57 protein-coding genes and 1 pseudogene (2 of these 58 cut by a window edge) are annotated in these 57671 nt (G+C 46.4%); 36 read left to right on the forward strand and 22 right to left on the reverse strand.

Annotated features, from left to right (window positions below):
- Together J4760_RS10720 and J4760_RS10725 are read right to left on the reverse strand one after the other, a co-directional pair.
- Positions 1 to 5: the 5' portion of an HAD family hydrolase gene (locus J4760_RS10720; RefSeq protein ID WP_145287755.1), read on the reverse strand. The gene continues 661 nt to the left of window position 1, outside the view; the window shows 5 of its 666 coding nt (coding positions 1-5); the start codon lies at positions 3 to 5; its stop codon lies off the left edge, out of view.
- Between the two features lie 100 nt (positions 6 to 105).
- Positions 106 to 1014, reverse strand: coding sequence for a LysR family transcriptional regulator (locus J4760_RS10725; RefSeq protein ID WP_145287753.1), 909 nt, complete (start codon positions 1012 to 1014; stop codon positions 106 to 108).
- Between the two features lie 114 nt (positions 1015 to 1128).
- On the opposite strand from J4760_RS10725, the gene J4760_RS10730 reads away from it, so the two are divergent.
- Both J4760_RS10730 and J4760_RS10735 read left to right on the forward strand, forming a co-directional pair.
- Complete coding sequence (locus J4760_RS10730; RefSeq protein WP_237605687.1) at positions 1129 to 2232, forward strand: 5-methyltetrahydropteroyltriglutamate--homocysteine S-methyltransferase; 1104 nt, start codon at positions 1129 to 1131, stop codon at positions 2230 to 2232.
- A gap of 26 nt (positions 2233 to 2258) precedes the next feature.
- The gene (locus tag J4760_RS10735; RefSeq protein WP_145287747.1) at positions 2259 to 3611 is read left to right on the forward strand and encodes an MFS transporter; all 1353 of its coding nucleotides are present in this window, start codon (positions 2259 to 2261) and stop codon (positions 3609 to 3611) included.
- Positions 3612 to 3675: 64 nt separating this feature from the next.
- Here J4760_RS10735 and J4760_RS10740 read toward each other — a convergent pair whose 3' ends face one another.
- From J4760_RS10740 to J4760_RS10780, 9 genes are all read right to left on the reverse strand, one after another.
- Entirely contained in the window at positions 3676 to 4683 is a 1008-nt protein-coding gene (locus tag J4760_RS10740; protein ID WP_237605688.1) for a PTS sugar transporter subunit IIC, read from the reverse strand.
- A 74-nt stretch (positions 4684 to 4757) separates the two neighbouring features.
- Entirely contained in the window at positions 4758 to 5603 is an 846-nt protein-coding gene (locus J4760_RS10745) for a MetQ/NlpA family ABC transporter substrate-binding protein (protein ID WP_237605689.1), read from the reverse strand.
- A 22-nt stretch (positions 5604 to 5625) separates the two neighbouring features.
- Positions 5626 to 6309: a methionine ABC transporter permease gene (locus J4760_RS10750; RefSeq protein WP_237605690.1), complete on the reverse strand. Its 684-nt coding sequence runs from the start codon at positions 6307 to 6309 to the stop codon at positions 5626 to 5628.
- Positions 6302 to 7039, reverse strand: coding sequence for a methionine ABC transporter ATP-binding protein (locus tag J4760_RS10755; protein WP_145287738.1), 738 nt, complete (start codon positions 7037 to 7039; stop codon positions 6302 to 6304). The genes J4760_RS10750 and J4760_RS10755 overlap by 8 nt, the downstream gene beginning before the upstream one ends.
- Before the next feature lie 126 nt (positions 7040 to 7165).
- Complete coding sequence (locus J4760_RS10760; protein ID WP_237605691.1) at positions 7166 to 7933, reverse strand: hypothetical protein; 768 nt, start codon at positions 7931 to 7933, stop codon at positions 7166 to 7168.
- On the reverse strand, positions 7917 to 9290 hold the full coding sequence (locus J4760_RS10765) for a sensor histidine kinase (RefSeq protein WP_237605692.1): 1374 nt from the start codon (positions 9288 to 9290) through the stop codon (positions 7917 to 7919). Before J4760_RS10765 ends, J4760_RS10760 begins: the two co-directional genes overlap by 17 nt.
- Before the next feature lie 4 nt (positions 9291 to 9294).
- The gene (locus J4760_RS10770; protein ID WP_237605693.1) at positions 9295 to 9972 is read right to left on the reverse strand and encodes a response regulator transcription factor; all 678 of its coding nucleotides are present in this window, start codon (positions 9970 to 9972) and stop codon (positions 9295 to 9297) included.
- A gap of 141 nt (positions 9973 to 10113) precedes the next feature.
- Entirely contained in the window at positions 10114 to 10791 is a 678-nt protein-coding gene (locus J4760_RS10775) for a PepSY domain-containing protein (protein WP_237605694.1), read from the reverse strand.
- Between the two features lie 124 nt (positions 10792 to 10915).
- Positions 10916 to 11488, reverse strand: a complete 573-nt coding sequence (locus J4760_RS10780) for a thymidine kinase (protein ID WP_145287722.1) — start codon at positions 11486 to 11488, stop codon at positions 10916 to 10918.
- A 249-nt stretch (positions 11489 to 11737) separates the two neighbouring features.
- Between J4760_RS10780 and J4760_RS10785 the strand changes: the two genes are divergently transcribed.
- From J4760_RS10785 to J4760_RS10830, 10 genes are all read left to right on the forward strand, one after another.
- Entirely contained in the window at positions 11738 to 12991 is a 1254-nt protein-coding gene (locus J4760_RS10785; RefSeq protein ID WP_145287719.1) for a YeeE/YedE family protein, read from the forward strand.
- 121 nt (positions 12992 to 13112) lie between these two features.
- Positions 13113 to 14540, forward strand: a complete 1428-nt coding sequence (locus J4760_RS10790) for an aldehyde dehydrogenase family protein (RefSeq protein WP_237605769.1) — start codon at positions 13113 to 13115, stop codon at positions 14538 to 14540.
- A gap of 67 nt (positions 14541 to 14607) precedes the next feature.
- Complete coding sequence (dhaK, locus tag J4760_RS10795; protein ID WP_237605695.1) at positions 14608 to 15573, forward strand: dihydroxyacetone kinase subunit DhaK; 966 nt, start codon at positions 14608 to 14610, stop codon at positions 15571 to 15573.
- Positions 15574 to 15586: 13 nt separating this feature from the next.
- Entirely contained in the window at positions 15587 to 16168 is a 582-nt protein-coding gene (gene dhaL, locus J4760_RS10800) for a dihydroxyacetone kinase subunit DhaL (protein ID WP_237605696.1), read from the forward strand.
- The gene (dhaM, locus tag J4760_RS10805) at positions 16165 to 16527 is read left to right on the forward strand and encodes a dihydroxyacetone kinase phosphoryl donor subunit DhaM (RefSeq protein WP_237605697.1); all 363 of its coding nucleotides are present in this window, start codon (positions 16165 to 16167) and stop codon (positions 16525 to 16527) included. Before dhaL ends, dhaM begins: the two co-directional genes overlap by 4 nt.
- A 375-nt stretch (positions 16528 to 16902) precedes the next feature.
- A complete protein-coding gene (locus tag J4760_RS10810; protein WP_237605698.1) occupies positions 16903 to 18531 on the forward strand; it encodes a BCCT family transporter in 1629 nt (542 codons plus the stop codon).
- 151 nt (positions 18532 to 18682) lie between these two features.
- Positions 18683 to 19744 (forward strand): type 2 isopentenyl-diphosphate Delta-isomerase, encoded by a 1062-nt coding sequence (fni, locus tag J4760_RS10815; RefSeq protein WP_237605699.1) that lies wholly within the window; start codon positions 18683 to 18685, stop codon positions 19742 to 19744.
- 1 nt (position 19745) lies between these two features.
- The gene (locus J4760_RS10820) at positions 19746 to 21248 is read left to right on the forward strand and encodes a phytoene desaturase family protein (protein WP_237605700.1); all 1503 of its coding nucleotides are present in this window, start codon (positions 19746 to 19748) and stop codon (positions 21246 to 21248) included.
- Positions 21249 to 21259: 11 nt separating this feature from the next.
- Positions 21260 to 22147, forward strand: coding sequence for a phytoene/squalene synthase family protein (locus J4760_RS10825; RefSeq protein ID WP_237605701.1), 888 nt, complete (start codon positions 21260 to 21262; stop codon positions 22145 to 22147).
- Between the two features lie 14 nt (positions 22148 to 22161).
- Complete coding sequence (locus tag J4760_RS10830) at positions 22162 to 23661, forward strand: phytoene desaturase family protein (RefSeq protein WP_237605702.1); 1500 nt, start codon at positions 22162 to 22164, stop codon at positions 23659 to 23661.
- A gap of 33 nt (positions 23662 to 23694) precedes the next feature.
- Here the strand turns inward: J4760_RS10830 and J4760_RS10835 are convergent, their stop codons facing one another.
- The 3 genes from J4760_RS10835 to J4760_RS10845 all read right to left on the reverse strand — a co-directional run bounded on the left by J4760_RS10835 (position 23695) and on the right by J4760_RS10845 (position 27507).
- Positions 23695 to 25512 (reverse strand): cation:proton antiporter, encoded by a 1818-nt coding sequence (locus tag J4760_RS10835; RefSeq protein WP_237605703.1) that lies wholly within the window; start codon positions 25510 to 25512, stop codon positions 23695 to 23697.
- Positions 25513 to 25629: 117 nt separating this feature from the next.
- Complete coding sequence (locus J4760_RS10840) at positions 25630 to 26043, reverse strand: universal stress protein (RefSeq protein ID WP_145287687.1); 414 nt, start codon at positions 26041 to 26043, stop codon at positions 25630 to 25632.
- Between the two features lie 12 nt (positions 26044 to 26055).
- On the reverse strand, positions 26056 to 27507 hold the full coding sequence (locus tag J4760_RS10845; RefSeq protein ID WP_237605704.1) for a SulP family inorganic anion transporter: 1452 nt from the start codon (positions 27505 to 27507) through the stop codon (positions 26056 to 26058).
- Between the two features lie 114 nt (positions 27508 to 27621).
- On the opposite strand from J4760_RS10845, the gene J4760_RS10850 reads away from it, so the two are divergent.
- Positions 27622 to 28161, forward strand: a complete 540-nt coding sequence (locus tag J4760_RS10850) for a recombinase family protein (RefSeq protein WP_237605705.1) — start codon at positions 27622 to 27624, stop codon at positions 28159 to 28161.
- 31 nt (positions 28162 to 28192) lie between these two features.
- Here J4760_RS10850 and J4760_RS10855 read toward each other — a convergent pair whose 3' ends face one another.
- Positions 28193 to 28795 (reverse strand): class I SAM-dependent methyltransferase, encoded by a 603-nt coding sequence (locus tag J4760_RS10855; protein WP_237605706.1) that lies wholly within the window; start codon positions 28793 to 28795, stop codon positions 28193 to 28195.
- A gap of 151 nt (positions 28796 to 28946) precedes the next feature.
- Here J4760_RS10855 and J4760_RS10860 point away from each other — a divergent pair, with 151 nt between their 5' ends.
- Positions 28947 to 29942: an NADP-dependent oxidoreductase gene (locus J4760_RS10860; protein ID WP_237605707.1), complete on the forward strand. Its 996-nt coding sequence runs from the start codon at positions 28947 to 28949 to the stop codon at positions 29940 to 29942.
- 85 nt (positions 29943 to 30027) lie between these two features.
- Here the strand turns inward: J4760_RS10860 and J4760_RS10865 are convergent, their stop codons facing one another.
- The 3 genes and pseudogenes from J4760_RS10865 to pflB form a co-directional block, all read right to left on the reverse strand.
- Entirely contained in the window at positions 30028 to 30960 is a 933-nt protein-coding gene (locus J4760_RS10865; protein WP_237605708.1) for an aldo/keto reductase, read from the reverse strand.
- Between the two features lie 118 nt (positions 30961 to 31078).
- Complete coding sequence (gene pflA / locus J4760_RS10870; protein ID WP_237605709.1) at positions 31079 to 31834, reverse strand: pyruvate formate-lyase-activating protein; 756 nt, start codon at positions 31832 to 31834, stop codon at positions 31079 to 31081.
- A gap of 27 nt (positions 31835 to 31861) precedes the next feature.
- A pseudogene (gene pflB / locus J4760_RS10875) lies at positions 31862 to 34103 on the reverse strand (formate C-acetyltransferase).
- A 187-nt stretch (positions 34104 to 34290) separates the two neighbouring features.
- Here pflB and J4760_RS10880 point away from each other — a divergent pair.
- The 3 genes from J4760_RS10880 (at position 34291) to J4760_RS10890 (ending at position 35655) form a co-directional block, all read left to right on the forward strand.
- A complete protein-coding gene (locus J4760_RS10880) occupies positions 34291 to 34605 on the forward strand; it encodes a TIGR04104 family putative zinc finger protein (protein WP_186365496.1) in 315 nt (104 codons plus the stop codon).
- The gene (locus tag J4760_RS10885) at positions 34598 to 34810 is read left to right on the forward strand and encodes a hypothetical protein (protein WP_237605710.1); all 213 of its coding nucleotides are present in this window, start codon (positions 34598 to 34600) and stop codon (positions 34808 to 34810) included. Before J4760_RS10880 ends, J4760_RS10885 begins: the two co-directional genes overlap by 8 nt.
- Before the next feature lie 92 nt (positions 34811 to 34902).
- Positions 34903 to 35655, forward strand: a complete 753-nt coding sequence (locus J4760_RS10890; RefSeq protein WP_145287669.1) for a class I SAM-dependent methyltransferase — start codon at positions 34903 to 34905, stop codon at positions 35653 to 35655.
- A 42-nt stretch (positions 35656 to 35697) separates the two neighbouring features.
- Here J4760_RS10890 and J4760_RS10895 read toward each other — a convergent pair whose 3' ends face one another.
- Positions 35698 to 36027: an antibiotic biosynthesis monooxygenase gene (locus J4760_RS10895; protein ID WP_237605711.1), complete on the reverse strand. Its 330-nt coding sequence runs from the start codon at positions 36025 to 36027 to the stop codon at positions 35698 to 35700.
- Positions 36028 to 36179: 152 nt separating this feature from the next.
- Here J4760_RS10895 and J4760_RS10900 point away from each other — a divergent pair, with 152 nt between their 5' ends.
- From J4760_RS10900 to J4760_RS10960, 13 genes are all read left to right on the forward strand, one after another.
- On the forward strand, positions 36180 to 36359 hold the full coding sequence (locus J4760_RS10900) for a glycine zipper domain-containing protein (protein ID WP_145287663.1): 180 nt from the start codon (positions 36180 to 36182) through the stop codon (positions 36357 to 36359).
- Between the two features lie 19 nt (positions 36360 to 36378).
- Positions 36379 to 36816 (forward strand): antibiotic biosynthesis monooxygenase family protein, encoded by a 438-nt coding sequence (locus J4760_RS10905; protein ID WP_186365495.1) that lies wholly within the window; start codon positions 36379 to 36381, stop codon positions 36814 to 36816.
- 123 nt (positions 36817 to 36939) lie between these two features.
- Complete coding sequence (locus J4760_RS10910) at positions 36940 to 37890, forward strand: TDT family transporter (protein WP_237605712.1); 951 nt, start codon at positions 36940 to 36942, stop codon at positions 37888 to 37890.
- Between the two features lie 187 nt (positions 37891 to 38077).
- Positions 38078 to 39028, forward strand: coding sequence for a TDT family transporter (locus J4760_RS10915; RefSeq protein ID WP_145287654.1), 951 nt, complete (start codon positions 38078 to 38080; stop codon positions 39026 to 39028).
- A 139-nt stretch (positions 39029 to 39167) separates the two neighbouring features.
- Positions 39168 to 39614, forward strand: a complete 447-nt coding sequence (locus J4760_RS10920; RefSeq protein WP_145287651.1) for an 8-oxo-dGTP diphosphatase — start codon at positions 39168 to 39170, stop codon at positions 39612 to 39614.
- 187 nt (positions 39615 to 39801) lie between these two features.
- Positions 39802 to 40227, forward strand: a complete 426-nt coding sequence (locus J4760_RS10925) for an Hsp20/alpha crystallin family protein (protein ID WP_237605713.1) — start codon at positions 39802 to 39804, stop codon at positions 40225 to 40227.
- 182 nt (positions 40228 to 40409) lie between these two features.
- Positions 40410 to 41861: a SulP family inorganic anion transporter gene (locus J4760_RS10930; protein ID WP_237605714.1), complete on the forward strand. Its 1452-nt coding sequence runs from the start codon at positions 40410 to 40412 to the stop codon at positions 41859 to 41861.
- A 19-nt stretch (positions 41862 to 41880) separates the two neighbouring features.
- Positions 41881 to 42294 carry a universal stress protein gene (locus J4760_RS10935; RefSeq protein ID WP_237605715.1) on the forward strand — a complete coding sequence of 138 codons (414 nt, stop codon included), beginning with the start codon at positions 41881 to 41883 and terminating at the stop codon, positions 42292 to 42294.
- Between the two features lie 89 nt (positions 42295 to 42383).
- Positions 42384 to 43637, forward strand: a complete 1254-nt coding sequence (locus J4760_RS10940) for an MFS transporter (protein WP_237605716.1) — start codon at positions 42384 to 42386, stop codon at positions 43635 to 43637.
- A 27-nt stretch (positions 43638 to 43664) separates the two neighbouring features.
- Complete coding sequence (locus tag J4760_RS10945; RefSeq protein ID WP_237605717.1) at positions 43665 to 44321, forward strand: class I SAM-dependent methyltransferase; 657 nt, start codon at positions 43665 to 43667, stop codon at positions 44319 to 44321.
- A gap of 160 nt (positions 44322 to 44481) precedes the next feature.
- Positions 44482 to 46413, forward strand: coding sequence for a fructose-1,6-bisphosphatase (locus J4760_RS10950; RefSeq protein ID WP_237605770.1), 1932 nt, complete (start codon positions 44482 to 44484; stop codon positions 46411 to 46413).
- An 82-nt stretch (positions 46414 to 46495) separates the two neighbouring features.
- The gene (locus J4760_RS10955) at positions 46496 to 46846 is read left to right on the forward strand and encodes a hypothetical protein (RefSeq protein WP_145287633.1); all 351 of its coding nucleotides are present in this window, start codon (positions 46496 to 46498) and stop codon (positions 46844 to 46846) included.
- A 151-nt stretch (positions 46847 to 46997) separates the two neighbouring features.
- Entirely contained in the window at positions 46998 to 47504 is a 507-nt protein-coding gene (locus tag J4760_RS10960) for a CHAP domain-containing protein (RefSeq protein WP_145287630.1), read from the forward strand.
- A 9-nt stretch (positions 47505 to 47513) separates the two neighbouring features.
- Here the strand turns inward: J4760_RS10960 and J4760_RS10965 are convergent, their stop codons facing one another.
- A complete protein-coding gene (locus J4760_RS10965) occupies positions 47514 to 48719 on the reverse strand; it encodes a DUF418 domain-containing protein (RefSeq protein WP_186365494.1) in 1206 nt (401 codons plus the stop codon).
- Positions 48720 to 48855: 136 nt separating this feature from the next.
- On the opposite strand from J4760_RS10965, the gene J4760_RS10970 reads away from it, so the two are divergent.
- The 3 genes from J4760_RS10970 to J4760_RS10980 all read left to right on the forward strand — a co-directional run bounded on the left by J4760_RS10970 (position 48856) and on the right by J4760_RS10980 (position 51974).
- Positions 48856 to 49527 (forward strand): response regulator transcription factor, encoded by a 672-nt coding sequence (locus tag J4760_RS10970; protein ID WP_237605718.1) that lies wholly within the window; start codon positions 48856 to 48858, stop codon positions 49525 to 49527.
- The gene (locus tag J4760_RS10975; protein ID WP_145287621.1) at positions 49520 to 50983 is read left to right on the forward strand and encodes a sensor histidine kinase; all 1464 of its coding nucleotides are present in this window, start codon (positions 49520 to 49522) and stop codon (positions 50981 to 50983) included. Before J4760_RS10970 ends, J4760_RS10975 begins: the two co-directional genes overlap by 8 nt.
- A gap of 235 nt (positions 50984 to 51218) precedes the next feature.
- Positions 51219 to 51974, forward strand: coding sequence for an NADPH-dependent oxidoreductase (locus tag J4760_RS10980; protein WP_145287618.1), 756 nt, complete (start codon positions 51219 to 51221; stop codon positions 51972 to 51974).
- Positions 51975 to 52007: 33 nt separating this feature from the next.
- On the opposite strand, the gene J4760_RS10985 is transcribed toward J4760_RS10980, so the two are convergent.
- On the reverse strand, positions 52008 to 52412 hold the full coding sequence (locus tag J4760_RS10985) for a helix-turn-helix transcriptional regulator (protein WP_237605719.1): 405 nt from the start codon (positions 52410 to 52412) through the stop codon (positions 52008 to 52010).
- A 111-nt stretch (positions 52413 to 52523) separates the two neighbouring features.
- Positions 52524 to 53735 carry an NADH:flavin oxidoreductase/NADH oxidase family protein gene (locus J4760_RS10990; protein ID WP_237605720.1) on the reverse strand — a complete coding sequence of 404 codons (1212 nt, stop codon included), beginning with the start codon at positions 53733 to 53735 and terminating at the stop codon, positions 52524 to 52526.
- Between the two features lie 212 nt (positions 53736 to 53947).
- Here J4760_RS10990 and fdhF point away from each other — a divergent pair, with 212 nt between their 5' ends.
- The 3 genes in view from fdhF to J4760_RS11005 are tightly spaced (at most 34 nt apart) and all read left to right on the forward strand, a layout consistent with a single transcriptional unit that may run on beyond the window.
- A complete protein-coding gene (gene fdhF / locus J4760_RS10995) occupies positions 53948 to 56899 on the forward strand; it encodes a formate dehydrogenase subunit alpha (RefSeq protein ID WP_237605721.1) in 2952 nt (983 codons plus the stop codon).
- Complete coding sequence (locus J4760_RS11000) at positions 56899 to 57576, forward strand: helical membrane plugin domain-containing protein (RefSeq protein ID WP_145287607.1); 678 nt, start codon at positions 56899 to 56901, stop codon at positions 57574 to 57576. The genes fdhF and J4760_RS11000 overlap by 1 nt, the downstream gene beginning before the upstream one ends.
- A 34-nt stretch (positions 57577 to 57610) precedes the next feature.
- Positions 57611 to 57671, forward strand: partial view of a DUF488 domain-containing protein gene (locus J4760_RS11005; RefSeq protein WP_145287604.1) — the 5' end (the start) only. The gene runs 491 nt beyond the window's last position; the window shows 61 of its 552 coding nt (coding positions 1-61); its start codon is at positions 57611 to 57613; its stop codon lies off the right edge, out of view.

The following is a 57671-nucleotide window of genomic DNA, read 5'->3' on the forward strand; positions in this document are numbered from 1 at the left end:
TTCATATTACATATCCCTTTCCACTGCATAGATTATTCTGCGAGTATTTGCTTTCATTCTACCATACAGACATGGGTTCTGTACCGGATGGTTTCCCGTGAAACATCATCGCATATGGCGGGTCCTCTCCCTCAGCTCCTCGAGATAAAGACGTGCCATGCGACTGAGCTCGACCTTCTTGCTCACCACCCATCCCACCTTTATCGTATCTTCCACTTCCAGTGGTACCTGGACAATCTCCGAACTGTCGAGATCTTCGCTGAGTATTCCTGTCGAAATAGTATAGCCATCCAGACCGATGAGCAGATTGAACAAGGTCGCCCGGTCACTGACCTGTATGCTTTTGACACTCTGGATCGTACTATAGATTTCTTCCGAATAGTAGAAGGAATTGAATTCACCCTGTTCAAAAGCCAGTCTTGGATAGGGCTCGAGATCCGCAAGAGTCACAGACTTCCTTGCAGCCAGGGGATTGCTTCTGCTGATGAACACATGGGGATCCGCTTCGAAAAGCTCAGTGAACTCCAGTCCTTTTTCCCTGATCAGCTGGAGCAGCACCTTCTCATTGAATGCACTGATATAGAGCACACCAATTTCACTTGTCAAATCCTTGACGTCATCAATGATTTCATAGGTCCGTGTCTCCCGGATGGCAAACTGGTATTTATCGCCACCATATTTGCGGATCATATCAACAAATGCATCCACCACAAAGGAATAGTGCTGCGAAGATACGGAGAATAGCTGCTGTGAAGGTTCGGTGTTGAAATAGCGCCGATCCAGCAGTTCCACCTGCTCATTGATCTGACGGGCATAGCTCAGAAATTCCGCCCCGTCCCGAGACAGGGAGATACCTGTGGATGTTCTCGTGAAGAGGACGATGCCAAGCTCATTCTCCAGTTCCTTGATTGCTTTCGATAAGGTAGGTTGTGATATATACAGCCTTCTGGCTGCTTCGTTGATGGAACCGCTCAATACGACTTCTATAAAATATTTCAGTTGCTGAAGCTTCATGATATCCCCCTTCGCTATAGCCAAAAGGCATAGCAGACTATAAAAATTAACCGTTACACTATATCTTATATGCATGATAGGATTTATACAATATCATTTTGAAAGAGGGATTGCATGAGCACATTGAATATAAAGAAAGCATATAGAGCGGATCACGTAGGGAGTCTGCTGCGTCCTGAAAGGCTCAAGGAAGCAAGAAAGCAGTTTTCGGAAGGTGACATCACTAAAGAAGCGCTGACACAGATTGAAAACGAAGAGATCAGCAGAGTGATAGAAAAACAGAAGTCCCTTGGTCTCGAAGCAGTAACAGATGGAGAATTGCGCCGTTCATGGTGGCACTTCGACTTTCTTGAAGGTCTTACTGGTGTGGAAGGATACTGGTCCGGCGAGGGTATTGCTTTCAAGGGAAAGAATACAAAATCAAGAGCCATCAAAGTAACAGGCAAACTTGGCTTCGATGATCATCCAATGCTTGAAGATTTCAGATTCGTAGCAGAGCAGGCGGGAGGTCATACAGCCAAGTTCACCATTCCAAGCCCGAGCATGCTGCACTTCCGCGGGGAAATCGATCTGGCCGTCTACCCGGATGAAGAGGTGTTCTTTGATGACCTGGCAAAAGCTTATAAAAAAGCTTTGAAGGCCTTCTATGATGCCGGTTGCCGCTATCTGCAGCTCGACGATACATCATGGGCGTATCTCTGCTCTGAAGAGCAGAAGGAACAGCTTAAAAATAAAGGCCTCGATCCGGACCATCTTATACAGAAGTATCTCGAGACTCTGAACAAGGCTGTTGCCGATCGACCGGAAGACCTCAAGATTACAATGCACATCTGCCGCGGCAACTTCCGTTCCACATGGATTTCCTCCGGTGGCTATGAGCCTGTGGCAAAAGAAATTTTCGGCAAACTCAATATCGATGCCTTCTTCCTTGAATATGACAGTGACCGTGCAGGAGACTTCAGGCCATTGCGCCATGTTGATCGCGATGATCTTACGATTGTCCTCGGTCTGATTACTTCAAAGCATGGTAATCTTGAGAACAAGGATGAAATCAAAAAAAGGGTCGAGGAAGCAACACAGTATGTGCCTCTGGAACAGCTTGCGCTGAGTCCTCAATGTGGATTTGCATCCACTGAGGAAGGTAATCTGCTGAGTGAGGAAGAACAATGGAAAAAGCTCCAGCATGTAGTGGAAATTGCACAGGACATCTGGTCCTGAATAGATAATATCCGAGGAGGATAGTCATGCGTACAATACAATTGGAATCAGTCATTGATAACAGCCGCTTCAACAAGTTCCATCTGCTTGTATTCATATGGTGTTTCTTTGCCATTTCATTCGACGGCTTCGATATCGCCCTATATGGCATCGGACTGCCATTGATGACCGAGGAATTCGGTCTCAGTGCCGCACAGGGCGGAGCACTCGGCAGCTATGCACTGATCGGCATGATGGCCGGCACTTTCATTCTCGGGTCCTTCTCGGATATCATCGGGCGTAAAAGAGTGCTCGCTCTATGTCTTGCGCTTATAAGCATCTTCAATATGCTTGCGGGATTTGCACCGAATGCGACAGTCTTCATCATCATGCGCTTCATCGCTTCCATGGGCATGGGTGGACTGATGCCTGTTGTCATCTCTCTGATGACCGAGTATTCACCAAAGAAAAACCGAGCGATGACTGTAGCTGTCATGTACTGCGGCTATTCCTTCGGAGCCATCTTTGCATCCGTCATCGGCATGGTACTGCTGGAGAGTCTGGGTTGGCGTTTCATGTACTGGCTCGGCGCTCTGCCACTTCTCTCATTACCGTTCTTCCTGAAGCAGTTTCCTGAATCCCTGTCCCAGCACTTATCAAGAAACGAGACGGGCAAAGTGGCAGACATCCTCAACCGGATCGAACCACAGGGAAACTATCGTCCATCGGATCGTTTCGAATTCACTGCTGCTGCCAAGGCGGGCAGGGGCGTACCGGTGAACAAACTGTTCAGCGAAGGGCGTGCGCTCACTACGGTTGCATTCTGGATCATGGTATTCAGCTGCCTGATGATGATCTATGGCCTCAATACATGGCTTCCGACCATCATGATGGAATCCGGTTTTGGTGTCGCATCAAGCCTTTCCTTCATCCTTATCCTGGCGGTGGGGCAGATCATCGGTTCACTGGCGGGAGGCTATTTCGTAGACCGCATCGGCCACCGCAATGTGCTGCTCCTGATGTATCTCATCGGAGCTGCCAGCTTCGTCGCTCTGAGCGTGACACAGGCACCTCTGCTGCTGTACGTGCTGATTGCCATCGGCGGCGCCTGCACGGGTGGTACACAGAATCTTGTCAATCCGTATATCAGCACGTTCTATCCAGCTGATATCAGAGGGACCGGGCTGAGCATGGCGGTCGGTATCGGACGTCTCGGATCGATTTGTGCTCCGGTTCTGATCGGACTGGTACTGATGACAAGCCTGGCTCCACAGACAGCATTCATGGCGTTTGCCATCCCGAGTCTGGTCGGGTTCACTGCACTGCTGCTGGTCCAGGAAAAGCATGCAGGACGAATCCAGAAAAAGATTGTGTCCAGTACGTCCGGATCGAATGTATAGCTGCAATACAAAAAGCACATCAGCAGAAGCTGATGTGCTTTTTGTATTACCTCTGTTTCGGATGCTAGTCGAAATCCGTATTTCTAACAGGATAGTTCCTGAAGAAGTGGCTGCCGATATAACCGACCACACCTGAAATCACTGCCACAATGACGGCATATATGATGACCTGCGCGGCAGGGTTGTAGCCGAACAGTACGAGCAGGCCGGCAGTCGGTGTTGCCGTACCCGGTGCGTCATTGACGAGCCCCGAGTAGGCGATGACAATACCACTCAGCCCACCACCGACAAAGTTCGTGACATAGATCGGAATGGGATTGGCCGAAACGACGTCTGCTTTCGATAATGGTTCCACTGCCACTGACAGTACAGATTTCATATTTCCTATCTTCAGTTTGTGGAACAAAGTACTGTTTATAAATGCAGAACCGAATGCAGCCAGACTTCCGACAGCCATCGGAATGCCTGTCAGCCCGAGCAGAGCTGTAAGCGCCATCGAACTGAGCGGGGATGTTCCGACTACAGTTATGATTCCGCCAAGCAGAAGGCCCATGAGAATCGGGCTTGCCTCTGTCGCAACAACGATGATGTTACCGATGTTGAGTAGTGATGCATCCACCAGCGGGGTAAGCAGCAGACCGATCAGTCGGGTGATTGGTACGATGACGATGACGACCACAATGAAATCGAGACCATGGGGAATTTTGCGCTCCATATACTTTACAACGAAAGATATTAGATAGGCTGCAAAGAATCCCGGTATCAGGCCGATGCCGCCGCATGATACAGCAATGATTGCAGCGTTCAGCGGGTTGACGCCCATCGTCAAAGCTACAAGAAAAGCAACGATGACACCACTCAGGAGTCCTGCTTCAGTTCCGGCCTCCTGAAAGAATCCCAGACTGAATATGTCCCCGATCACAAAGGACTGGAGTGCTTCCACAAGGAACGTGGCAATGGCTGCTGCAGCAAGTGCCCTCATGGCCTTGTCGCCATGCGGGGCGTAGTAAGTAAAGACGGTAAAAAACGCGAGTAAAAGTACGAGTAACCCGATGCCAACTATCTGTTCCATTTTCTCTCCTCTATTTCAACCGATATCCACGACGCGCTATCGGTTCCGGCATATTCATGCTCAACATGCCTGCACTATTCTTCCATTTCGAAAGCCGGTTCAAGATGGCCTTCCTCACTCAGCTCACTCAGGTAATCATATACCTCCTGCGAAGTGAATGCCTCCTTGAGCGCCTGGATTGCTTCTGAATCCTGGTTATCTTCACGCGCAACAAGCTGGATGGCAAATGTATTGTCCTCATCCTCCTCAAGCAGTACTGCGTCTTCCGGTGTAAGATCGATGCTTGAAATGTAGGTTGGATAGTTGAATACAAGTTCGACACCATCTTCATACGCACCTGTCAGATTGAGAAGGTCGATATGTGTAAACTCAAGATTATACGGGTTCTCTTCTATATCATCGACACTTGCACTATAGCCTGCTTCCGGATCCAGTGTAATGAGACCATGCTGATCCAGTATCATCAGTGCACGGGCTTCATTCGTCGCATCTGCAGGTATGGCAACTTCCGCCCCATCTTCCAGCGCTTCGATCGAATCATAGACAGGTGAATAGAAACCGACGATGGCATTATAGACTGGCTGAAGTGCAACCAGGTTTCCATTGCGCTCTTCATTGAATATCTCCATGAAAGGTTCGTGCTGTGCAAAATTGGCATCTACTTCTTCATTAAGAAGAGCTTCATTGTATTGGATATTGTCCGACACTTCAACCAGTTCGACTTCATAAGGCCCTTCGATTGCATCTCCAGCAATCTCGACAATATCCGTCATCGGCGGCAGATGCGAAGCGACCTGTATGACAGTTTCCTCCTGCGAAGCACTGCTGTCCTCCTGAGATTCTTCTGTACTTTCCTGTCCACCGCCACATCCGGCCAGAAGCAGTGTCAAACCACTCAATAGCAATCCTTTTTTCAACATATAATCCATCTCCTTTGATTTATTATCTTTTATCCAGCTTTCCTGCAATCTTCAACCCGAACCATTGGGCCAGAACAACAAATATGATGATTACGACAATCGAGGTATACATGATGTCCGTCTCGTATCTCTGATAGCCATATCGGATGGCAAAATCTCCGATGCCGCCTCCACCGACGACACCCATGATGGTGGAGTAGGAAATGAAGCTGACGAAGGCAGTGGTGAACCCGATGATCAGAGAGCTTCGTGCTTCAACGTACAGAAACTTCCATACCAGCTGGAAAGTGGTGGCGCCCATGGATTGGGCGGTTTCCGTCACACCTCTTGGTACATCGTGCAGGGACTGTTCTACAAATCTTGCGTATAGCGCAATGGCAATGAGCATCATGGGGAACGAGGCTGCGACCGGATCCCCTGTCGCACGTCCGTATAGAAAGCGGATCAGCGGCTGCATGACCACGACCAGCAGAAGAAACGGGAAAGACCTGACAATATTGACGAATATGCTCGCTACCTGGTATAGAAATTTGTTTTCCATCGGCTTGCCTTTTGAGCTGAGATACAGCAGTGTACCGAGAGGCAGTCCCAGTATGATTGCCGCCATCATGGCAAATATCATCATGATCCCGGTTTCAAAAAGACTCTCTGCCAGTCTGGGTGCATACTCGATGACACGCTCGATATAGAGATTGAAACTATTCATCTTTCAGCACTTCCAATACACGTGCATAGTAGGACTGTTCAGAACGCTTGCCACTATTCCGTACAACATCCATGATATCTATCAGCCTGCCGTGCTCCAGGACAGCTGCCCTGTGGCACAGGGTCTTGATTACGCCAAGTTCATGGGTCACGATGACCACAGTCATCCCGTATTCATTCTGCGCCTTGCGAAGGACCTCTGCAATTTCATATGTTGTATTCTCATCGAGTGCAGATGTGGGCTCGTCACACAGCAGGATGTGAGGGCGTATGATAAGTGCCCGCGCAATCCCTACACGCTGCTTCTGTCCTCCCGAAAGTTCAGCCGGATAACTGCTGCGCTTGTCGGTGAGACCGGTGAATTCCAGCACTTCGTCAATGGTCAGGACCTGATCATACCTATGCAGTTTCAGGGGCAGAAGGATATTCTCCTCCACTGTTCTGTTCGCCAGAAGGTTGAAATGCTGAAATACCATCCCGATATGCTTCTGATGATTTCTCAAGCTTTTGCCCCGCAGCTTATCAACTGCCACACCATTCACCAGAACCTGCCCGGAGTCCGGTGTTTCCAGTGCATTGATGAAGCGCATCAGCGTCGACTTGCCGGCACCGCTCTCACCAATGATGCCGAATATCTCCTTTTCCTTGATGGACAGGTCCACCCCATCCACTGCCTTGAAGGGACCATCCTTGCCTGAGAAGGATTTGGAAACTCCCATCATTTCTATCATACTTCGCACCTCCGCAATCTCAATTCCTTCAGCTGCTGTCAGAATTCAATAATATCATATATGCAGTGGCAGCATGGATGGATGAACGCAAAAAAATACCTCTTTAGAATAACATGTCCAAAGAGGCTAATCATCATCGTCTTCCATATCGTTTTCGGCATCCGTATCCTCACCGTTCTTTGTATCCGTACCACTGTCATTATCAAATTCAATATAATAGTTGTTCTGATACTGTGTATTGTAGTTCTGGAGCTCCTGGGCAAAAGCCTCGATATCGGTAATATCCTCAAAATCAATTGAAAACCACAACACTTTGGTGACTTCCCCCGCCTGGGCGTCTATGGAAACAAGCGCCCCTTCATCGTCATCCTCCACCAGCTGTATGACCTGGTATTCGGCCGGGTGGATTTCTTCATTCAGGGCGACATGGACAAACTGTCCACCCACTTCTTCAAGGGCAAGGGCTTTGGCTTCCGCCTCTGTTACTTGAACTGCCGGCTTTTCTGCAGATTCTTCCGTTGGTTCTTCTGTTGTGTCCTCTACGGATGCTTCCGTCGTTTCATCCTCGGGTGTTTTTTCAGCACCTTCCGTCTCTGTACTTCCTTCAGCAGCTTCCTCTACAGCTATTTTTCGAGAGTCCATGGCAGTGATCCTGCCATCCTCCCTGTCCATGGTGATTTCGTATTCGAAGCCGTCGTCTTCCACATGGACAATATAATTGCTGCCTTCCGTCTCTATTGTTCTGATCTGGCCACTGTAACGGTCGGTGACCATCGCTCTGATTGTATCTTCCCCCAATGATTCGGATTGCGACTGCACCATCAGTACAGTACCAATCACAACGCCAAGTACGACAGCCATTGCAGCAATCAGCATTTTAGTTGTCCGTTTCATCCTCATTCCCACTTTCCATAACCAGTCTGAAAGTCGTTCCGACATCCATTTCACTTTCGACCTGGATATCCATACCATTCAGTTTCGCCAACTCACTTGCAATCGACAGCCCGAGACCCGATCCGCCCGTCTTTCTGGCTCTCGCCTTATCCACACGATAGAAGCGGGTGAAAATGTGTTCAATATCCTCTTCCGGAATTCCGATACCTTTGTCCTTGATCGCCACTTCAAATGAAGAGCCATGATCCAGCACATCGATGGTGATGGCATCCGAACTGTACTTGTAGGCATTATCGAGAAATATCTTGATCAGCTGATCGAAAGTATCCACATCCACACGGGCCAGGAGCGCCTCATGATTCGTATGCACATGGATGCCCCGCTGGTATACCTTCTCGAGGCGCACAGCGATGTCCCGGATCAATTCAACGATGGGTACAGGTCGACGGATGATCTCTTCCCTTCCTGTATTCACTTTGGCAAAGCTCAGAAGCTGTTCGGTCAGGTACTTCATTCTTTTTGCTTCATCGCTGATGGCGTGTATGCTCTCATCCAGGACATCTTCACGTGTCTTGCCAAAGCGCGACAGCATTTCACTATAAGAACTGATCACTGTAATCGGTGTTTTCAGCTCATGGGAAGCATTCATGATGAAAGCCTGCTGATTTTCATCATGAATCTTGAGAGACTTCATCATATTATTGAAAGCGCCGGAGAGCTCCTGGAGCTCCCTGGTGTCTTTCGGATCGATTTCCAGCATCGAGTATTTGGCGGTATTGTTCGTCTTATTCATCTTATTGATGAGTTTGTTGATCGGCTGTGTAATGAAGTTTGTGATGACCCGATTCAGCAGGAATATGACAATGAATATGAGTCCGGTCGACAGCAGCAGGATCCAGCGCAGGATTTCAAAGGTTTCATGAATAAAACCGACGTTTTCATATATCTGGAGCGCATGGACCTGCCCGTTTTCCCAGATGATCGGAAGGGAGACCATTACGAAATGGTGATTATTATGCGTAAGCGGCTCTGCATATTGAGAAGTGCTGTAGGGCATCGTAAGGTCTGCATATTCCGCTTCCGTGGCAATACGTACTACGGGGCTTTCCCCACTGTCTATAATCGTGATATAACCATCTGAAAGCAGGTATGCCTGAAGCACCGCTTCCGCGTTGATGCCATTACTATTGGCATTCTGGATTTCCTGCATGATATTGAATCCACGATTCTCAAGCTGGCCCATTTCCGCTTCCAGTGAAAAGTGGCGATAGGAGTAGTAGACGAACAGATTAATGATGATGACGACAATCAAAGTCATCACTGTTGTATATAACTGGATTTTTGTACCAAGTTTCATCGTTTCATTCCTTCACTATATAGCCGATACCTCTGACACTTGCGATGATGGAAGGTGGATCACGATCGAGCTTCTTGCGCAAATACCTGACGTAGACATCGACAGTGTTGGTATCGCCAAAGTAATCATAGCCCCAGACCGCTTCTATGATCTGTTCCCTTGATAGTGCCTGGTTCCTGTGTGCCACCAGAAAATGAAGCAGATCATACTCCTTCTGAGTGAGATAGACCAGTTCATCGTTGATATACACCTCACGGGCCATGGGCAGTATTTTTATGTGCCTGCACACCATCTCCTGATCATCCGCATCCTGTGACATGATACGCTGCTTGAGCTGTGCCCTTATGCGGGCCAGAAGCTCTTCGATTTCAAATGGTTTGGTGACGTAGTCGTTCGCTCCTGAATCCAGACCACTCACCTTGTCCATGACTGCATCCCGGGCAGTAAGCATGATGATGCGGGTATTATCATCTTTCTGACGGATACGCCGAAGGACCTCGAGTCCATTCAGTTCAGGAATCATGACATCAAGAAGAATCAAATCGTAAGGTTTGTCCTCATAGCGCTCGAGCGCTGATTTCCCTGTATAGGCGATTGCCACCTCGTATCCCTCATGCTCCAACTCGAGCTGTATGACACGGGCAATTTTTTCATCATCTTCAACAATCAGAATCTTTTCCATATGAGCACTCCTTATTGCCTTGATGCGAATCGGTTACTATTACACCAAGTATAAAGCAAAGCGCTGCATTTTTCGTTATAGAACCATTAAAATTCAATTAAAAAAGCCTGGAATAAATTCCAGGCTCATACTCTACTCGCTTCAGTCATCAAATTCGACGACATCACCGGTTCTTGCATCAATTGTCAGTTCATGCTCCTCACCGTTTGCGATGATTTCCACTTCATATTCTCTGTCATCTTCATCGTAATCCCATTCAGACACTTCGCCGCCCACTTCGTTCTGTGCAATTTTCAGTGCCTCGGTCGAAGAAATGATTGCACTGCCTGCAGAGGTGCCATTCGCAGGGGCAGATTGTGTTGTGTCGTCTGCATTGTCGTCACCGTTCATATCATCGCGGTTGTCGTCTGCATTGTCGTCACCGTTCATGTCATCATGGTTGTCGTCATAATTGTCATCCTTCATATCATCGTCATGGTCAAATGATTCATGAAGAATTGTCAGATCGTTTGCATCAAGATCCACCTGGTATTCTTTTGTACCATTCTGAAGCTCGACTTCATAGTAGTATCTGCCATCATCCTCATCAAGTTCGACTTCCTGGACTTCACCATCAAACTGCTCTTTTGCCTTATCGACTGCCTGCTGTGCTTCCATTTTGACATTACTGTTCGTTGTGCTGTCATTCACGATTGCCTTGCCTTCGTTTCTGTCATCCTGCCAATCAAGATTTGTATCTGCGCTTACGCTTGAACATGCTCCGAGCATCAACGCCGAGATCAGACTTCCTGCCAACAAGTGATTTCTTTTCAAATTCATTCATAACGCCTCCTATCTGTTTGTAAGTTCAGTATAGAGGGGCATTTATAAAGGACGGTTAGAGAAAAATTAAAAAATGATTAGAGTCGCATTGGCTTCTGTTAATTAAGATAGAAATACATCTTCAGTCCAGTCCTAGTCTTTCCTTGTAGCATTTTCTGCAGACCGGCACATATTCCTCATCACCAATCTGGATGGTCTCCCCGACATTTGTCGGTCTGCCGTCAAGAAGCCTCATATTCAGTGTTGCTTTCTTGTTGCAGAACTGGCAGATGGTCTTCAGCTCGTCAATGGCGTCAGCGAGCTCGAGCAGTACTTGACTGCCCTGGAACAGCTGATTGCGGAAGTCCGTCTTCAGCCCGAAGCAGATGACCGGGATATCCAGGTCATCCGCAATATCACTCAGACGATGGACATCCTTTTTCGATAGGAACTGCGCTTCGTCGACGACCACCGCATGCACCCTGTTCTTTTCATGAATAGCTTTCACGTCGTCATATATGGTATCTGTTATATATTCGCATACCAGCTCGAGGCCGATTCTGGATTTTATTTTTCTGTATCCGCTTCTTGTATCTATAGGTGTGGAATATGCAAGGCACTGCTTGCCCTGCGTTGTATATTGGTGGTGTGTGGTGATGATCTGATTGCTTTTGTTACTCTGCATCGTCCCATACCGGTAGTATAGCTTTGCCACTTGAATCCCTCCGACTTCCTTTGTGCAAGGCGCTTTTCTGATGCGTTTCTTCCATGCCGCCTTGATTTTGCAGAAGCGGCATCATAATGCTTCAATATTATAACCTCTTTCCAGATTCAGAACAATTGTGAGTGTACATCCGGCAGTATTGTTTTTTAAATTCGAAACTTCATTCTTGACTTGAATACTAGGATATAATAGACTGTCCAAATATTACACAAACTGTTCATAAGGAAAGGTGATCTATAAATGACTACTAGAGTGCAGCCGGTTAATGAAGCGAGAGATCCGGTAATACGCCGGTCCCTGGAGTTGAATGCCCCGCAGAAAGTACTGATCGGTGTCGGTATTGCAGTCAGCTTTGTACTATTCCTATATCTTGCTGCGACACAGTCGATGGCCCAGCCTATACTCATGCTTCTCGGGCTTCTGCTCGGTTTCACTTTATTCCATGCCCGCTTCGGCTTCACTTCCGCTTTCAGACGTATGATGTCGGTCGGGAATGGTCAGGCGCTGCGTGCACATATGCTCATGCTGGCTGTCGCTGTGACATTGTTCGCGCCGATACTTGCTTTCGGCATTTCCTTCTTTGGTCAGGATGTCGCCGGCTATGTGTCACCGGTCGGCATCAGTCTGATTGTCGGGTCCTTCATATTCGGTATCGGCATGCAGCTTGGCGGCGGATGTGCATCCGGTACACTCTATGCGATCGGTGGCGGACGTACCGTCATGTTCATCACTTTGATCTTCTTCATCGTCGGTGCAACAGTCGGCGCACACCACCTGCCTTTCTGGACAGAAGAGCTGCCATCATTTGAACCCATCTCACTGGCCACCTCCACGGGACTGGGCTACGGAGGGGCATGGCTCGTCTCCATCGTTCTGTTCGGGCTGATTGCCTGGATTACAGTCATCATTGAAAAGAAAAGAAAAGCACCTAAAATGGCACCTCTACCGACTGCACAAGGATGGAAACGCATATTCAGAGGTTCCTGGCCGCTTTTTGCTGCAGCCATCGCACTGGCTGTACTTAATGCACTCACTCTGATGACGAGGGGGACGCCTTGGGGCATCACTTCAGCATTCGCACTCTGGGGTTCCAAAATAGCGGGCATGTTCGGCGTGGACGTTGCTTCATGGGGCTACTGGCAGGGTGCCAATGCTGCCGTACTCGAATCTTCAATATTTGCGGACTCGACGACTGTGCTCAACTTTGGTGTCATACTCGGCGCGTTCATCGCCTCTGCAGCAGGTGGTCTGTTCAAGTTCAGCAGAATTACACTTGGCAATTTTTCTGCATCCGTCATCGGCGGACTGCTGATGGGCTACGGGGCACGCCTTGCCTTCGGATGCAATATCGGTGCATACTTCGGTGGTATCGCCTCTTTCAGTCTACATGGCTATATATGGGGGATTCTGGCTCTCGCCGGTACATTCCTGGCACTCTATCTCCGTCCACTGTTCGGCCTATCCGTACCAAAATCCAACGATTCCGTATGCTGATTCAAAATGGGATGTCCTGATCCGGGATATCCTATTTTTTATATTTTTTATTTTCGATGATTAAAGTTCCACAAATTAGGCTAAAGGGTAAAAGACAAAAACTGTGAAGGGGAATGACATGATGAGAGAGCAGACAAAGCAGTATATAAATGGAGAATGGGTTGAGAGTGCAAGTGGAGAGACGATTGACGTCATCAACCCTGCAACAGGAGAGGTGTTCGGCAGAATCGCTAAAGGGAATGCCGAGGACGTCGACAAGGCGGTGGAAGCCGCGCATGCGGTCTACTTGAAATTCCGCCATACACCTGTAGCGGAAAGACGCGAACTGCTGGACAGGATTGTAGGGGAATATGAGGGCCGCAAGGACGATCTGATCGAAACAATTACAGATGAGCTCGGTTCTCCGTTGAAAATGTCGGAAGAGACACACTACCAGGCGGGTCTCAACCATTTCAAAGCAGCCAGAGACGCACTGGATACTTTTGAATTCGAAGAGCAGAGGGGAGACCACCTTGTCGTCAAGGAGGCGATTGGTGTTGCCGGACTGATCACCCCATGGAATTTCCCGACCAATCAGACATCATTGAAACTCGCAGGGGCGATTGCCGCCGGAAGCACTGTCGTCATGAAGCCTTCCGAGGAAACACCTTTTGCAGCCATCATCCTGGCTGAAATATTCGATAAGGCCGGGGTGCCGAAAGGTGTCTTCAACCTCGTCAATGGTGATGGGGAAGGGGTCGGCAATCCGCTCAGTGAACATCCGAAGGTGCGCATGATGTCCTTTACGGGGTCTGGGTCCACCGGATCCAAAATCATGGAGAAAGCAAGCAGGGACTTCAAGAAAGTCTCCCTTGAACTGGGCGGCAAGTCTCCGCTCATCATTCTGGAGGACGCAGATATCGATGAAGCAGCAAAGCTTGCCGTCAAAAAAGTGGTCCATAACTCAGGACAGGTATGTACTGCCGGTACAAGAACCCTCATTCCGGAATCGAAGAAAGAAGCTTTCCTTGAGGCGGCAAAGCAGGAAATGGCACAGGTGAACGTCGGTGATCCCCGTGGATCGGACACGACCATCGGACCATTGATCAGCAGGAAGCAGTTCGATACGGTCCAGTCCTATATCGAGAAAGGGACGGAAGAAGGCGCAACGCTGTTCCATGGAGGCAGCGGCCAGCCGGACAACCTGGATAAAGGCTATTATGTCAGACCGACCATATTCTCGGACGTCAGAAATGATATGACGATTGCACAGGAGGAAATATTCGGGCCTGTAATGTCTGTCATCACATACAAGGACCTTGATGAGGCCATTGAAATTGCGAATGATACGAAATACGGCCTTGCCGGATATGTATTCGGTGAAGATATGGAGACGCTCAAGCACGTTGCACGCAGTATTGAAGCAGGTACTGTTGAAATCAATGGCGCAAAGGGTCGTACCGACCTGCCATTCGGCGGATATAAGCAATCCGGTATCGGCCGTGAATGGGGCGACTATGGTATTGAGGAATTCCTGGAGGTCAAAGCCATCAAAGGCTATTTCAAATAATATTCTATACACACCCCAATTCATTATGGATTGGGGTATAGGTACGTATGGAAAAGGAGGAGAAGTCATGAAGAAACTGATCAATGACAGGGAAAGTTTTTTGACGGATATGCTCGATGGGCTGGAACTGCGTGACGGAAACGTTGATATTATCGAAGGCACGGTAGTCGTCAGAAAAGACAAGAAAAAGAGCGGTGTAGCACTCGTATCGGGTGGCGGAAGCGGTCATGAACCTGCACATGCAGGATATGTTGCCAAAGGAATGCTTGATGCTGCAGTGTGTGGTGAAGTATTCACCTCTCCAACTCCGGATAAAGTGCTGGCGGCAATCAAAGCTGTGGACAATGGGGATGGTGTACTGCTCATCATCAAAAACTACAGCGGTGATGTCATGAACTTTGAAATGGCACAGGAAATGGCACAGGCGGAAGGCCACCAGGTATCTTCCGTCATAGTCAGAGATGATGTTGCAATCGATAACGAAGAGCAGAGACGCGGCGTTGCAGGGACAGTCATCGTCCATAAATATGCCGGCTATCTTTCAGATCGCAGCCTGTCTCTCGATGAGATTGTTGAAAAGGTGGAGGGGATGATGGAGAATCTGTACTCCATCGGCATGGCAATCGAGCCATGCCTCGTACCGACGACAGGAGAGTATGGCTTTGACCTTGATGAAGATGAAATGGAAATCGGTGTAGGCATACACGGCGAAAAAGGAATATACCGTGAGCAGTCGGAAACTGCCGACAAGATTGTCAATCGCCTGCTCGATGAGCTTTTCAAGCATACAGACAGTTCCCGATTGATCGTCATGGTCAATGGCATGGGCGGAACGCCCGAAAGCGAACTCAGTATCGTCACAAAATATGTGATGAACAGCTTGGAAGAACGGAATATCACCGTCTCCAAACTGCTTGTCGGCGACTACATGACTGCGCTTGATATGCAAGGCTTTTCACTGACTGTACTGGATGAAGATCAGGAAGTTCTGGATAGTCTTGAAGCAGAGACCGAATCGAAGTATTTCAAATAGGAGGTTTGAGCTAATGAATGGTAATAAACTGCTTGAAAAGATGCACGGATTGAAGTCCGTCTTCGATGAAAAGGAAAGCGAACTTACCGGTCTGGATCGTGAGATTGGCGATGGGGATCATGGCGTAAATATGAAACGCGGATTTTCGGCAGTCAATGAGAAGGTCTCCGGTGGAACAGCCCCTGAAGTATTGAAACAGACAGGAATGACATTGATGAGCTCGATCGGAGGGGCAAGTGGACCACTCTATGGTTTCAGTTTTGTCAAAATGAGTGAAATCGCAAAAGAAGAGATTGATAAGGAAAATCTGATTGAGATGCTTGATGTATTTGCTGACACAGTAGCCAGTAAAGGTAAGGTCGAAGGTGGCGAGAAGACGATGTATGACGTCGTTTCAAAATCTTCCAAGTTACTTCGGGAAAGCGGTGTTCTCAAGTTGGATGATCTTCAGGCACTTGCACAGGAAACAGAAGATATGATCGCAACGAAAGGACGGGCTGCCTATTTCAAAGAACAGTCCAAAGGAACGATAGACCCTGGCGCACAAAGTGCAGTTTATATTATTCATGCATTGGGAGAGGATGTTGGAAAATGACGGAAATTCTGATCATCAGTCACAGCAGGGATATAGCAGAAGGCACGAAAGCACTCATTTCCCAGATGGCAAAGGATACGGTCATTCAGGCTTCAGGCGGCATGGACGGTGGTATCGGTACCAGTGTCGATCAGATCAATGATATGCTCGATCAGGTTCAGGAAGATACCATCTGCTTCTATGATATCGGCTCCAGCAAGATGAATCTTGAAATGGCAGTCGAAATGTATGATGGAAATCATACGCTCCACATCTCGGAGGCCCCTATCGTCGAGGGCAGTTTCCTCGCTGCTGTTGAAAATAGTGTCGGGACGGAAACAAGCCAGATACTTGAGAAGCTCCAGGAAATGAAAAAGTAGATGGATAGGGGGATTCCGCAGTTCTCATCAGCTACTGCGGAATCTTCATTTATCTACATAGCATCCGGGGGTAGTGTGCATACCATCTTTAAACACCATAAGCACTGCACTGTTCCAAGATAGCGATATAACGGCGTTATTTGTCTTGTGGCGGCAGGTAGTGTAATATAAATATAAGTGGGAAAAGATGACAGATTCATATTGTTGCGGACGCTACGCTCTTCCTTCCCTTGAGACTGCTTCTATTTATATAGGAAGTTGTAATCCACGTTCCAGTTTGTTATTATTAATAACGTTGTTTCCAGTTGCACTTTTTACACCTGGATCCATGCCAGTCATACTTCAGTATAAAAATTAAAGGAGGACATTTGTCCTATGGAAAATCCTGAACATCCAAGCGGTAAAAAACTGTCGAATGTTTTCATTTATGCCTCCATCATCGTCGGCCTGATGGTCGTCATCGGCATAATCATTCCTGACCGATTCGGCATAGTTACAAGCAATGTCGGTTCATGGATCATAGAGTATTTTGGATGGTACTACCTCATCATCACAACACTAATGGTATTTTTCTGTATCTTCCTTATCTTCAGCCCAATCGGCAAATTGAAGCTCGGCAAGCCGTACCATAAACCCGAATTCAGAACCATTTCATGGCTCGCCATGCTTTTCAGTGCGGGTATGGGTATCGGTCTTGTCTTCTATGGGGCTGCTGAACCGGTCCAGCACTATCTCGGCCCACCGACAGCAGACCCACAGACCGAAGCGGCAATGATTGAAGCAATGCGTTCAACCTTCTTCCACTATGGTTTCCATGCCTGGGCGATGTATGCCGTTGTCGCACTCGCTCTTGCGTATTCACAATTCAGAAAAGGCGAAGTTGGCCTTCTCTCGAAAACACTCAGACCCATTCTCGGTGATCGCGTCGATGGACCGATCGGCATCGCTGTAGACGTCCTCTCCGTATTTGCAACAATCATCGGTGTCGCTGTTTCACTTGGTATCGGTACATTGCAGATCAATGGTGGTCTGAACTATCTGTTCAATGTCCCGATCAATATCGTGACACAGGGAATCATCATAGCTGTAGTAACATTCCTGTTCCTCATCAGTGCATGGAGCGGATTGAGCAAAGGTATCCAATACTTAAGTAACCTGAATATGGGACTTGCCGGTATCCTTCTGATTACAGTGCTCATCATCGGTCCAACCATGATGATCCTCAACATGATGAACACGTCTACTGGCGCCATGCTCGACACGTTCCTATACAACAGTCTAGATGTAGCGCCACTCAACCAGCAGAAGAATGACTGGCTTGAAGTATGGACCATCTACTACTGGGGCTGGTGGATGAGCTGGAGCCCGTTTGTTGGTATATTCATCGCCCGTGTATCCCGTGGCCGTACCGTACGTGAATTCATCATAGCTGTACTGCTGGTACCTACAATAGTCAGTATCATATGGTTCAGTGTATTCGGTGTTACAGGAATTGAAATTGGACAATCCACACCGTCCATCTTTGAATTGAATCCTGAAACAATGCTGTTCGGCATATTCAATGAATTGCCATTGAGTACAATACTATCTGTAACTGCATTGCTGCTTATCGCATCATTCTTTGTCACATCTGCAGACTCTGCAACATATGTGCTGGGCATGCAGACCACATTCGGTTCACTGCAGCCTTCCAACAAAGTAAAAGTCATATGGGGCGTTGCACTTTCCTCAATCGCTTTTGTTCTTCTTCTTTCAGGAGGAGAGTCCGGACTGAATGCATTGCAGTCAGCAGCAATCGTTTCAGCTTTCCCATTCAGTATTGTCATCATTTCGATGATGGTCTCCTTCTACAAGGATGCCAATGAGGAAAGAAAGTATCTCGGTCTTTCCATCACACCAAACAAACAGCGCATGAAGGAATATGTTGAAAAGTCAAAACGTGAACGCGCAGAAGAAATCAAACTCAGAAAACAGATGGAACAGGAAGCTGAGAGTCAGGAATAGACGTTTCATACCAAGCACCGGATCTTTTCCGGTGCTTTTTTATATTTACCGGCGTTTTTAGTTATGTTGTGCGCTTATCATTTTACAAAGCACCTGCTTTTCATTGATAATTGTATATATTCATAACAGTACCGAGGGAAGGCTGAGAGGAATGAATAGAGAGACGGATTTGAGAAGCCAGAGAAAAGATGAACATGTCAGACATGCCTTGGACCAGAAGGCTTCAGTAGTGGATTCTGATTTCAACCATGTCCATTTTGTTCATCAGTCCATACCGTCCTTCAATCTGGATGAGGTGGATCTGTCCACTTGCATCGGCCCGCTCAAACTTTCCCAGCCACTCTATATCAATGCGATGACAGGCGGTAGTGAATGGACACGCACCATCAACAGCAAACTGGCTGAAGTCGCAAGTGCAACAGGCATTCCAATGGCCGTGGGATCCATGCATGCGGCACTGAAGCATCCCGAGCTCGAGAATTCTTTCACCGTAGTGCGTGACCGTAATCCCAAGGGCCTCGTTTTTGCGAACGTCGGTGCCGACGTCTCACTGGACGGTGCAAAGCATGCCATTGAGCTGATTCAGGCCGATGCGCTGCAGATCCATATCAACGCACCACAGGAGCTCATCATGCCTGAGGGTGACCGCAACTTCAGATCATGGCTTGAAAACATCGAAAATATCGTGCGTCATGCCGGTATACCTGTCATTGTCAAAGAAGTCGGGTTCGGCATGAGCTGGGAAACACTTCAGACTTTGAAAGATATCGGTGTCCGTTATGCAGATATAAGTGGCAAAGGCGGGACCAATTTCGCTTCGATAGAGAATGCACGTCGTGAGCACAAGGACATGGACTATCTCAAAAACTGGGGGCTTTCCACAGCCATTTCGCTGCTCGAAGCAGAGCCGTTTGTCAGTGATATGTCCATTCTCGCCAGTGGGGGAATCAAGACGCCTTTGGACGCCATGAAATGTCTCGCCCTCGGTGCCAAAGCGGTCGGCATGTCCAGGACAATGCTCGAACAGGTGGAATACAATGGCATCGAAGCGGCAATTGAATACATCAGCCAGTTTCATCATCAGATGTGCAAAATTGCAATCATGATCAATGCAAGGACCATTGAAGAAATTACGCAACGACCGATTGTTCTAAGCCCTGAAATTCTTTCCTGGCAGAAACAGCGGGCGTTACATAGCCAGAGGAGCCGTTAAAATGACAAAGACGATTACTATTATTGGTGCAGGTGTTGCAGGACTTGCCAGCGCAGTCCGTCTGCAGAACGAAGGATACGATGTCACCATCATTGAAAAGGAATCCGCACCAGGCGGCAAGATGAACCGTATTGATGTCGATGGATACTATTTCGACCTTGGACCGACCATCGTAATGATGCCTGAGCTCTATAGAGAAGTTTTCGAACTCGCAGGTCGCGATCCGGAAGACTACATTCCGATGCAGCGGCTTGATCCGATGTACAGTGGGTACTTCGACAATGGTACAAAGCAGTATCAGGTAACCAACGATCTCGTAAAAAATATTGAAATGTTCGAGGAGATCAGCGATGCAGATGCTGAAGGCTTCATGCGGTACTTGAGTGACTTGTACCATCGGTTCAATGTGGCCAAAAAGCATTTTCTCCAGCGACCATTCAGAAGTCAAAAAGATTTCTATAATCCCTTCATGATCGGCCAAGGTCTTAAACTGCGTACATTGAGCAATGCTGAAAACCTGATGAAAAAGTATATTAAAGATAAGCGTATGAGACAGATGATTAGCTTCCAGACCCTCTATATCGGTGTCTCTCCCTTCAAAGGTCCCTCACTTTATACAATCATCCCCATGATAGAATTCCTATATGGCGTATGGTTCATAAAGGGCGGCATGCGCACCATGGCATCCGGTATGGAGCAACTTTTCCTGGAACTTGGAGGCAGGATTGAATATGACACAAGTGTCGAGCGGATTGTCATTGAGGACCAGAAAGCTGTCGGTGTGTCAGTCAATGAATCATTCATTCCTTCAGACTACGTCATGTGTAACGCCGATTTTCCATACGCCATGAAAAACCTGGTCGAAAAACCGGAACATAAAGGTAAATACATCGATGAAAAAATCGATAAGATGGACTACTCCTGCTCATGCTTCGTACTCTACCTCGGCATGGACCGGAAATATCCTGAGATTGATAACGTGCACAACTTTGTGTTTTCCGAGGATCTCGATACGAACATCAACCAGATCTTTGATGGAGACATACTGGACGACCCCTCCCTCTATATGTACTTGGCATCGAAGATCGACCCGTCCCTGGCACCGGAGGGCAAGGATGGCATATATATTCTGATGCCGGTATCCGATCTTTCTACAATGAAATACGAGTGGAACGATGAAATAACGCAGTTATATCGTGATAAGATCATCAAAAAAATCAAAATGCTCCCTGGAATGGCACGCTTCGATCAGGAGATTGTAGCAGAAAAAAGGATGACACCACTCGAGTTTGAAGGCCGCTTCAATGCTTATAATGGCGCAACGTTCGGTCTCAGACCGACATTGACACAGAGCAATCACATGAGGCCTCAAAGCAAGGCGACACATTGCGATAACCTTTACTTTACGGGCAGCAGTACGCATCCAGGTGCCGGTGTACCGATTGTACTGCTGTCTTCAAAAATTGCAGTTGGAGAACTTTTGAAGGATGAAAACAATCGATAGGAGATGTGATCATGATGGAACCTTATACCCCCTCATTGGAAAGTGATTACAAGATATGTGAATCCACAATAAAAGAACACTCCAAAAGCTTCTATTATGCCTTCTCCAGTCTGCCTGAGCTGGATGCAAAAGCGGTCTATGCCATCTATGCATTCTGTCGCATGGCGGATGATGCCATCGACCATGCAGAAGATGCACCGGAACGTATGGAGAACCTGAGAGAACTTGAGTCCGACCTGGATGGCTTCATTGCTGGTGAGCCGCCTAATACACCGATGTGGCGTGCCTTGTGGGACACCTGTGAGCGGTATGATATCGATGCGTCCATGCTTTATGCCCAGATCAAGGGCCAGGAGATGGATGTTAACTTCGAACAGCCGGAAGACATGAAGGATCTGATCCACTACAGCAATCATGTTGCTGGATCTGTCGGCAGACTGCTCCTGCCGATACTTTGTGACAATCCATCAGCAGAACGGAAGATCAATGCAGAAAAACTCGGCGTGGCGATGCAGATCACCAATATACTGAGGGATGTCGGTGAAGATATGAGAGAGCATGGCCGGGTTTATATACCGGCGGCCATTCTCAGACAGCATGGCTGTGCCATGAATCAGATCGAGGAGGGGGAAATCGATCAGGTGTTCATCAATGCCTGGGAAGACCTTGCCACTCATGCCGAGGTGTTCTACGACGACTTCAGAAGCGAAATCATCCATTATAAGGAAGAGGCACAGCTGCCGCTTCTGCTGTCGCTATCCGTCTACCGGGAAATTCTGAATGAAGTAAGAAGGAATGGCTACGACTGCTTTACAAAGCGCAATGCCGTTTCCATGGCACGGAAGATGAAGATCAGAAATGAAGAAAGCCGGTTTCTGAAAAAAATAAAAGATGCTTAAAAGGTGGGCTATGCATGACTGGAAATAAATCAGCACTGGTTATCGGTGGCGGATTGGGTGGATTATCTGCAGCCATCACATTGAAGCAGAATGGGTTTGACGTTAGTCTGTATGAGAAGAATGCACACCTAGGTGGCAAGCTCAACCGCCACGAGCAGGATGGATTCGGATTTGATCTGGGCCCTTCTCTGCTCACCATGCCCTATATATTCGAAAGGCTGTTCGAAAGAAGCAATAAAGTGATGCATGATTATGTTGAAATTGAAGAACTGCCGTTACAATGGCGTTCCTTCTTCACCGACGGCAGGCAGATCGACCTCTACGGTGACCTTGAAAGGATGGCGCTTGAAAATCCTGACCTTACAGAACAGGATATGAAGGAATACCGTGCATTTCTGGAATATGCAGGGAAGATCGACCGTCTGACACTCCCGGGCTACTTCGAGAAAGGCCTCGATAATATCCGGTCCATCATCCGGTTCCACGGTCCATTGACCGCGCTCAGAGGATTCGACTACTTTTCGACCATGCAGCAGGGAATAGACAGGCATGTCAGCAATCCATATCTTAGAGATATGCTCGGGTACTTTATAAAGTATGTCGGATCAAGTGCGTATAATGCTCCGGCGGTACTGAATATGATGGCCCATATGCAGCACGAGCAGGGTGTGTGGTACGTCAAGGGCGGTCTGCATAGACTGGCAGAAGGCATCGAACAACTGGCCCGGGATATCGGTGTCGAAATACATACCGGCCAGGCGATACAGACTGCCATTACCAATGGACAGAAGAAAGTGGAGTATATTGTGCTTGAAGATGGCAGCAGGGTGGATGCCGATTATATCGTCTCCAATATGGAAGTATTGCCATTCTATCGCCATGTTCTTGATACTCCGCCAGAAAATATGGCATCACTCGAGAAAAAATTTGAGCCTGCGAGTTCGGGACTCGTGCTGCATCTTGGCGTTGACCGGGTGTACCCCGAACTACGACACCACAACTTCTTCTTTTCCAAAGATTCCAAAAAGAACTACAAAGAAGTATTTGATAGGAAAGTAATGCCGAGCGATCCTACAATCTACCTCGTCAATACGAACAAGACGGATGCGGCACAGGCACCTGCAGGCCATGAGAATCTGAAAGTACTGCCTCATATACCGCCAATTCAGAAAGATAAGTATACAAAGGCGGACTATCTCGCATTCAGGGAGACCGTCCTTGAGAAGCTTGAAAACATGGGTTTAACGAATCTCAGACAGCATATCGTGTCGGAGTATATGCTCACGCCGCACGACATACAATCTCTCTATTATTCAGATCATGGTGCGATATATGGGACAGTTTCAGACCGCAAAAAGAACAAGGGGTTCAAGCATCCGAAAAAAGATCGGCGTATGGACAATCTGTACTTTGTCGGCGGCACTGTCAACCCGGGAGGCGGCATGCCGATGGTGACACTGAGTGGTCAGCAAGTGGGCGAAATGATTGCAGATCAGGAAAGAAGCAGAAAGTGATATTTCCTGGGTAATGAAAAACGGAAACGAGGCCTATGCCCCGTTTCCGTTTTTCTTGTCCTCCTTGAACTTGTGTGCGCCTTTCAGAAGGCCGACAACACCACTCGTTGTGTAGTCCACATCATCAGTAATTGTCTTGAAAGTTGTATTTTTATTGTCATCAATATGATAAAGAATGATATCGTCTTCTGTAATACTATCCGCTTCAGCTGCATCCACTTCCGTAATTTCATGCTTGTCGACAAACTGGCTGAACCAGTAGTAGGTGAACCGATCGTCAAACAGGATGTGATGCTTGATGACCTGTTCGATGTTCTTCCGTGATTTCTCACTTTCAAAAGGTGGAGGCAGCATGCCTACATTCCTCAGACCGAATTCCTGTGAAAGTTCATTGAAGGCAAGATGGTTGAAAGTATAGGAACGTGTCATGATAAGACACTGGCTATACTTTGTAAGGTCAGTACGGACACGTTCCTCTCTTGAGAGCAGATTACCCTCGAAAGTTTCTAGTCCATATTCCTGAGCCTTTTTCGTTTCGGAATTCAAAAGATCTGAAATGAGTACGGGTATGCCATGACTGTCCAGTTTTTTGGCCAACGCCAGAGAGAATAAATTTTCCCCGAGGATGATTACTCCTGGCGGGCTGGTACTCGACAGCTTCATCCATTTGCTCAATGGTTTGAAGCTGAAGCCGTAGATGACCACTGTTACAAATACGAATCCGAAAGTGACCGGCACAATGAAATCTGCCATCCTTACCTCTTCGCTGATGAACAGGCCGGCGAAGAATTCCGCCACTGCCAGAGCGACAATGCCACGCGGTGCAACAAAAGATATGAAGGCTCGTTCCTTGAACGGAATCTCAGTCTTTATTGTTGCAAGAAGAATGTACAGCGGCCGAATGATGACAATCATGGCAATGCAGAACAGTACGAGCTGCCAGTTGAGCACTTCACCCAGAACTTGTCTGGTCAATGACGAAGTGATCAGAATGAAGACTGTCGACAGTAGTATCAGAGTCATTTCCTCTATGAAGTGGTCCGATTCCTTGTAGATGAGACTCTGATTTTTCAAGCGCGCCATGACGAGTCCGAAGATTGTAACTGCAAGCAGTCCGGATTCATGCAGTACATTATGGCTGATGCTGAAAATCAGCAGAATGAAGATGAACTGGACCGGTGCCATGAGGTTCTGGGGAATAAAGTCCTTCTTTATCAGCCATCTGAACAGATAGGATGCACCATACCCAAGGATGAATGCGACAGCAAAGCCGATAATATAATTCATAAGATACCCGATGCCGAACCCCTGATTTATAATCTGGAACATGTAGAATGCAAATAGTGCGAAAAGTGGACCTACAGGATCCAGAATGATACTTTCCCATCTCAGTATCGAATTGACCGAGTTCTTGACTTTTGCCTGCTTGAGCAGCGGTTGGATGACGGTTGGACCCGTCACTATGAATAGCCCTGCCATTACAAAAGATATTGATAATGGGAAACCTAAAATCAAATACATGGCCAGGGTACCCAGGAGCCAGGCGAGTACTGCGCCTATAGTAATGATCCGGGTAACCGCTTTGGAGACACCTGGTAGTTCCCGGTAATCCAGATTACTGCTGCCTTCAAACAAGATGATGGCGACAGCCAGTGATACGATTGTGCTGAAAAGTTCACTCCCCATCATCTCTTGTGGATTTACCAGTTGAAATCCGGGACCGATGAGCAGTCCAGCAATCGACATCACAACGATTGGCGGCCACTTGATTGTCGCTGCAAGCCATTGGCTCAGTATTCCCAAGCTGATAAAGATCACGATGAGCAGCATCAATGGCAGTTCTATATTCATTGCACCCTTCCTTCCTCTAAACGATTGTGAAACTGATATGAATGGAGATATTATCCATAAAAAAACAGATACGAAATCATATCTTGATTTCCGTATCTGTCTCTTACCCTTTTTTTACTACTTTACTATCATCACAGGAATATTTGCTCTTTTGGCAACCTTGTGACTGACGCTGCCAAGCACCATTTCCTGCAGACCATTCAGCCCTCTCGTACCGAGTAGAACAACGTCATAATCTCCTGAATTTGCAACTTTGACGACTGTCTCCTTCGGCTCTCCATGTTCAAAAAGAGTCTCATATCTGATGTTGTTTTCATCGAAGAAACCTGTAATCTTCGATAGCTTCTCCAGACGCTCCCGTTCAAGACTTCTGTTGTTTGAGCCATGCAGTACATCCGCTTTGGAATCGGCATAGCCGATAATGTTGAGGATGGTGACCGTCGCATCCTCATGATAGAACTTCTTCACTTCCTGTGCAGCTCTGTAGCTGTTTTCGGAACCATCAGCTGCAAGCAGAATCGACTTATACATCAAAACTCCCCCTTATATCAGTTCTTCCTTATTGATCATGCTCAGTTCATTGATGATCTTCCGGCTGTCCTTGTTCAGATTCCTGATGGAGACCCGATTGCCTTTACGCTTCAGCTTGCTGATCATCGTGTCGATCGCATCGACACCTGAGTCATCCCAAATATGTGCATTGGTAAAATCAAGTTCAATCGCTTTATTTTCCTCATCCAGATCAATCTGATTCATCATTGTATCGACTGAAGCGAAGAACACCTGACCATTGAAACGATAGTTTACAGCATCGTCTGTCTTTGTCTTCTCAACCTCGACGTTGGATATCTTGGTTGCGAAGAACAGTGCACTGAGAATGACACCGGCAATGACACCGATGGCAAGGTTGTGCGTCATGAGGACGATGGCTACTGTCACTACCATGACAATCGCATCCGTTCTGGGTGCTCTGACCATATACTTGAATGAGCCCCAGTCGAATGTACCAATTGCAACCATGACCATAATCCCTGCCAGAATCGGCATCGGTACCTGTACGACGAGATCACCAAGTACGATGATCAGGAATATCAGAACAGTACCCGCAGTGAACGTCGACAGTCTCGTCGTCGCACCGGAGCGTACATTGATGATCGACTGTCCAATCATGGCGCAGCCGCCCATGCCGCCGAAAAATCCTGCGATGATATTGGATATGCCCTGTCCGCGGGACTCACGGTTCTTACTGCTGTAGGAATCTGTTGCATCGTCCACAATCTTGGCGGTCAGCAGACTTTCGACCAGCCCGACAATTGCCATGGAGATTGAAAATGGCAGTATGATCTGCAAAGTCTCAAGCGTATAAGGTACGTCCGGGATGATGAAGCTTGGCAGGGATCTTTCGATTGCACCAAGGTCACCTACAGTTCTGACATCCGCTCCCATGAAAAGATAGATTGCTGTCAGTAATACAATAGCGATGAGTGGGGCAGGCACAGCTTTAAATACACGTGGTACCAGATAGACAATCAGCAATGTGACACCGACATAGACATATGTGGAAATCGAGATTCCGAAAATATGTTCAATCTGTGAGGTGAAAATCATGACAGCCAGGGCGTTGACAAAACCGAGCATGACCGACTTCGGAATGAATTTCATCAGTTTGCCGATTTTGAGTATGCCAAGTATGAGTTGTATAAGACCCATCAGCAGTGTGGCAGCAAGCAGGTATTCAACACCATACTCACTGACAAGCGGAGTGACGAGCAGGGCGATGGCTCCCGTTGCAGCAGAAATCATTGCGGGACGGCCCCCGAGAATCGAAATCGATACGGCAATGATGAAGGATGCATAAAGACCGACCATCGGATCCACACCCGCAATAATCGAGAAGGCGATGGCCTCAGGAATCAAAGCCAGAGCGACGACAATACCCGCGAGTATATTCGTTTTGGGATCCGTGAACCATTCTTTCTTTAAAATATCTATCAATTTTTACGCTCCTATTTTATAATTCATAGAGCCTATTATAATTGCATCAGTATCACATGTATACCCCTTTTTGATATCATCGGAAGTTAATTGAAGTTTTTAGGAGTGTTTGAAATGAAATATGGATACGTCAGGCCTGTCGAAATGATTGATTCCATGGAACAGCAGCAGAAAACATTGCATAAACATGTTGATCACATATACCAGGAAATACATGATAAAGCTAAAGGCAGAGACCAGCTGGAATTGATGATGTCTGCCATTCAACCGGGTGATACTCTATTTGCTACGGACCTTTTCATTCTCGCAGATTCTACAAAACAGCTCGTGGACCTTGTGAATGAAGCATCCGGGAAAGAAGCCGGAATCGTTGTGCTGAACAAGAATCTGACCATTGACTCGGAAACTGCTTTTACATTCGGACATTCTCTCAATCTGCTTTCCGAATTCCAGAGTGATGTCGTCAAATTCAGGACACGCATGGGAATGACTGAAGCGACAACCAAAGGAAAACAGCTCGGCCGTCCAAAGCGTAGTGACGAGAATATAAAAAAAGCAATCAAGATGTATATGTCCAAAAAATATACACTTGATGAAATAAAAGAAGAAACGAATATCAGCCGGGCAACACTATATCGGCACCTTGATCTATAGACGGTATTTGGGAGATGGCAATTGCCATCTCCTATTTCTTTTTCAGCAAACCTTGAATGACCGCACTCTTGCCCTGGTGCATGCGTCCCTCGCTGCGGTGGACAATCACTTCTTTCAGTTCTATGGCCTCAAATCCATAGCTTTCAAGTTCTCTTTTCATATCTCCTGCATCAAAAAGCATATGGATATCCTTTGGACCTCCCGTCTGGAATTCAATCTGTCTCCTTGAATACAGCTCAAATACGATGTATCCTCCGGGTTTCACACTTTCAGCAAAATTTCTGATCATTTCCGATTTGCCTGCCGGTGGCACATGGCCGAACACATTGATCGCTATATCATATTCACTTTTCGGAAGTGCATCAGGAATTGTAATATCCTGCAGCTGTGTCTTGACGTCTACACCTTCAGATTGTGCCAGTTTATGCGTCTTGTCGATGCCTGATTGTGAAAAGTCATAGGCTGTCACGTCATGGCCGAGTTTCGCCATGTATACTGCATTTCTCCCTTCGCCTTCGGCAAGTAGTGCTACTTTGAAATTGCCTTTCTTTTTGAAGATGGACTTAACCCACACATTCGGCTCTGTACCATAAATATATTCTTCCACATCAAATCTCTCATCCCATTGATTCATACTCCGCCTTCTTTCATCAAAAAAGTGTATTCAAATAAACCATACTTTGGTGGAAATAACAGAGCAAGATATATGCCCAATCAATATTTTTGGATTTAATCCATTTGCGTTCTACAATAAGCATGAACATACTTTAATGGAGGTAGATCATATGAAAAATGAACAGATTGTTCTTGCGAAACGTCCTGAAGGTTTACCAGGTGACGATGTATTCAGATTTGAAGATACAGAGGTCGCTCAGCCCTCTGACGGGGAAGCACTGATCAAGCCGCTGTATATATCAGTCGATCCCTACATGCGTGGCCGGATGTCCGATGCCAAATCCTATGTAGCACCTTACGAACTCGATAAGCCGCTGCAAGGCCATATCGTTGGTGAAGTTATGGAATCAAAGGATGATGCGCTTAAAGAAGGAGATCATGTTGTCGGCGTACTGCCCTGGCAGCGTTATATCACCGTTACAACGGATCGCGTGTCCAAAATACAAAACACCGATGTACCGCTTCATCTCTACCTGAGCACACTTGGAATGACGGGACAGACGGCATACCATGGCCTGTTGAAGATCGGCCAGCCTAAAGAAGGCGAAACGGTTGTTGTTTCCGCCGCATCAGGTGCTGTCGGATCCGTAGTCGGACAGATTGCGAAAATTAAAGGCGCCAGAGTCGTTGGTATTGCTGGCGGAGATGAGAAGGTCAGGTACCTTACAGAAACACTCGGCTTCGATGCAGGCGTGGACTATAAAGCAGATGATTTTGAAGAAGCATTCGAAGCAGCAGTGCCCGATGGTGTCGACGTCTATTTTGAGAACGTAGGCGGAGAAGTATCGGACGTCGTTTTCAAGCACCTTAATAAATTCGCACGCGTCCCCGTATGTGGTACCATCTCAAGCTATAACAATACGGAAGCAGATATCGGTCCACGCATCCAGGGCGTACTCGTCAAAACACAGGCCCTGATGCAGGGATTCATTGTCGGCAATTACAGCGACGACTTCGAAACAGCTGGAAAAGAACTGGCCGAATGGGTTCAGAATGACAGGATCCATACCGAAGTGTCCATTGAAGAAGGATTTGAAAATGTACCAAAAGCCTTCATCAATCTATTCGAAGGGAAAAACTTCGGTAAACAGGTCGTAAAAATATAATAGTAATATGCAGAACAAGCCTCGGATGCAATCATCCGAGGCTTGTTCTGTAATACATATTCAACTGTTGGAACATGAATGAAGACTAGGAGAAGATTTCATCTATCCTGCTGATTTCATCCTCAGTCAATTCAATTTCCGCTGCTCTTAAGTTGGAGCGGATCTGCTCGCCATTTTTGGCTCCTGGAATCAGAAGATCCATGGAAGGACGGGTGAGATAGAAGGCGAGTACGATATGAGCCACTTCCTCACCTTTTTCTTCTGCAATCTTTTTCAGTTCATCAACCTTTTTCAAGTTTTCTTCGAATTGCTCTTCTTTATAGAAAGGAAGGTCTGCTCTCAGATCTTCAAATTTCGTATTCTCATCATATTTGCCGGCTAGCAGTCCGGCAGCTAGTGGAAAGTACGGAACAAAAGTAATCTGGTTGTCAGCTGTATATTTTAATAAATCTTTTTCAGCTGAACGATCAAAGAGATTGTACTGACCTTGATAGACGTCGACATGTCCATTCTTGTCCGCTTGCTTGAGCTGCTCAATGGAGAAGTTGGAAACACCGATTGCACGTATTTTTCCTTGTGATTTCAATTCTGCCAATGCTTCCACTGCTTCGTCTTTTGGTGTGTCCTCGTCAGGGAAGTGAATATAGAACAGATCGATATAGTCCGTCTGCAGCCGCTTGAGTGCATCTTCTACAGCATGCTTGAGGAATTCCGACGAGTTGTCGAAGTATTGGTTGCCATCTTCGTCAAAGGCATGTGCTGCTTTTGTGGCAATGATGATGTCTTCGCGGTTGTATTCTTTGATTACTTCACCAACCAGTTCTTCAGAACGTTCCGGACCGTATATATAGGCTGTATCAATCAAAGTGACGCCTGCATCAATCGCATCTCTGACTACTTGACGACCCGCCTCTTCATCCAGATTTTGATAGAGATTGTGACCGCCAACCGCATTTGCACCCAGTGCAATAGGATGGACCTTGATGCCGGAATTTCCAAGTTCAGTCAAACTTGCCATGAATAAAACTCCCTTTCGTTGAGTGATTCTTTTTAATCATATCTTTCAACTCAACTTTATTACAAATCAGTTGCTCAATAAAAATGCCGATGCTCTTGGCACCGGCATTTTCAATGTGTCAGACGTTCAAGGGTGTCACCCCTTTGAAGTTGACTGTTTCATAGGCGAGTTCAACGGCTGTTTCGTCAGGCGGTTCCACATCATCCAGCTTATAGGGCACACCCAATGCTTCCCATTTATGAACACCTAGCTGATGATAGGGTAGAATTTCGAACTTCTCTACATTGTCCAGTTCATTGATGAACCGGCCAAGATTGGCAAGATCCTCAGGATCATCCGTCAATCCCGGCACAAGGACATGTCGCACCCAGATCGGCTGACCACGCTCGGACAGCCTTTCTGCAAATTTTAAAATCTGTGTATTGGGTCTTGAGGTCAGATTGATATGCTTATCGTTGTTAATATGCTTCAGATCGAGCAGAAAAAGATCCGTAAATTCAAGGAGTGCATCCATCTTCTCCATGTAGGTTTCGCTGTCATCGACACATCCGGCTGATGTATCGATGCATGTGTGGATACCCAGGGCTTTCAGTTCCTTGAAAAGTGCTGTCAGAAAAGGTATCTGCAGAAGCGGTTCTCCACCGCTGACGGTGACGCCCCCTCCCGAAGCTTTGAAGTAGGGAATATAGGGTCTGATCTCCTGGACCATCTCCTCCACTGTGACTACTCTCGATGCGCCTCTCATTTTCCAAGTGTCCGGATTGTGACAGAACAGACATCTCAGCAGACATCCTTGAGTAAACAGTACATAGCGCAGACCTGGACCGTCCAGCGTACCGAGACTTTCTACAGAATGAAGATTTCCTTTGATCATGATAAACCCCCGCCTATCTTTGAATTTCTACATTTTTTCGTGGAATGTACGAGCGATGACATCAAGCTGCTGCTCTCTTGTCAACTTGATGAAATTGACTGCATAGCCGGAAACCCGTATTGTCAGCTGAGGATATTCCTCGGGATGCGCCATGGCATCAATCAGTGTTTCCCTGTTGAATACATTGATGTTCAGGTGATGCCCGTGCTGCATGGCGTAGCCATCGAGAATGCCGACCAGATTCAACTCCTGGATCCGTTCCTCTTTGCCGAGTGACTTCGGCACGATGCTGAAGGTATTGGAAATCCCATCCTTGCAGCTGTCATATGGCAGCTTGGCAACAGATGACAGGGAAGCGAGTGCACCTTTCTGATCCCTGCCATGCATCGGATTCGCACCGGGCGCAAATGGTTCTCCGGCTTTTCTTCCATCCGGCGTATTGCCCGTCTTCTTGCCATATACAACATTCGAAGTAATGGTCAGAACACTCATTGTATGTTCTGAATCACGGTATGTCTGATGCTTTTTGAGTTTCGCCATGAACCGCTCGACCAGGCTGACTGCGATATCATCGACACGTGTATCATTGTTTCCATATTTCGGATAGTCACCTTCGACTTCAAAGTCGACTGCGATGCCATTTTCGTTGCGAATCGGTCTTACCTTCGCGTGCTTGATCGCAGACAGGGAATCGGCCACAACCGACAATCCAGCAATGCCTGTAGCCATTGTACGATGCACATTGGTATCATGCAGAGCCATTTCGATTCTTTCATAGCTGTATTTGTCATGCATATAATGGATGACATTGAGGGAATTGATATAGACTCCTGCCAGCCATTTCATCAAATTTGGCATCCACTTCCCTGTAGTCGAGTATGTCCGAAGTGATGGATGAAAATGCAGGACCAACCTGTGCACCGGATTTCTCATCTCTACCGCCATTGATGGCATAGAGCAGAGTTTTTGCCAGGTTCGCCCGGGCACCGAAGAACTGCATCTGTTTGCCGATTCTCATTGCGGATACGCAGCATGCGATGCCATAGTCGTCTCCATAGCTCTCGCGCATCAGATCATCATTTTCGTACTGGATGGAACTCGTTCTTATGCTCATCTTCGCACAGTAGGTCTTGAAGTTCACCGGCAAATGCTCCGACCAAAGTACAGTCAGATTCGGCTCCGGTGCTGGACCCAGATTATCCAGGGAGTGGAGGAAGCGGAATGAATTCTTCGTTACAAGCGGCCTCCCATCGATACCGACACCACCGATGGATTCCGTCACCCATGTCGGATCGCCCGAGAAAAGTTCATTGTAGTCCGGTGTGCGGGCAAATTTTACAAGACGCAGCTTCATGATGAAGTGGTCGATGATTTCCTGTGCTTCTGTTTCGGTAAGAATTCCGGCTTCAATGTCACGCTCTGCATAGATATCCAGGAAAGTCGATGTGCGACCGAGACTCATCGCTGCCCCGTTCTGCTCCTTCACCGCAGCGAGATATGCCAGATATGTCCATTGGACTGCTTCCTTGAAGTCATGTGCTGGATGGGAAATATCGAATCCGTACGTTTCACCCAGAAGCTTCAGTTCCGAAAGCGCACGATACTGCTCGGACATTTCTTCACGCAGTCGGATGATATCTTCAGACATGATGTGTGTCATGTTGTCGAACTCATTCTTCTTCTCAGCCATCAGGAAATCTACACCGTACAATGCCACTCTACGGTAGTCTCCAATGATTCTGCCTCGTCCGTAGGCATCCGGCAGACCAGTAATAATGCCCGCCTTACGGCATGCCATCATTTCTTTTGAGTAGGCGTCGAATACCCCCTGGTTATGCGTCTTGCGGTAATCCGTGAAGATGTTTTCAGTCTCCTTGTCGAGCGTATAACCATAAGCTTCGCACGCTGCCTTTGCCATGCGTATGCCGCCGAATGGCTGCATGGATCGTTTGAACGGCTTTTCCGTCTGAACACCTGCAATTTTTTCCAGGCTTTTGTCAAGATAGCCTGCATCATGAGAGGTGATGGTGGAGACGACCTTTGTATCCATATCCCACATGCCTCCACGTTCACGTTCCTCTTTCGATAGTTCGAGTACTTGTTGCCATAGTCTTTTTGTCGCTTCTGTAGGACCAGCTAGAAAATCATCTGTCCCTTCATACAGATTATAGTTGAGCTGGATAAACTCTCTTACATCCACTTTTCTACTCCATTGCCCCGGTGTAAACCCTTCCCACGCATCACTTCTCACAACTCTGTCCTTCAACATGAACATCCCTCCAGTTAATTGTTCACTTAATCACAATATCAGTATAACACTATAGTGAATAAATTCACATTAATATTTAAGGAAATTGTGACAAGTTATCATCCGTGTATAATTGCAGATATTTCTATTTTTATGAGATGATGGAGTAGATAAGTAAAGATTCGTCAGCTTTATGGAGGTGAAAGGCATGACACGATGCCAGAAATGCGGAAAGCAATGGACATTCAAAGAGAAGCTGAGGAAGTCGTTCAAATTTTCATTCGATCGCAGTATGAACTGTCCCCATTGTCAGGAGAAGCAGTATCTGACCAACGGATATAGAAAGAAGAGTGCACTTATTACTTTCCTCATGATTCTGACGATCTTTCTGCCATCATTTCTTGGTGCATCATGGGAGATTTATGTCGTCTGCCTCGTTGCAGCAGTATCTATTGGATTTTTTCTGCAGATCCATACTTTCGAACTCAGCAATACAGACGAGGGGGACTTCTGGAATGAATAGGTACATCAGAAATATCATTATAATTATCATATTGATTCCTGCTCTCTTACTCACATTCAATTCCTGGTTGTATTTTACATGGTGGGGAAATGCATTCATGGTTGTAACGGCGTTATTTGCCATTGGAAACAACGTTGTTGCCATCTGGCATGGCAGGAAGCATAGTTACGATATCAGCGATAATGACTATATGAGAGGGATATAGCATTCAGACGCATGGAAAGGTGGAAACGTTATGTGGTTGCTTTATCTGATCTTTGACCTGTAATTCGAATCAGATTACAGGAGGAGATATGAATGGCAAGCAATTGGGCAGAGAAGTTTTATGAAATGCAGTACCGTTCACTGAAGCAGGAAGGTGAACTCACTGTTTATGAAATGGATTTGGCAAAAAGCTTAAAAGAACAGGTTGGCAGGCCACTCGGCAATGTGCTTGAGCTCGGTGCCTGGGATGGTAGATTGGCGCGTATATTGGCAGATGATGCTGACACGATTACTACGGTGGAGCTGATTCCAGAGATGGTGGAAGTGGCAAAAGCTCATTCTGCACCCAATATAACGCCGTTATGCGGTGATTTCTATGATATCAAAATTGACAGTACATTCGATACAATACTGTACATGGATGGATTTGGAGTCGGTGAGGATGAAGACCAGCGGACATTGCTTGAACGGATTGGAAGCTGGCTCAATGATAATGGCACAGCACTTATCGATATCTATAACCCGACCCATTGGATAAAGGCGGATGGACAAAGCATGTGTCCTAATCCTGTAGATCATCCTGAAGTAATAAGACGATATGACTATGATTATGACAACAATAGAATGATCGATACATGGTGGCATGCGGATGAGCCGGAAAATACGCTGTCCCAATACTTGAAGTGCTACACCACGGAGCAGATATATACGCTTTGCCAGGCGGCGGGACTTGATGTAATCGGTTATTTTCCCAACGGAGCCATGGATTATAACGCTTGGCAATACAGTGATAATGCTTCCCTAGAAGAGTGTCTTTCCTACCGCATCAAAGTCAGGAGACACTAGAATAGAAGCCATTCCAAAGAATTTGGAATGGCTTCATAACGTTTATTTCGTTTCAGGATGATGCTGGACGAACACTTCATATGTCGACAGTTCAGCGCCGAGAATCGGATTGTCTTCAGGCTTCTTCCCACTATCACCTGACCCATGGGATTTCTGTGTCGCTCTGCTTTCTCTCCATGCATTGAAACTTTCATGATCCTCCCATGTCGTACATACTTCAATTACATCTTCTTCCTCGGTACCTTCTTTGATCAGTACTTCCATCAATACGAACCCTTCGAAAGTATGGACCGATTTCGCTTTGGAGAATCGTTCAGCGACTTCCTGTACGCGCCCCTTCTGAATACTAATTCTATTCACTGCTTTAATCATACGTCTAATGACCTCCTTAAAGTGGTATAGGGTATAAGGAGAATATACCACGAACACTGTTACACAATAAAATATCAACTTCTAAACTGGTATTATTTACTTTATTTGAATATGAGATGTAAAATAAATAGAGTCGAAGGGAGGAGATTTCCATGAGTGGGAAAAAGCAGCCGAACAGATCCATGATGGGTGCAGGCCTGGCTATAGGTATTGGTGTTGGCACGGCGCTTGGGGTTGCTCTGGATAACCTGGCCATCGGAGTCGCACTTGGAGCAGGTATCGGTGTGGCACTCGGAGCAGGCATGTCGAATCGCGACGATAATGAAAAATAGTACAGCTGGAGGCAGTAACATGATACTTATCGATAAGGAAAAAAATTATAGAGTGGTCATCAAAGAAAATTTTGCATCCATTCGAACGAACACGGAAACAAACTACTACACAATTATCGAAAACAGAGGGGATATAGAAAACAGCGGCTACTGTGTCCTTAACAATGTATATGTCAATGAAGGCATGGAAGGTCCTTTTGAAGCACGCTTTTTGAGCCGCCAGTCGAATCTGGATACAGTGGACGGCTATAAGGCACTGCGTGTAATGAAGTCGGAGTCGGATCAATATTATGTCATCCTTTCTCTTTGGGAAGCAGAAGAAGACTTTCACAACTGGCAGAACTCTTCCCAATACCAGACCACCCATAAGAAAAGAGGCACAGACTCAGGGCTCGACCGCGATGTTGTAGACAGGACAAAATCTTTCAACTTTCGATTCTTCCTTGGCGGAGAGTAGAAAGAGGTCGTGTCTGCATCACTCCTTTTCATATTGAAATCAGATGAACTTCATGTGCAAGCCAAAATGAAAGCGTGAGTACAGAAAGATCCAAATTCAACAATAAGAAAAGAAGTGTAATATATGAAACGATTTCTGGACCAGGTGCCTCTAGCGATATGTGGCCTTATACTCGGTATCATATCGATTGGAAATCTCTTTTTCTCAATGCAGAACTATATACTCGGTTGGACTTTTACTTCCATGGGATTAATTTTAATGTTGCCGTTCATTCTGAGAATCATAACGATGGGCAAAGGGTTTCTAAAAAGTCTAGAAGATCCGGTTACAGCTGCTGTGTTGGCGGCATTCCCGATGGCGATGATGATTCTATGCACTATAATGAGCCGTTTTACTGAGTACGGCACTCTTATCACTGTAGTTTGGTGGATGGCCGTCATTCTGCATTTCGCAATGTTGACACTATTCATTTTCTATTTCGTCATACCGCATAGATTCAAATCGGATTACCTTCATCCCGGCTGGTTCATTCCTTTTGTAGGGATTGCGATGGTCTCGATTACTTCCACAAATTTCAGCATCGAATTCGGCAGAATCGTTTTCTGGATTGCATTGATTTTTGCAGTTGTTCTGCTTCCAATTGTCATCGGTAAGATGATCAAGGACAATCCAAGTCGTCAGAGCTTCCCTTTAGCTGCGACATTGGCCACCCCTGGATCAATCTGCCTGGCTGCCTATATTTCAGTGATGTCACCACCATCTGTCGGCATGGTCTATGGACTACTGATTCTATCTCAGCTACTATATTTAGTGACCCTGATACTCATCCCTAAAATGCTGAAGCCAGAATTTTATGCCAGCTATGCTTCGCTGACATTCCCTTTGGCCATCTCAGCCACAGCACTCAACAACACTCTGAATGTAAAGGGGCTTGATGGTACACTAAAAAGTATTCTTGAAGTACTCTCCACCATCGAGCAGTATATCGTCGTTATCATCATTATCTATATTCTGGTGCGCTATATATGGTTCCTCGGTCAAAGCTATACCGAAAGCAGCCAGTCACGGGACTAGAAAGAATACTGCTGAAAAAATCAGATTCAGATTCCTGTTCCTTGTTCCCTGCTTCAAGAGACGGATGAGAACTGGCATAAGAGACAGCACTTCTTTCCATATTGAAAAAACAGGCATCTGGATGTACACTTGATTTTTGTGCTCCATCCGGTGCACCACATTCAATCCAAAAAAGAAGTGACATGACATGAAACGATTCTTGTATCAGGTACCAGTGTCAATATGTGGTCTTATACTTGGACTCGTATCGCTCGGCAGCCTATTCTTCTCAATAGAACATCATATCCTCGGCTGGACTTTCATTATAATGGGAGTCCTTTTAATGCTGCCTTTCTTTATGAAAATAACCATTACAGGCAGAGATGCCTTAAAATCCTTGAATGATCCCGTAGCAGCTGCGATATCACCTACTTTTCCGATGTCATTGATGGTGCTCTCAAGTACTTTGAGCCGGTTCACCGCGAATGACATACTTGTGCTCACTGTATGGTGGGGGGCCATCCTCATGCATTTTACACTGATCATATTCTTTACACTCTATTTCATCACACCGAATAGAATACGATCTGAATACATCAATCCTGGATGGTTTGTCACTTTCGTCGGCATCGGCATCATTCCTACCACTTCCAGAAATTTTGGAGTGGAGTTTGGACAGGCCATCATCTGGATCGCACTACTATTCTATATGATCCTTCTGCCGATTATTATCAGACAGATGATAAAAGAAAAAGCCAGTCGCTCAGCTTTCCCTCTGACTGCCATTTTGGCAGCACCAGGCTCGCTATGTCTGACCGGCTATATCTCAGTAGTAGTCCACCCATCGGAAATACTCGTCTATACATTGCTCATTCTCTCGCAGATACTCTATTTTTTGATTGTCCTCATAATGCCGAAAATGCTGGAAATAAAGTTCCACCCAAGCTATGCTGCACTCACATTCCCAACAGTCATTTCAGCTACAGCAATTATCCACGTATTGGATTTTTTTAACACCATGGGACGGATGAACATCATCCTGACGTATCTTTTTACTTTCGAGCTTTATCTGGCTGTGGCCATTGTCGCCTACGTACTGATTCGATATGCACACTTCATTGCAAAGTGCTATTTTGAAAGCAGGCAAACATACGAGTAGAATGCTCGTGCGACTGATATCGACAGACACGCCTCTTCATTGCCATCTTTTTATTAAGTAAAATTTCACTATTATGATTCTGAATAGATCTTTAAAATGATAGACTATCTATAAGAACATTCTAACATTGAGGTGCGTTATGAGCAGAGCAGAAATGGCAATTCTTACAAATATGTGCATGATACAAAATGAAAAAGGGCAAATACTGATTCAGGATAGACTGAAGCATAACTGGCCTGGTGTGACTTTCCCAGGAGGTCATATCGAGAAGGGGGAGTCTTTCCATGACTCCGTGATACGGGAAGTATTCGAGGAGACGGGACTCACTATCAGAAATCCTAAACTCTGCGGGGTTAAGCAGTTTCAGACTGCAAATGAAGAGCGGTATATTGTGTTCTTCTATAGAGCGAAGGAATTCGAAGGTGAACTGGCAAGCTCTGCTGAAGGAGAAGTCTCCTGGATTGAACCCGAAGACCTTGCAAACTACACACTGGCAAATGATTTTGAAGACATGTACAGAGTGTTTGCTGATGATAGCATATCTGAATTCTTTTATGATGCAGACTGGAAAGTGGCTCTAATGTAGTTTATCCAATACGTTATATGAGCGTTATACCACATTGCGATACATCTATTTATTACTCTGCTAATAGTAGATTGTTAGTATATTGACAGGCGTTATCATTCGACCATACTGGTTCACGATGCTATACTATAGATGCAATAGCATAGACACCGAGTCTTATATGTAATCATTAAAGGAGAGATGCAAAATGGCTTACGAACCAAGACCTTCCAACAGCCTTTTCGACATGAATCCGAGTGATATTTTCAGAGATTTTGGCCGCCAGCTATTTCCCCAGATGCCTGAGAGTACGATGAAATCCGATATTCGCGAATATGACAGCACTTATGTACTTGAAGCTGAATTGCCAGGTATCGAGAAGGAGAACATCAGCATTGAATATACGAATGGCGTACTTTCCATTTCAGCCGACCAGTCTACCGAGAATGAATTGAAAAGTGACCTTGGCCGCGTGATTCACCGTGAGCGCAGCTACAGTACAATCAAACGACAATTTACATTTGATAATGTCAGAGAAGAAGGTATTACAGCCGACTTCAATAATGGGGTGCTGAAGATTACACTGCCCAAGACAAGTAGAGACAACTACTCGAAACGTATTGAAATCAACTAAATGAAGATAATGCAGGAAGCATGGATCAACTGATTCATGCTTCTTTTTATGCTGATTCAATAATTTGCCTTCTATATAAAAAAGTTTTATATTGAAAATGCTTACAGTATCATAAAAGGGTATATTTTTGAAACTTTTCTATTATACTTGCCTTATTCATTTCAGGAATCAGGAGGTTTTTTATGATAGAAAAGCTGAAAAGAGAATGGCTTGATGCACCTGGGGCCAACATCATGGCAGGTATCGTTGTTGCATTGGCACTTATACCTGAAGCAATTGCGTTCTCCATTATTGCCGGAGTCGATCCAATGGTCGGGCTATACGCTTCATTTCTTATATCTGTAATCATTTCGTTCGTCGGTGGACGCCCAGCAATGATTTCCGGTGCAACAGGTGCCATTGCGCTGCTGATTGTGCCCCTTGTAAGCGAGTACGGAGTGGATTACCTGTTGGCTGCTACAATTCTCATGGGAATTATACAGCTGATACTCGGTTTTCTAAAGGTCGGCAAATTGATGAAGTTTATACCGAACTCGGTGATGATCGGATTCGTCAACGCACTTGGTATCATGATTTTCATGTCGCAGATCGAGCATATATTTGGCATTTCCATCGACACATATGTCTATGTCATCGTCACGCTTCTAATCGTGTATATCGTTCCAAGATTCATTAAGAAACTGCCGGCACCACTGATTGCGCTGTTCGTTCTGACTGCGATATACATCTTCCTCGGTTCTGAAGTCCGTACGGTTGGTGATCTTGGCAATATCGAACGCTCCCTGCCGAGCTTCTTCATCCCGAATGTACCTTTCAATATGGAAACATTGCAGATCATACTGCCTTATTCGCTATCCATGGCCGTCGTCGGACTGGTGGAAAGCCTGCTGACAGCAAAGATTGTCGATAATGCGACAGATACCTACAGCAGTAAGAATAGGGAATCCCGGGGACAGGGCATTGCCAACTTCATTACTGGATTCTTTGGTGGCATGGGTGGCTGTGCCATGATCGGCCAGTCTGTCATCAATGTAAAATCCGGGGCGACAACACGGCTGTCGTCACTCACTGCTGGCGTAGTGCTGATTTTCCTCATCATTGTACTGGGCAATTGGGTGGTCCAGATACCAATGCCCATTCTGGCAGGCATCATGGTCATGGTATCCATCGGAACTTTCGATTGGGGTTCCTTCAGATATCTGGCCAAGGCGCCACGAACGGATGCATTTGTCATGGTCGTCACTGTTGCCGTCGTCCTGTTCACTCACAACCTGGCCATCGGTGTCGTCGTCGGTGTGCTCTTCAGCGCCATATTCTTTGCCACAAAAATATCCAAAGTGGTCGTTACTTTTAAATCACTCAATGTCAGAAATGTGGTACGCTTTCAAGGACAGATATTCTTTGCCTCGATTGATACAATGATCGATCAGATAGAATTCAAGGAATACGACAAGGCGATCGAACTCGACTTCTCACAGGCTCACCTCTGGGATGATTCTGCAGTGGATGCAATTGATACGATCGTGAGAAAGTTTGAGGAGAAGGGGAACACTGTTCATGTCAGCCAGCTCAACGCGGATAGTCGCAAAATTGTCAAAGAGTTGAGCAGACTTAACGAACAGCATCTCACTTAAAAACAAAGGGGAGAATACCATGTACAAAAAGATTCTACTTGCAGCGGACGGATCTGAAAACAGCTATCGCGCAGCAGAGGAAACATTGAATTTCATCGATGGGAACTCGGAGGTGACTATCCTCAACGTCATCAACACAAACGATTCAAAGGATGACGTTCTGCATAACACACCTGGCGAAAGCATGAATGCCAAAAGAAAAGAGAAGTTACAAAGCATCATCGATTTCTACGAAACCAATAATATTCCCTACAAGGTGCAATTTGAACACGGTACACCAAATGAGACCGTCGTCAAAATTGCCAACAGCGAAAAACATCAGGCAGTCGTGCTCGGGACAAGAGGCTTGAATGGACTGCAGGAAATGGTACTTGGCAGTGTCAGTCATAAAGTAGCCAAGCGTGCCGAAATACCTGTAATCATTGTAAAGTAATCTATCAGAAGCTTATGGATCATGTGGATTCTATAAGCTTTTTCATTATCATGGTGAATCATGGAATCCTGGATGGAAGTGGAACTGTAATGAAAAATAATACGAATTTCTACTATGGATGGGTCATAGTTTTTGTCTGTGGTCTTGCAGTATTTTTCTCAGGGCCGGGCCAGACCTATTCAAATGCCGTTTTTATCGATCAATATATCAATACGTTTGGATGGAGCCGGACCGAAGTTTCAAGCATCTACTCTTTCGCCACTCTGGTAGCCGGCTTTGTCATGATTGCAGTGGGAAACTTCATCGACCGCTTCGGCCAGAAAAAGATGATGATCATCGCCGCTTTCTTTCTGGCTCTGGCCTGTTTCCTGAATAGTGCTGTAACCAGTACTTTCATGCTGGCAATCGGCTTTTTCCTGATCCGTCTCTTTGGACAGGGCAGTATGACGCTGATTCCGAATACGCTTCTCCCCCAGTGGTTCATAAGAAAAAGAGGGCTGTCATTCAGTTTGATGACACTCGGAAGCTTTTTGAGTGCCATGCTTTTTCCAATCATCAACGTATGGCTCATTTCTGAATGGGGATGGCGTTTTGCCTGGCAGTTCTGGGGCGTATCTCTGATTGTAATATTCATTCCGATTGCATGGTTCTTTACATATAATACTCCAGAGCAGATTGGACTTTCACCAGATGGTCCACGGAAGAAAAAGGCAGGGGATGATGAAACAGAAAACGTAGACATTTTTGATTTCGAAGACAGCTGGACCTTGAAAGAAGCATCACGCACGCTTTCTTTCTGGACACTTCTTATATGTGTCGGTATCCCTTCCATGATCAATACGGGCATCACCTTCCATATCGTGTCCATCTTCAGTGAAAATGGACTGGAAGTCAGTGCGTCTGCCATGGTACTTAGCCTTATGGCAATTGTGGGTATACCGATGTCTTTCATATCCGGTGTGATTACCGACCGTATCAGAACAAATTATATTCTGCTTATGATATTTATTATAGAAATCATCATCCTGCTTCTGCTGAATAACGCCACCACCTATTATCTCGCCATTCTATTCGGGGTCATCTGGGGCATTTCGAACGGTTTGGAGCGCATCGGTACCAATGTAGTATGGTCGAACTACTTCGGCAGAAGGTATGTAGGCAGCATCAATGGTGTCGGGTCGACCATGATCGTCATCGGCTCTTCATTGGGACCACTGCCTTTTGGACTCGGATATGATACGTTCGGCAGCTATACTGCTGTCATCAGTATCATGTTCATTTTTCCTGTCATCGGCATCATATGCGCGCTACTGTCCAAAAAGCCGCAGAAATTTCTACATTAGCCACCACTGCTGACAGAGGAGGAAACTATGATGGTCGACCAGCACTGCAAACTATGTCACGCGCCAGTCAGAATCTATACCCATGCAAAACTGGGGCGATTCTATCTCTGCACTGGGTGTGAATTTATATTCAAGGACCGAGCCTTCTTCCTTTCCGAAGATGAAGAACGGCAATCCTATAGGAGACATAATAACTCGATAGAAGATCCAAGATACGTGGCATTCTTCTACAAGTTTCTTGACGACGCTGTATTTCCTTACATCGGGACAGGCAGACAGGGGTTCGATTTCGGCAGCGGACCAGAACCTGTATTGGCAACACTTCTGGAGCAGAATCATGGCTTCCAGATGAATATCTATGATATTTTCTATGCTCCCGACAAGGTGTATCAAGGCAAGAAATATGATCTGATTACAGCAACCGAAGTCGTGGAGCATCTCGGGGATCCATTACATTACTTCAAACGCTTTGCCGGACTGCTCAAACCGGATGGGGTACTCGCCGTCATGACATTGTTCCATCATAATGGCATATCCCATTTCAATAATTGGCACTATATGCGCGATCGGACCCATGTTTCCTTCTACACACCAAAGACAATGCGCCATATTGCTGAACAGAGCGGGCTCAAAGTTGTTCATACGGATGGAATCCGCTACACGACTTTCATGCTGGATGACTGATTTACATACTGGAATTCATTCAGATGCGAATATACGAAGTGTATGACACATTTGAATAAATTCCAGTATAATGGAAGGTAACATTTTAATGGGAGTGTGTGCTATGGTGAATACTTTTGGTAACGATTTCAAATATCAGACGATCGACAGGGACAGGGATATGAGAGCAAAGTATCTGAATCTACTCTCTGAGAAGTTTGATAGCGAAGAGAAAGTGGTAACGGAAATCATCAACCTGGAATCCATTCTGGATCTTCCGAAAGGCACAGAGCATTTTGTCAGTGATCTGCACGGGGAGTTCCATGCATTCCAGCATGTACTGAGAAACGGCTCCGGCAATGTCCGGGTAAAGATTCATGATATTTTCAAGGACAGGCTGTCGGAAGAGGAGATCAGCCAGTTTGCAGCACTTGTCTACTACCCTGAGGATAAGATGAAGCTGATCAAAAATCAGGTGGATTCCAAAGAGGCATTGAACGAATGGTATAAAACGAAGATCCATCATATGATCGAACTGATTTCCTATGCGTCTTCGAAGTATACGCGGTCGAAGCTGAGGAAGGCACTGCCCAAGCAGTTTGTCTACATCATCGAAGAGCTGCTCTACAAGACGGATGAAGATACCAACAAGAAACCTTATTACGAGAAGATTGTGGAAAAGATCATCTCCCTGGGTCAGGCAGAAAAGCTGATCATCGGGCTGTCGCATACTACACAGCGTCTTGTGGTCGACCATCTTCATGTCGTCGGTGATATTTATGATCGTGGACCGGAACCGGATAAGATCATGGATACACTGATCGACTACCATTCCCTCGACATCCAGTGGGGCAACCATGATGTCCTGTGGATCGGCGCCTTTGCAGGATCCAAAGTATGCCTGGCGAACATACTCAGAATCTGTGCACGCTACAACAACCTCGATATCATTGAGGACGCATATGGCATCAACTTGCGTCCACTGCTCAACCTGGCGGAGAAATACTATGACGATAATCCGGCGTTCCATCCGAAGCAGCAGTCGGATAAGCCATTGTCCGAACAGGAGAAGCATCAGATTACCATCATCCATCAGGCAATTGCCATGATCCAGTTCAAACTGGAAAGCCCGATCATCAAGCGACGCCCATATTTTGATATGGACGAGCGTCTGGTGCTTGAAAAGGTCGAATACGACAAGCAGGAAATTACAGTCTACGGACAGACGTATCCGCTGCAGAATACATGCTTCAAAACCATCAATCCAGAGAATCCTGCAGAGCTGCTCGAAGAGGAGCAGGAAGTCATCGATAAGCTCCTGCTCTCCGTGCAGCAGTCGGAAAAGCTGAAACGTCATATGAGCTTCCTGATGAAAAAAGGCAGCCTATACTTGAAGTACAACGGAAATCTGCTGATCCATGGCTGTATCCCAGTAGATGAGAATGGGGATATGGAACAGATGGAGATTGATGGAGAAATCTATAAAGGACGGGAGCTTCTGAATCAGTTTGAATATCATCTGCGCAAGGCATTTGCAGATGTTGAATCGACGGATGACCTGTCGACCGACCTTGTCTGGTATCTATGGACCGGAAAATATTCCTCACTGTTCGGCAAACGTGCCATGACAACATTTGAACGCTACTTCATTGAGGACAAGGCTTCCCATAAAGAAGTAAAGAACCCGTATTATCATCTGCGTGAAGATAGTGAAATGTGTAAAAAAATGCTCGAGGAATTCGATCTCGATCCGGAGCAGGGGCACATCATCAATGGACATACACCTGTAAAGGAAAGGGACGGGGAAAATCCGATCAAGGCGAACGGCAAGATGATCGTCATCGATGGCGGATTCTCGAAAGCCTACCAGAAGACGACAGGAATAGCCGGGTATACGCTGCTGTTCAATTCCTATGGCATGCAGCTGGTGGCCCATCAGCATTTCAATTCCAAAGAGAATGTTCTGATGAACGGTGCCGATGCCATGTCCGTCCGCAGAGTGGTTGATGAAGAACTTGAAAGACAGATGATACGGGACACCAACATTGGAGCGAGACTGCAGGAAGAGATCGAAATGCTCCAGGCACTCATGTCCTATCGCTACATCAATTAAATAATTACATTATGTAAGCATATAACATGACAAGCCTCTCCATTTCTGCGAAACTGGAAAACATGAAAAGGAGAGGATACAGATGATTCACTATCTATTGAATGCTTTCATTGGAAAAAATATCATTGAAAGCGGACTGACAAAAGTTGAGAATGAAGGACAGGTCGGCGAGGATTTCGAAAAGGAATTCAATGTCAATCCCAACCAGATGAAGATTGCAGGCTATCTTGAAGCCATCGGCGCAATGCTTCTGTTTGCATCCTTCCTTGGTAAATCATTCACACGCATCGGTTCCATCATGGTCGGTTCCGTAATGGGTGTGGCAGCATATAAGCACTACAAGGCCGGACACGGCTACGAAGGCAGCAAAAATGCACTTAAATTCCTTGGACTCAGTGCGTTGAGCTTTGCGAGCACATTCAATAAAAAATAATGTTTTCTTAACCTGGAAACATCATATAAAAACAGCGGACCCCGAGGTCCGCTGTTTTTATTTTGAGCAATATTATTTTATAGGAAGACGAATAATTGTATAATTTCATGTAATGCATTTGAATCCACATCGGAAAGGGGGAGTGTTTCACGTGAAAAAACTGATTGTTTTTCTTTTTATAATCATACTCATCACAACAGGACTATTCATAGTGGACCGCCAGACTGAAAGAGGGCTGATAGGTACTTTGGAATATACACTGCTCCCCGATCCGATGGCCACGAATTTCTATGATGCAGGTGAATGCACCTTTTATGTATTCAATAAGGTAAAAGCAAATGGAGAAATGATTGAAACAAGCTGGCGCAATGCAGAATTCTGGGCGGCAAGAGCCAAGACAGATGGCTACACAGTCAATGATGAACCCGCAGAAGGCGCCATCCTTCAGACTTCAAGAGGCGAGATTGGTCATGTCGCCTATATAGAGACCGTCAATGAGGACGGATCGATTGATATATCCGAAATGAATTACCGTGAACCCTATGAGGTGACAGAACGTACCATCACCGCTGACAGAATTGACGAATACGCATATATCCATCCCAAGGTGAATCCAAGACCGAAGGAGATGAAAGCTCAGACGCAGAACAGCGCCTGAGCTTCTTTTTCAAACTGATGTTTTCTCTTTTTTAAAATGCCATTGCCTGGCTTTCGGATGAAAATAAGTTGCGACCCTCAGTAGATATTCAAGCGGACCATATCGAAATTTTGATGTATACCAGGTCGCCAGAAACATCTGAAACACATAGACCAGCAGGAATATGATGACAGCCTGACCGAATATATCACGTCCGAACCAGCCGAGCCCATATCCATAGAAGAGGGTGGTCGCAATCAGACTCTGCATGATATACATGGTGAGTGACAGTTTCCCCATGCTTCTAAATCCGATGAAGATGAAATTTTGTCGATACTTCGTGTGGAGATTTCTGATCAGCACAATAAGACCGAAAGAAAGCACGCTTCCGAAGAAAATGTGAAGCATGGAGGCCAGGTCTTTGTTGTCCATCCAGATGATGCTTGATTTCATGAATATGCTTACCGGAATCAGAAAGATGAACAGGTTGGCACTTAGCAGCCGGTTGGAATTTTTACTGAACCAGTCGCTTTTCGACAGATAGATTCCAATGTTGTAGTAGAAAATCGGCATCAGCAGACCCGCAATCAAGAGAATGATGCCCGCGCCTTCAAGATAACTTACAATTTCTGTAATATAAGGATCTTCCAGATGATTGCGTGCTTGATAGGCATTTGCATATGTACCTTCTCCGTAGGCGAATTTCAGTTCCTTCAGGTAGCCTTGCATATCTACATCATTCGGAGCAGGGACTTCTTCTGCCGGTGCGAAGACAGCGAGTGATGTAATCAGTAAAGCTGCAGAAATGGAGAGGGTGGTCACCCATTTGAAGAATCTTTTGCCGAGACCGATGAACGGGATGATGAAGAGCATGGCAATACCATATGCCAGAAGAATGTCACCTTCCCATATGAAATAGCTGTGAAGCAGACCGAACGCAATAAGTGTGAAGGCCCTCATATACAGCTTGATTCTCTTCAGTTTCACTTGCTTTCGCTTCATCGACTGGAACAGCCTGTCCAGGGAGAAGCCGAACAGAATGGCAAAGATGGGCAGGAAGCTACTTTCAAAAATAATTTTTACGCCTTTCAATATACCCTCATTAAGAGGATGCAGTTCAAAGTATTCCAGATGATCCTTTCCGGTCAGACCATATTGGAAGATCAGCAGATTTGCCATGAAAATGCCGAACAGGCTGAATCCTCTGATGGCATCCACGGCTTCAATTCTTTTCATGTCAATCACCTCGCCATCAATTATGAAGGAAGAACCTTAAACTCTCTTTATGCCCGCCTTAAATATAGCTTAATTATCCGAATATCAATGGTCATCAACTCCAACACGTAATAGAATATGTATTGAGGTGAACAGCATGGATAACAAAGTTCTGATTATTGAAGACGATAAAGACATTTGCGAGCTGATTCAGCTTGCCCTTGCCGGCAAGAACAACACGAAAATTCACACTGCTGAAGATATCGGAAGTGCCAGGGCACTCATCAACCAGTACCAGTTCGAAGTCATTCTGCTCGATCTGAACTTGAAAACCGAAAGCGGATATGAACTGATGCGATATATCGATACTGCCTATACGAAAATATTGATTGTCACCGCTAAAAATACAGAGCTTGATGTATACAAAGGGTTTGAACAAGGTGCGGTGGACTACATCAAGAAACCATTCGATCCAATGGAACTGGCATATAGAGTCAACGTCCATCTCGACAGGGCCAGAATATATGAATATGGCCACCTAAGAATAAATTCGAATGCTGCCGAGGTTTTTGTCAATGGTCAGCCGGTCAGACTGACTTCAAGGGAATACGACCTGCTTTTATTCTTCATACATAATAGGAATCAGATTCTCACCAAAGAACAGCTATATGATAAAGTTTGGGGCTACCATAGGGTGACCGACGATAATACGCTTATGGTACACATGCGGACTTTAAGAAAGAAGATTGAAATGGACCCCGATCATCCGGCACTTATTGTCACTATCAGAGGCAAAGGATACATATTTAAAGGACAGGACCATGAATAGACGCTTTACTCTCAAGTTCATCAAGTACATTTTTCTTTTCCTTGCTTCCAGTATTTTTTTGATGATCATCGGTCTCATTCTGTTCTTTTACAATTTCAATATACTCTTCTATAATTCCATGGAAGACATTGATGCGGATTATCTGATAAACGGAGTGACCGGAACCCGCGGCGATTATGCTTTCAGCGAGAATTTCCAGAACATGCTCGAAGAGAGTGATATGGAAGCCTATATCGTCGATGATGAAGGTGATGCCATCCATCCTGAAAACGCTGGAAATCTGAAGCAGCGGATATTTGATAACTTGTGGGGCACGATGGCAATGCCTTATAAAGAGGGGGAGCATGTCATACTGATAAAGGAGACTCCCGAGAACCTCTCAATCCAGAATAGCCATGCAGTTGATATGTCGAAGCTGATCAACAGTCTGTACCTTCATAACCACAACGCATACCAGTATTATATTGAAGATGACGGTCTCTACTTTACAGAAAACCCACTCCAACGGGATTATGTGCATGTCGATGAGTTCAGTGAAAGGGACATCACGCTGTTCAAAAGAATTGGAATCATTCTGCTCGTTGTACCGGCTTTGAATATCCTGATTACAGTCATCATGGCCATACTGCTGTCCCGGCGCATCAGCAGACCTTTATTCTTCTATATCGACTGGATCGAACAGCTTGCCCGGGGCAGACTGTATAAACCCGGTTCGGAACATAATCACAAACGCGGAAAAAAGCTGTTCCAGGAACTGGACACATCACTTGAGACATTGAACGCCCAGCTGATTGATGACCATCTGTACCAGAACCAGATCAGCTACTATCGTGAAAAGTGGATCAGCCAGATTACCCATGATCTGAAGTCTCCACTGACTTCGATATATGGGTACTCAAAGATTCTGGCACAATATCCAGTCAAAACAGAAGCATACAGTGGATTGATTTCCGAAAAAGCCAAGTATATGGAACAGCTTATAGATGGACTGAATCATAATTTTAAAATTGAAACCAGTCAGATGAATATCGACCGGGAAGCATTTTCCATCGTCGATCTGCTCAATGGTATCAAACAGACTATCGGATACCGGCATATGACAGTCACACATGACCTTGTCGACTCAGAGTATTATGGCAACCGGCTCTATCTGGAGAGGATGTTCGTCAATCTGATTGATAACAGTATTGAGCATAACCGGCACAATCCTGATATTTCAATACACGTGAGGGATACAGAAGATGATCTGATCATCGACTACAGGGATAATGGACATGGAATCGGATCAATGGACATGCAGGCCTTCAGAGGCACTTCTTCAACCAAGAAAGAAAGGGAAGGCCATGGAATCGGAGGTTCCATCATTCTGGATGCCATCGATTTTCACAATGGAGAGCTTTCCCACATCTCCAAAAGCAGCGGCCTGCATTTCGTCATAACACTCAGTAAAAAATGAGGGAGAGGAAGTAATCACTCCACTGATATAATGCATCACGATATGTAAAATCGCAACGCACGTCGTTATATGACTGTACGTTCAATAGTATTCCCGGGCGTTATACAGCGTTATTACGGCGTTATCAACCTGGCCGTCCGATAACACGTTATAATTCCCGTTGCTGTTTATTTGCGTTCATACTCCAAAGATTGCTAAACTCCTACCATGCAAATCGAATAGGAGGCTGTAAAACGTGAATGAAGTCATAGAAACACTACAGAGCCACCGGTCAATCCGTTCCTACACGGATCAACCGGTCAGCGACAAACAGCTAGATGAAATTATAGAATCCGTTCAGGCGTCTCCAAATTGGATCAATGGCCAGCAGTATACGATCATTGCTGTGAAAGATAAAGCACGCAAGAAGCAGCTTGCTGAACTGTGCGGCAATCAGAAGCACATTGAAGAAGCACCTGTCTTTCTGATTTTCTGTGCGGATTACTACCGTACCGCCATCGCCAGTGAAATGGAAGGTACGCCATTGAATATTACGAATGATATCGATTCATTGATTGTCGGAGCAACAGACGTCGGCATTGCTCTTGGGACAGCGGTAGTTGCGGCGGAATCCATGGGCCTTGGGACTGTCGCCATCGGAGGCATTCGCAGGCAGTCTGGTGAAGTCATCGACATGCTCGAACTTCCAGAGTACGTCATTCCAGTCTCCGGGTTATGCATCGGCCATCCTGACGAAGATGTCGATCAGAAACCGCGACTTCCGAAAGAAGCCGTATATCATGAAGAGCGCTACAAGCACGACCTGAAACCACTGCTTGAAAAATACAATGATACCTACAAGCAGTACCTGCAGGAAAGAACGAGCAACAATAGAATAGGGACGTGGACTGGGTTCGTTTCCACATTCTTCAGTAAGCCATACTACCTGGGTATCGACGAGATGCTGAACAGACAGAAATTTCCGGGAGGAAAGCAGACACCTGAGCAATGATGCTCAGGTGTCTTTCTACGTGACCGGCTTAGTCTACTTGAAAAATGATACAAGTGATTTCATGAAGTCATTGAAAAAAACGATGGACATCAAACCTAGAATCATAAAGGTGGTGGATAGTGAATCATCAAAGAGGAAAATGCCGAGCACCACCAGGAGGAGACCTATATAAAAGCCGGGATCGTTATCCCCATATAATTCATCTTCATCGATACTGATCTTATTTTGCAGTTCTTCATCACTTTTGATCAGCTCGTCGATTGTAACACTAAAAATATCGCTTATTATGATCAGGTTTTTAATATCGGGATAACCTTTGTTGGTTTCCCATTTATAGACTGCCTGACGCGAAACATTCAATTCTTTGGCCAGCTTATCCTGACTCCATCCTTTTTCTTCCCTGAGTACCTTAAGTTTGTTGCCGAATTCGTCATTCATATGCAAAGCCTCCTTTGGGTAAAGCCTACATTATTCTGGAGGGTTTTGGTATAAACTTATTGTTACAAAGGCAAACGTCTTGTTTGCATACTACTTTTACTTAATGAACTTTCATCTTCGCTTCGGTTTGAGTGCATGGGGACCATGTGTCGCGATAAGATGCAGGAGCGGTCGCCATGCATTGGTGTGACGCTGGGTAGCTTTACCTTCAGCAATTCTTTTAAGCTGCATGGCATAGTATACATTGCCGACAGCGGGACCGATGTTTGCGTCAAGCGCCTTCACGCCTGTAGTAAGGTGCTGGGTCGTTATTTCGGCGTTACTTCCCGCCATGATCTCTTTGGGCAGATGCGGTTCGAGTGCCAGCGGCCGGGCGATGCCGATCATATCGGTGTGATTTTTCTCAAGTGCCGATTCCATGCTTTCAGGAGAACGGAACCCGCCTGTTACGACAACCGGGATATCGACTTTCTCTTTCAGTTTCCGTGCATAGTCCAGGAAGAATACTTCGGAATCCGTTCCTGTCGACATTTTCGGCTGTTCATAGTTGCCGCCGGATATTTCGATCAGATCCAAGCCGAGTGATGCCATCTTCTCGACCACTTGTATCGATTCCTCTTCTGTGAAACCTACTCTACTGAAGTCCGATGAATTGAGCTTCAATGCAATCGGATAATCCGCACCTACTGCGTAACGCATCTCTTCATATATTTCTACAAGGAACTTCATGCGGTTCTCAAGTCTGCCGCCATATTCATCTTCTCTTTGATTGTCGTGTGGAGAAAGAAACTGGTTGACGAGGTAGCCATGTGCCCCGTGAATCTGTACACCCGTAAACCCCGCTTTCCTAGCTAGGCGGGCAGTATTTGCAAACTTTTGGACAAGTTGTTTGATCTCCTCGACCGTCAAAGCTCTTGGTGGATTGAATGCCCCTCTGAATTTGTCTCCGAGCGGTACCGCACTCGGTGCCACCGGTTCCCGTGACATGGACTTCGGCGACTGCTTTCCCGGGTGATTGAGCTGCATCCAGAGTTGAGTTCCGTTCTCCGTACCCTTGCGTGCCCATTCCCGAAGCATCCCGATATCCCGTTCATCTTCTATAACGACGTTACCCGGCTCGCCCAGAGCATTACGGTCGACCATGACATTGCCTGTGACCACAACGCCGGCACCCCCTTTTGCCCATTCGTGATACAGTCTGATATGTTTTTCATTCGGCTGGTTCATGCTGCTTGCCATCGTTTCGCTCATTGCCGATTTGAAGAACCGGTTCTTAAGTTCAACGCCGTTCGCAAGTTTCAGCGGTTCTGCCACTCTCATCATCGGTTCCTCCTCTTTCTCCATTCTCATATGCTTTTCCCGATACTTTCAATTTGTAACCCATATTATCAGAGCACTATAGAAAAGCTCGTAATATATCATTTTATAAATTCAAGAATTGGAGTACACTTTAACCATACAGTATTCTAAAATGTTTGAATTTTACAATATAAGGGAAAAGCCTTATAAAATTTAATTTGAAAAGGGGAATGGGGATGAAGGACTTTTTTGAGTTCGAGCTCAACGGTAGCAAGCAGCAAGCTGTCAGCAGCAGTTCCGTGCTCGACCATTTGAAAGACACAGCTTTAGAACCTCCAAATCTATGCTACCACCCGGATCTGGGTGCACTGGAGACATGTGATACATGCATCGTCAAAGTGAATGGGGAATATGTACGGTCCTGCTCGACACAATTGAAAAAAGGGGATGTTGTGGAAACAGTGGGCGAGGATGTACATGAGGCCCAGCTCATTGCGATGGACCGTATTCTTGGCAACCATGAACTCTACTGCACCGTCTGTGACTTCAACAACGGCAACTGTGAAATACATAATACAGTCAAGGAGCTCCGGATCAGCCATCAGGAGACGCCGCATGAGGGGAAAGATGCGGGTGTAATGCGCAATGCTTTCTACCGCTATGACCCTGACCAGTGCATCCTGTGTGGCCGTTGTGTGGAAGCATGCCAGGATCTGCAGGTGAATGAAACACTGCTGATCGACTGGACCCTGAAAAAACCGCGTGTCATCTGGGATAACGATACGACGATCGATGATTCCTCCTGTGTAAACTGTGGACACTGCTCAACAGTCTGCCCATGCAATGCGATGATGGAGGTCGGCATGGAAGGGGAAGCGGGTTTCCTGACCGGCATGGCGCGTGAATCCTTCAGACCCATGGTCAATATTACAAAAAATGTAGAGACGGGCTATGAGTCTCTGATGACACTCTCCGATGTGGAAGCGCAGATGCGCGAGGAGCGCATCGATAAGACGAAGACGGTATGTACGTATTGTGGCGTTGGCTGTTCATTTGATGTGTGGACGAAAGGGCGCGAGATACTGAAGATCGAGCCGCGCAGCGAGGCGCCAGCGAATGGTGTATCCACTTGTGTCAAAGGAAAATTCGGCTGGGATTTTGTGAACAGTGAGGAGCGCCTCAAGAAACCATTGATCAGGGAAGGGGATGCCTTCAGGGAAGCAGAATGGGAAGAGGCGCTCGACCTCATCGAAAGCAAGTTCACAGCGACGCTGAAAGGCAAGGGACCGGACGCTCTGGCTTTCATTTCCTCTTCCAAATGTACAAATGAAGAATCCTACCTGATGCAAAAGCTGGGTCGCGGTGTCATCGGAACTAACAATATCGACAACTGTTCAAGATACTGCCAGTCACCAGCGACAATGGGACTGTGGCGTACTGTCGGCTACGGAGGCGACTCGGGCAGCATTACGGATATCGCCCAGGCAGAACTTGTCATCTCCATCGGATCCAATACGGCAGAATCCCACCCCGTACTGGCTACACGCGTCAAGCGAGCGCAGAAGCTGCATGGACAGAAAGTGATTGTGGCCGATCTGCGTGAGCATGAACTGGCCAACCGGGCAGATCTCTTTGTCAGACCCGCACCTGGCAGTGATCTCGTATGGCTGTCAGCTGTAACGAAGTACATCATCGATAAGGGATGGCACGATCGGGCCTTCCTGCGCGACCACGTCAATGATGTCGATGCCTACTTTGCCAGCCTTGATAAATATACATTGGATTATGCGTCGGAAGTGACCGGCATGACGAAAAAGGAACTGATCAGCATCGCAACATCCATCCATGAAGCGAAAAGTACATCCATCCTATGGGCCATGGGTGTCACCCAGCATGGCGGCGGCAGCGATACAAGCACAGCCATCTCCAACCTGCTGCTTGTCACCGGCAACTACATGAAGCCCGGTGCCGGTTCCTATCCGCTTCGTGGCCACAACAATGTCCAGGGGGCGAGTGACTTCGGCAGCATGCCGGACCGCTTCCCCGGGTACCAGTTCGTCAGCGATGATGCTGTCCGTGCCCGTTTCGAAAAGAGCTGGGGGACTGAAATACCGACAAAACCGGGGCTCAACAACCATGAGATGGTGGACGCCATACATGACGGCGACCTTGAAGTGCTTTACTTGAAAGGGGAGGACATGGGCATCGTCGATTCCAACCTAAACCACGTCCATTCCGCCTATGAAAAGCTGAAGTTCTTCGTTGTGCAGGATATATTCTTCTCGAAGACGTGCGAGTATGCGGATGTCGTCCTGCCTGCAAGCCCGAGCCTTGAGAAGGATGGCACATTCGTCAATACCGAACGCCGTTTCCAACGTCTCTATAAAGTCATGGACCCACTCGGTGACTCGAAGCCTGACTGGCAGATCATCACAGAAATCGCCAACCGTATGGGTGCCGACTGGAACTATGCACATCCGAGCGAGATCATGGATGAAGCTGCCTCGCTGACGCCGCTGTTTGCAGGTGTCAGCTATGATCGACTGGAGGGCTACGATAGTCTACAGTGGCCGGTGGCAGAGGACGGTACGGATACACCACTGCTATTTGAAAAGGAATTTCCACTGCCTGGGGGCAAAGCACGACTATGGCCGGTGGAATGGACGAAGCCGCTTGAATTTGAAAGCGAGTATGATCTTCACGTCAACAATGGCCGCCTGCTGGAACACTTCCATGAAGGCAATCTGACCTATAAATCAGAAGGCATCACTGCCAAAACCCCTGAAGTATTCCTGGAAGTTTCACCCGATCTTGCGAAGGAACGCAAGATAGAGGATGGTACAAAAGTCCGGCTGACATCCCCTTATGGCAGCGTCAAAGTCAGCTGTATTGTGACAGACCGTGTATTCGGCAATCAGCTCTATCTGCCGATGAACTCAAGCGACGAAGGGGCCATCAACTACCTGACAAGCTCTCATGCCGACAAGGATACGGATACACCGGCCTACAAGGAGGTCTCTGTAAAAATGGAGGTACTCGAACCGAAAGGGAAAAGCCCACTACCAAAAATCAACCATCGCTATGGCAACCCGCAGCCCCAGATTGGTGTCCGCGTAGAGGAGAAGTGGGCCAGGGAAGACTATATATTCCCAGGTGATCTTGTCAAAGAGAGAAGGGGGAATAGGTAATGGCGAAAGCAACGAAAGTCATCCATAGGATGAAAGTGGATCCTGAAGTGGCACACGAGAAAGGCGTAAGGGAACTGGAGACACTGCTGGTGGACCACAAGGAGACGCTTAAGGATATTTTTGATATCGTGGAAAAGATGCGGGAACGCGAAATACTCAACATGGTCAACAGCAGTCTTGGCCAGAGTGACAAAATCATTACCCGCATTGTTACGGCACTCGATGCCTCCGATACACCCAAGTCGGTTAAAAACGCCATGCTGCTGTTCCAGCTTCTCGGCAATATCGACATGGAGCAGCTCGAACCCATTGCACTGAAAATAAACAGTGGTATTGCGCGCGCGGCAGAATACGAACATGAAGGGCAGCCTGCCGGATATGGAGGACTGCTTGGTGCCGTGAAGGACCCTGAAGTCATCGAGGGCATGAACGTCCTTCTTTGCATGCTGAAAGGGATGGGAGAACAGCAGGATGCAAAAGAGCGTGTTGAACCTCAAAAGGAACGTCTTGAGAATCCCGGCAAGGAAATGGGGACAAGCTCCACAAATAAGAAAAGCGTCCAACCATCAAACCGCAAGTCCAATACAGGATGGTATGTTCTGGCGGCAGGCGCATGGGGCGTGGCAATCCCGCTACTTATGAAGGGGAGGCAGGCCAAAGACAGAACTTCCGTCTGATGAAGGCAATAATGATAGGAAGAGGACTGAACTGATGAGAATATTTACTGCTGGACATTCAACCAATACGAAAGAGCAGTTTCTGCAGATGCTTG

Source organism: Salinicoccus sp. ID82-1, from assembly GCF_021991715.1.
Classification (GTDB): domain Bacteria; phylum Bacillota; class Bacilli; order Staphylococcales; family Salinicoccaceae; genus Salinicoccus; species Salinicoccus cyprini.

What these genes read in the sequence shown, in the direction of transcription:
- J4760_RS10725 (WP_145287753.1), bottom strand. Translation starts at nt 1,014, where the DNA reads ATGAAGCTTCAGCAACTGAAATATTTTATAGAAGTCGTATTGAGCGGT.
- J4760_RS10730 (WP_237605687.1), top strand. Translation starts at nt 1,129, where the DNA reads ATGAGCACATTGAATATAAAGAAAGCATATAGAGCGGATCACGTAGGG.
- J4760_RS10735 (WP_145287747.1), top strand. Translation starts at nt 2,259, where the DNA reads ATGCGTACAATACAATTGGAATCAGTCATTGATAACAGCCGCTTCAAC.
- J4760_RS10740 (WP_237605688.1), bottom strand. Translation starts at nt 4,683, where the DNA reads ATGGAACAGATAGTTGGCATCGGGTTACTCGTACTTTTACTCGCGTTT.
- J4760_RS10745 (WP_237605689.1), bottom strand. Translation starts at nt 5,603, where the DNA reads ATGTTGAAAAAAGGATTGCTATTGAGTGGTTTGACACTGCTTCTGGCC.
- J4760_RS10750 (WP_237605690.1), bottom strand. Translation starts at nt 6,309, where the DNA reads ATGAATAGTTTCAATCTCTATATCGAGCGTGTCATCGAGTATGCACCC.
- J4760_RS10755 (WP_145287738.1), bottom strand. Translation starts at nt 7,039, where the DNA reads ATGATAGAAATGATGGGAGTTTCCAAATCCTTCTCAGGCAAGGATGGT.
- J4760_RS10760 (WP_237605691.1), bottom strand. Translation starts at nt 7,933, where the DNA reads ATGAAACGGACAACTAAAATGCTGATTGCTGCAATGGCTGTCGTACTT.
- J4760_RS10765 (WP_237605692.1), bottom strand. Translation starts at nt 9,290, where the DNA reads ATGAAACTTGGTACAAAAATCCAGTTATATACAACAGTGATGACTTTG.
- J4760_RS10770 (WP_237605693.1), bottom strand. Translation starts at nt 9,972, where the DNA reads ATGGAAAAGATTCTGATTGTTGAAGATGATGAAAAAATTGCCCGTGTC.
- J4760_RS10775 (WP_237605694.1), bottom strand. Translation starts at nt 10,791, where the DNA reads ATGAATTTGAAAAGAAATCACTTGTTGGCAGGAAGTCTGATCTCGGCG.
- J4760_RS10785 (WP_145287719.1), top strand. Translation starts at nt 11,738, where the DNA reads ATGACTACTAGAGTGCAGCCGGTTAATGAAGCGAGAGATCCGGTAATA.
- J4760_RS10790 (WP_237605769.1), top strand. Translation starts at nt 13,113, where the DNA reads ATGAGAGAGCAGACAAAGCAGTATATAAATGGAGAATGGGTTGAGAGT.
- dhaK (WP_237605695.1), top strand. Translation starts at nt 14,608, where the DNA reads ATGAAGAAACTGATCAATGACAGGGAAAGTTTTTTGACGGATATGCTC.
- dhaL (WP_237605696.1), top strand. Translation starts at nt 15,587, where the DNA reads ATGAATGGTAATAAACTGCTTGAAAAGATGCACGGATTGAAGTCCGTC.
- dhaM (WP_237605697.1), top strand. Translation starts at nt 16,165, where the DNA reads ATGACGGAAATTCTGATCATCAGTCACAGCAGGGATATAGCAGAAGGC.
- J4760_RS10810 (WP_237605698.1), top strand. Translation starts at nt 16,903, where the DNA reads ATGGAAAATCCTGAACATCCAAGCGGTAAAAAACTGTCGAATGTTTTC.
- fni (WP_237605699.1), top strand. Translation starts at nt 18,683, where the DNA reads ATGAATAGAGAGACGGATTTGAGAAGCCAGAGAAAAGATGAACATGTC.
- J4760_RS10820 (WP_237605700.1), top strand. Translation starts at nt 19,746, where the DNA reads ATGACAAAGACGATTACTATTATTGGTGCAGGTGTTGCAGGACTTGCC.
- J4760_RS10825 (WP_237605701.1), top strand. Translation starts at nt 21,260, where the DNA reads ATGATGGAACCTTATACCCCCTCATTGGAAAGTGATTACAAGATATGT.
- J4760_RS10830 (WP_237605702.1), top strand. Translation starts at nt 22,162, where the DNA reads ATGACTGGAAATAAATCAGCACTGGTTATCGGTGGCGGATTGGGTGGA.
- J4760_RS10835 (WP_237605703.1), bottom strand. Translation starts at nt 25,512, where the DNA reads ATGAATATAGAACTGCCATTGATGCTGCTCATCGTGATCTTTATCAGC.
- J4760_RS10840 (WP_145287687.1), bottom strand. Translation starts at nt 26,043, where the DNA reads ATGTATAAGTCGATTCTGCTTGCAGCTGATGGTTCCGAAAACAGCTAC.
- J4760_RS10850 (WP_237605705.1), top strand. Translation starts at nt 27,622, where the DNA reads ATGAAATATGGATACGTCAGGCCTGTCGAAATGATTGATTCCATGGAA.
- J4760_RS10855 (WP_237605706.1), bottom strand. Translation starts at nt 28,795, where the DNA reads ATGAATCAATGGGATGAGAGATTTGATGTGGAAGAATATATTTATGGT.
- J4760_RS10860 (WP_237605707.1), top strand. Translation starts at nt 28,947, where the DNA reads ATGAAAAATGAACAGATTGTTCTTGCGAAACGTCCTGAAGGTTTACCA.
- J4760_RS10865 (WP_237605708.1), bottom strand. Translation starts at nt 30,960, where the DNA reads ATGGCAAGTTTGACTGAACTTGGAAATTCCGGCATCAAGGTCCATCCT.
- pflA (WP_237605709.1), bottom strand. Translation starts at nt 31,834, where the DNA reads ATGATCAAAGGAAATCTTCATTCTGTAGAAAGTCTCGGTACGCTGGAC.
- J4760_RS10880 (WP_186365496.1), top strand. Translation starts at nt 34,291, where the DNA reads ATGACACGATGCCAGAAATGCGGAAAGCAATGGACATTCAAAGAGAAG.
- J4760_RS10885 (WP_237605710.1), top strand. Translation starts at nt 34,598, where the DNA reads ATGAATAGGTACATCAGAAATATCATTATAATTATCATATTGATTCCT.
- J4760_RS10890 (WP_145287669.1), top strand. Translation starts at nt 34,903, where the DNA reads ATGGCAAGCAATTGGGCAGAGAAGTTTTATGAAATGCAGTACCGTTCA.
- J4760_RS10895 (WP_237605711.1), bottom strand. Translation starts at nt 36,027, where the DNA reads ATGATTAAAGCAGTGAATAGAATTAGTATTCAGAAGGGGCGCGTACAG.
- J4760_RS10900 (WP_145287663.1), top strand. Translation starts at nt 36,180, where the DNA reads ATGAGTGGGAAAAAGCAGCCGAACAGATCCATGATGGGTGCAGGCCTG.
- J4760_RS10905 (WP_186365495.1), top strand. Translation starts at nt 36,379, where the DNA reads ATGATACTTATCGATAAGGAAAAAAATTATAGAGTGGTCATCAAAGAA.
- J4760_RS10910 (WP_237605712.1), top strand. Translation starts at nt 36,940, where the DNA reads ATGAAACGATTTCTGGACCAGGTGCCTCTAGCGATATGTGGCCTTATA.
- J4760_RS10915 (WP_145287654.1), top strand. Translation starts at nt 38,078, where the DNA reads ATGAAACGATTCTTGTATCAGGTACCAGTGTCAATATGTGGTCTTATA.
- J4760_RS10920 (WP_145287651.1), top strand. Translation starts at nt 39,168, where the DNA reads ATGAGCAGAGCAGAAATGGCAATTCTTACAAATATGTGCATGATACAA.
- J4760_RS10925 (WP_237605713.1), top strand. Translation starts at nt 39,802, where the DNA reads ATGGCTTACGAACCAAGACCTTCCAACAGCCTTTTCGACATGAATCCG.
- J4760_RS10930 (WP_237605714.1), top strand. Translation starts at nt 40,410, where the DNA reads ATGATAGAAAAGCTGAAAAGAGAATGGCTTGATGCACCTGGGGCCAAC.
- J4760_RS10935 (WP_237605715.1), top strand. Translation starts at nt 41,881, where the DNA reads ATGTACAAAAAGATTCTACTTGCAGCGGACGGATCTGAAAACAGCTAT.
- J4760_RS10940 (WP_237605716.1), top strand. Translation starts at nt 42,384, where the DNA reads ATGAAAAATAATACGAATTTCTACTATGGATGGGTCATAGTTTTTGTC.
- J4760_RS10945 (WP_237605717.1), top strand. Translation starts at nt 43,665, where the DNA reads ATGATGGTCGACCAGCACTGCAAACTATGTCACGCGCCAGTCAGAATC.
- J4760_RS10950 (WP_237605770.1), top strand. Translation starts at nt 44,482, where the DNA reads ATGAGAGCAAAGTATCTGAATCTACTCTCTGAGAAGTTTGATAGCGAA.
- J4760_RS10955 (WP_145287633.1), top strand. Translation starts at nt 46,496, where the DNA reads ATGATTCACTATCTATTGAATGCTTTCATTGGAAAAAATATCATTGAA.
- J4760_RS10965 (WP_186365494.1), bottom strand. Translation starts at nt 48,719, where the DNA reads ATGAAAAGAATTGAAGCCGTGGATGCCATCAGAGGATTCAGCCTGTTC.
- J4760_RS10970 (WP_237605718.1), top strand. Translation starts at nt 48,856, where the DNA reads ATGGATAACAAAGTTCTGATTATTGAAGACGATAAAGACATTTGCGAG.
- J4760_RS10975 (WP_145287621.1), top strand. Translation starts at nt 49,520, where the DNA reads ATGAATAGACGCTTTACTCTCAAGTTCATCAAGTACATTTTTCTTTTC.
- J4760_RS10985 (WP_237605719.1), bottom strand. Translation starts at nt 52,412, where the DNA reads ATGAATGACGAATTCGGCAACAAACTTAAGGTACTCAGGGAAGAAAAA.
- J4760_RS10990 (WP_237605720.1), bottom strand. Translation starts at nt 53,735, where the DNA reads ATGATGAGAGTGGCAGAACCGCTGAAACTTGCGAACGGCGTTGAACTT.
- fdhF (WP_237605721.1), top strand. Translation starts at nt 53,948, where the DNA reads ATGAAGGACTTTTTTGAGTTCGAGCTCAACGGTAGCAAGCAGCAAGCT.
- J4760_RS11000 (WP_145287607.1), top strand. Translation starts at nt 56,899, where the DNA reads ATGGCGAAAGCAACGAAAGTCATCCATAGGATGAAAGTGGATCCTGAA.